Source organism: Janthinobacterium kumbetense, assembly GCF_023703445.1.
Taxonomy (GTDB): domain Bacteria; phylum Pseudomonadota; class Gammaproteobacteria; order Burkholderiales; family Burkholderiaceae_D; genus Janthinobacterium; species Janthinobacterium kumbetense.
The window spans coordinates 112,167-163,787 of sequence record NZ_JAMQGR010000007.1 but is presented as its reverse complement, the minus strand read 5'-3'; the positions used below and the strand labels follow the sequence as shown (position 1 = coordinate 163,787).

At 58.4% G+C, this 51,621-nt stretch carries 71 protein-coding genes and 1 pseudogene (2 of these 72 running past the window's edge); 30 read left to right on the top strand and 42 right to left on the bottom strand.

The genetic code is table 11. The annotated features are described in order from the left end of the window. A protein-coding gene (locus NCG91_RS19585; protein WP_251350878.1) for a hypothetical protein crosses the window boundary here: on the bottom strand, nt 1–77 show its 5' end (the start). Its footprint begins 91 nt before the window's first position; only the first 77 of its 168 coding nucleotides appear in the window; its start codon is at nt 75–77; its stop codon lies beyond the left edge, outside the window. A 128-nt stretch (nt 78–205) separates the two neighbouring features. On the opposite strand from NCG91_RS19585, the gene NCG91_RS19580 reads away from it, so the two are divergent. Next, nucleotides 206–535, top strand: coding sequence for a hypothetical protein (locus tag NCG91_RS19580; protein ID WP_251350877.1), 330 nt, complete (start codon nt 206–208; stop codon nt 533–535). An 11-nt stretch (nt 536–546) separates the two neighbouring features. Here NCG91_RS19580 and NCG91_RS19575 read toward each other — a convergent pair whose 3' ends face one another. The 10 genes from NCG91_RS19575 to NCG91_RS19530 form a co-directional block, all read right to left on the bottom strand. Continuing rightward, nucleotides 547–750 (bottom strand): hypothetical protein, encoded by a 204-nt coding sequence (locus tag NCG91_RS19575; protein WP_251350876.1) that lies wholly within the window; start codon nt 748–750, stop codon nt 547–549. A gap of 89 nt (nt 751–839) precedes the next feature. Beyond that, nucleotides 840–1,079, bottom strand: coding sequence for a hypothetical protein (locus tag NCG91_RS19570; protein WP_251350875.1), 240 nt, complete (start codon nt 1,077–1,079; stop codon nt 840–842). Further along, nucleotides 1,073–1,225 (bottom strand): hypothetical protein, encoded by a 153-nt coding sequence (locus NCG91_RS19565; RefSeq protein WP_175445091.1) that lies wholly within the window; start codon nt 1,223–1,225, stop codon nt 1,073–1,075. The genes NCG91_RS19570 and NCG91_RS19565 overlap by 7 nt, the downstream gene beginning before the upstream one ends. Beyond that, nucleotides 1,222–3,060, bottom strand: a complete 1,839-nt coding sequence (locus NCG91_RS19560) for a replication endonuclease (RefSeq protein WP_251350874.1) — start codon at nt 3,058–3,060, stop codon at nt 1,222–1,224. The genes NCG91_RS19565 and NCG91_RS19560 overlap by 4 nt, the downstream gene beginning before the upstream one ends. After that, nucleotides 3,050–3,403 carry a hypothetical protein gene (locus NCG91_RS19555; RefSeq protein WP_035820917.1) on the bottom strand — a complete coding sequence of 118 codons (354 nt, stop codon included), beginning with the start codon at nt 3,401–3,403 and terminating at the stop codon, nt 3,050–3,052. Before NCG91_RS19555 ends, NCG91_RS19560 begins: the two co-directional genes overlap by 11 nt. Nucleotides 3,404–3,504: 101 nt before the next feature. After that, nucleotides 3,505–3,885 carry a hypothetical protein gene (locus NCG91_RS19550; protein WP_251350873.1) on the bottom strand — a complete coding sequence of 127 codons (381 nt, stop codon included), beginning with the start codon at nt 3,883–3,885 and terminating at the stop codon, nt 3,505–3,507. A 120-nt stretch (nt 3,886–4,005) separates the two neighbouring features. Further along, nucleotides 4,006–4,269, bottom strand: coding sequence for an Ogr/Delta-like zinc finger protein (locus NCG91_RS19545; protein ID WP_070300963.1), 264 nt, complete (start codon nt 4,267–4,269; stop codon nt 4,006–4,008). Continuing rightward, nucleotides 4,266–4,454 (bottom strand): hypothetical protein, encoded by a 189-nt coding sequence (locus NCG91_RS19540; RefSeq protein WP_046682347.1) that lies wholly within the window; start codon nt 4,452–4,454, stop codon nt 4,266–4,268. The genes NCG91_RS19545 and NCG91_RS19540 overlap by 4 nt, the downstream gene beginning before the upstream one ends. Before the next feature lie 37 nt (nt 4,455–4,491). Beyond that, the gene (locus NCG91_RS19535) at nt 4,492–4,695 is read right to left on the bottom strand and encodes a hypothetical protein (RefSeq protein WP_035820909.1); all 204 of its coding nucleotides are present in this window, start codon (nt 4,693–4,695) and stop codon (nt 4,492–4,494) included. Nucleotides 4,696–4,705: 10 nt separating this feature from the next. Next, complete coding sequence (locus NCG91_RS19530; protein WP_251350872.1) at nt 4,706–4,909, bottom strand: hypothetical protein; 204 nt, start codon at nt 4,907–4,909, stop codon at nt 4,706–4,708. 80 nt (nt 4,910–4,989) lie between these two features. On the opposite strand from NCG91_RS19530, the gene NCG91_RS19525 reads away from it, so the two are divergent. From NCG91_RS19525 to NCG91_RS19515, 3 genes are all read left to right on the top strand, one after another. Beyond that, nucleotides 4,990–5,436 carry a helix-turn-helix domain-containing protein gene (locus NCG91_RS19525; RefSeq protein ID WP_251350871.1) on the top strand — a complete coding sequence of 149 codons (447 nt, stop codon included), beginning with the start codon at nt 4,990–4,992 and terminating at the stop codon, nt 5,434–5,436. A 389-nt stretch (nt 5,437–5,825) separates the two neighbouring features. Then, nucleotides 5,826–7,271, top strand: a complete 1,446-nt coding sequence (locus NCG91_RS19520) for a toll/interleukin-1 receptor domain-containing protein (protein ID WP_251350870.1) — start codon at nt 5,826–5,828, stop codon at nt 7,269–7,271. Between the two features lie 105 nt (nt 7,272–7,376). Continuing rightward, complete coding sequence (locus NCG91_RS19515; protein WP_251350869.1) at nt 7,377–8,438, top strand: hypothetical protein; 1,062 nt, start codon at nt 7,377–7,379, stop codon at nt 8,436–8,438. An 83-nt stretch (nt 8,439–8,521) separates the two neighbouring features. On the opposite strand, the gene NCG91_RS19510 is transcribed toward NCG91_RS19515, so the two are convergent. From NCG91_RS19510 to NCG91_RS19395, 24 genes are all read right to left on the bottom strand, one after another. Continuing rightward, on the bottom strand, nt 8,522–9,754 hold the full coding sequence (locus NCG91_RS19510) for a phage late control D family protein (RefSeq protein WP_251350868.1): 1,233 nt from the start codon (nt 9,752–9,754) through the stop codon (nt 8,522–8,524). Then, nucleotides 9,751–10,341 (bottom strand): phage tail protein, encoded by a 591-nt coding sequence (locus tag NCG91_RS19505; RefSeq protein WP_251350956.1) that lies wholly within the window; start codon nt 10,339–10,341, stop codon nt 9,751–9,753. Before NCG91_RS19505 ends, NCG91_RS19510 begins: the two co-directional genes overlap by 4 nt. A 32-nt stretch (nt 10,342–10,373) precedes the next feature. Further along, nucleotides 10,374–13,244 (bottom strand): phage tail protein, encoded by a 2,871-nt coding sequence (locus tag NCG91_RS19500; protein ID WP_251350867.1) that lies wholly within the window; start codon nt 13,242–13,244, stop codon nt 10,374–10,376. Then, nucleotides 13,245–13,358, bottom strand: a complete 114-nt coding sequence (locus NCG91_RS19495) for a GpE family phage tail protein (protein ID WP_251350866.1) — start codon at nt 13,356–13,358, stop codon at nt 13,245–13,247. 8 nt (nt 13,359–13,366) lie between these two features. Further along, complete coding sequence (locus NCG91_RS19490; protein WP_251350865.1) at nt 13,367–13,675, bottom strand: phage tail assembly protein; 309 nt, start codon at nt 13,673–13,675, stop codon at nt 13,367–13,369. Between the two features lie 39 nt (nt 13,676–13,714). Next, nucleotides 13,715–14,224, bottom strand: coding sequence for a phage major tail tube protein (locus tag NCG91_RS19485; RefSeq protein WP_046682355.1), 510 nt, complete (start codon nt 14,222–14,224; stop codon nt 13,715–13,717). 67 nt (nt 14,225–14,291) lie between these two features. Further along, nucleotides 14,292–15,467, bottom strand: a complete 1,176-nt coding sequence (locus tag NCG91_RS19480) for a phage tail sheath protein (RefSeq protein WP_251350864.1) — start codon at nt 15,465–15,467, stop codon at nt 14,292–14,294. 30 nt (nt 15,468–15,497) lie between these two features. Further along, nucleotides 15,498–16,007 (bottom strand): hypothetical protein, encoded by a 510-nt coding sequence (locus tag NCG91_RS19475; protein WP_251350863.1) that lies wholly within the window; start codon nt 16,005–16,007, stop codon nt 15,498–15,500. A gap of 2 nt (nt 16,008–16,009) precedes the next feature. Beyond that, complete coding sequence (locus NCG91_RS19470; RefSeq protein WP_251350862.1) at nt 16,010–17,746, bottom strand: phage tail protein; 1,737 nt, start codon at nt 17,744–17,746, stop codon at nt 16,010–16,012. Further along, nucleotides 17,743–18,363, bottom strand: a complete 621-nt coding sequence (locus tag NCG91_RS19465; RefSeq protein ID WP_251350861.1) for a phage tail protein I — start codon at nt 18,361–18,363, stop codon at nt 17,743–17,745. Before NCG91_RS19465 ends, NCG91_RS19470 begins: the two co-directional genes overlap by 4 nt. After that, nucleotides 18,356–19,267 carry a baseplate assembly protein gene (locus tag NCG91_RS19460; protein ID WP_251350860.1) on the bottom strand — a complete coding sequence of 304 codons (912 nt, stop codon included), beginning with the start codon at nt 19,265–19,267 and terminating at the stop codon, nt 18,356–18,358. Before NCG91_RS19460 ends, NCG91_RS19465 begins: the two co-directional genes overlap by 8 nt. Next, a complete protein-coding gene (locus tag NCG91_RS19455) occupies nt 19,264–19,608 on the bottom strand; it encodes a GPW/gp25 family protein (protein WP_251350859.1) in 345 nt (114 codons plus the stop codon). Before NCG91_RS19455 ends, NCG91_RS19460 begins: the two co-directional genes overlap by 4 nt. Beyond that, nucleotides 19,605–20,276, bottom strand: coding sequence for a phage baseplate assembly protein V (locus NCG91_RS19450; RefSeq protein WP_251350858.1), 672 nt, complete (start codon nt 20,274–20,276; stop codon nt 19,605–19,607). The genes NCG91_RS19455 and NCG91_RS19450 overlap by 4 nt, the downstream gene beginning before the upstream one ends. Before the next feature lie 100 nt (nt 20,277–20,376). Then, the gene (locus tag NCG91_RS19445) at nt 20,377–21,327 is read right to left on the bottom strand and encodes a DUF6602 domain-containing protein (RefSeq protein WP_251350857.1); all 951 of its coding nucleotides are present in this window, start codon (nt 21,325–21,327) and stop codon (nt 20,377–20,379) included. Between the two features lie 203 nt (nt 21,328–21,530). Then, entirely contained in the window at nt 21,531–22,007 is a 477-nt protein-coding gene (locus NCG91_RS19440) for a phage virion morphogenesis protein (protein WP_251350856.1), read from the bottom strand. After that, the gene (locus NCG91_RS19435) at nt 22,004–22,492 is read right to left on the bottom strand and encodes a phage tail protein (RefSeq protein WP_251350855.1); all 489 of its coding nucleotides are present in this window, start codon (nt 22,490–22,492) and stop codon (nt 22,004–22,006) included. The genes NCG91_RS19440 and NCG91_RS19435 overlap by 4 nt, the downstream gene beginning before the upstream one ends. Next, complete coding sequence (locus NCG91_RS19430) at nt 22,476–22,988, bottom strand: lysis system i-spanin subunit Rz (protein ID WP_251350854.1); 513 nt, start codon at nt 22,986–22,988, stop codon at nt 22,476–22,478. Before NCG91_RS19430 ends, NCG91_RS19435 begins: the two co-directional genes overlap by 17 nt. Continuing rightward, the gene (locus tag NCG91_RS19425; RefSeq protein WP_251350853.1) at nt 22,985–23,545 is read right to left on the bottom strand and encodes a glycoside hydrolase family 108 protein; all 561 of its coding nucleotides are present in this window, start codon (nt 23,543–23,545) and stop codon (nt 22,985–22,987) included. The genes NCG91_RS19430 and NCG91_RS19425 overlap by 4 nt, the downstream gene beginning before the upstream one ends. Continuing rightward, nucleotides 23,545–23,916 carry a hypothetical protein gene (locus tag NCG91_RS19420; protein WP_251350852.1) on the bottom strand — a complete coding sequence of 124 codons (372 nt, stop codon included), beginning with the start codon at nt 23,914–23,916 and terminating at the stop codon, nt 23,545–23,547. The genes NCG91_RS19425 and NCG91_RS19420 overlap by 1 nt, the downstream gene beginning before the upstream one ends. A gap of 64 nt (nt 23,917–23,980) precedes the next feature. Beyond that, nucleotides 23,981–24,196, bottom strand: a complete 216-nt coding sequence (locus NCG91_RS19415; RefSeq protein ID WP_251350851.1) for a tail protein X — start codon at nt 24,194–24,196, stop codon at nt 23,981–23,983. Beyond that, on the bottom strand, nt 24,196–24,699 hold the full coding sequence (locus NCG91_RS19410; RefSeq protein ID WP_251350850.1) for a head completion/stabilization protein: 504 nt from the start codon (nt 24,697–24,699) through the stop codon (nt 24,196–24,198). Before NCG91_RS19410 ends, NCG91_RS19415 begins: the two co-directional genes overlap by 1 nt. A 105-nt stretch (nt 24,700–24,804) precedes the next feature. Beyond that, a complete protein-coding gene (gene gpM, locus NCG91_RS19405) occupies nt 24,805–25,521 on the bottom strand; it encodes a phage terminase small subunit (RefSeq protein WP_251350849.1) in 717 nt (238 codons plus the stop codon). Beyond that, the gene (locus NCG91_RS19400) at nt 25,521–26,540 is read right to left on the bottom strand and encodes a phage major capsid protein, P2 family (protein WP_251350848.1); all 1,020 of its coding nucleotides are present in this window, start codon (nt 26,538–26,540) and stop codon (nt 25,521–25,523) included. The genes gpM and NCG91_RS19400 overlap by 1 nt, the downstream gene beginning before the upstream one ends. Before the next feature lie 47 nt (nt 26,541–26,587). Next, complete coding sequence (locus NCG91_RS19395) at nt 26,588–27,376, bottom strand: GPO family capsid scaffolding protein (protein WP_251350847.1); 789 nt, start codon at nt 27,374–27,376, stop codon at nt 26,588–26,590. Nucleotides 27,377–27,512: 136 nt separating this feature from the next. Here NCG91_RS19395 and NCG91_RS19390 point away from each other — a divergent pair, with 136 nt between their 5' ends. The 3 genes from NCG91_RS19390 to NCG91_RS19380 are packed head-to-tail and all read left to right on the top strand — an operon-like array spanning nt 27,513 to nt 30,597. Beyond that, entirely contained in the window at nt 27,513–29,324 is a 1,812-nt protein-coding gene (locus NCG91_RS19390; RefSeq protein WP_251350846.1) for a terminase ATPase subunit family protein, read from the top strand. After that, complete coding sequence (locus NCG91_RS19385) at nt 29,321–30,385, top strand: phage portal protein (RefSeq protein WP_251350845.1); 1,065 nt, start codon at nt 29,321–29,323, stop codon at nt 30,383–30,385. Before NCG91_RS19390 ends, NCG91_RS19385 begins: the two co-directional genes overlap by 4 nt. Continuing rightward, a complete protein-coding gene (locus NCG91_RS19380; RefSeq protein ID WP_251350844.1) occupies nt 30,382–30,597 on the top strand; it encodes a hypothetical protein in 216 nt (71 codons plus the stop codon). Before NCG91_RS19385 ends, NCG91_RS19380 begins: the two co-directional genes overlap by 4 nt. 434 nt (nt 30,598–31,031) lie before the next feature. On the opposite strand, the gene NCG91_RS19375 is transcribed toward NCG91_RS19380, so the two are convergent. After that, a complete protein-coding gene (locus NCG91_RS19375) occupies nt 31,032–31,907 on the bottom strand; it encodes a DNA-methyltransferase (protein ID WP_251350843.1) in 876 nt (291 codons plus the stop codon). A 192-nt stretch (nt 31,908–32,099) separates the two neighbouring features. Between NCG91_RS19375 and NCG91_RS19370 the strand changes: the two genes are divergently transcribed. The 11 genes and pseudogenes from NCG91_RS19370 (at nt 32,100) to NCG91_RS19320 (ending at nt 39,065) form a co-directional block, all read left to right on the top strand. Next, nucleotides 32,100–32,345, top strand: a complete 246-nt coding sequence (locus NCG91_RS19370; protein ID WP_251350842.1) for a hypothetical protein — start codon at nt 32,100–32,102, stop codon at nt 32,343–32,345. 48 nt (nt 32,346–32,393) lie between these two features. Then, complete coding sequence (locus NCG91_RS19365; protein WP_251350841.1) at nt 32,394–32,666, top strand: hypothetical protein; 273 nt, start codon at nt 32,394–32,396, stop codon at nt 32,664–32,666. Between the two features lie 781 nt (nt 32,667–33,447). Continuing rightward, nucleotides 33,448–33,669 (top strand): annotated as a pseudogene (locus NCG91_RS19360) (phage portal protein); the annotation flags it as partial. Beyond that, a complete protein-coding gene (locus tag NCG91_RS19355; protein WP_251350840.1) occupies nt 33,666–33,881 on the top strand; it encodes a hypothetical protein in 216 nt (71 codons plus the stop codon). The pseudogene NCG91_RS19360 and the gene NCG91_RS19355, both read left to right, overlap by 4 nt. 472 nt (nt 33,882–34,353) lie before the next feature. Next, nucleotides 34,354–34,770: a PAAR domain-containing protein gene (locus tag NCG91_RS19350; RefSeq protein ID WP_099668180.1), complete on the top strand. Its 417-nt coding sequence runs from the start codon at nt 34,354–34,356 to the stop codon at nt 34,768–34,770. Continuing rightward, nucleotides 34,767–35,276, top strand: coding sequence for a DUF4123 domain-containing protein (locus NCG91_RS19345; protein WP_099664948.1), 510 nt, complete (start codon nt 34,767–34,769; stop codon nt 35,274–35,276). The genes NCG91_RS19350 and NCG91_RS19345 overlap by 4 nt, the downstream gene beginning before the upstream one ends. After that, complete coding sequence (locus NCG91_RS19340) at nt 35,260–35,607, top strand: hypothetical protein (protein WP_251350839.1); 348 nt, start codon at nt 35,260–35,262, stop codon at nt 35,605–35,607. The genes NCG91_RS19345 and NCG91_RS19340 overlap by 17 nt, the downstream gene beginning before the upstream one ends. Then, nucleotides 35,607–36,206 carry a Tox-REase-5 domain-containing protein gene (locus tag NCG91_RS19335; protein ID WP_099664946.1) on the top strand — a complete coding sequence of 200 codons (600 nt, stop codon included), beginning with the start codon at nt 35,607–35,609 and terminating at the stop codon, nt 36,204–36,206. Before NCG91_RS19340 ends, NCG91_RS19335 begins: the two co-directional genes overlap by 1 nt. Before the next feature lie 4 nt (nt 36,207–36,210). Beyond that, entirely contained in the window at nt 36,211–36,948 is a 738-nt protein-coding gene (locus NCG91_RS19330; protein ID WP_099664945.1) for an immunity 52 family protein, read from the top strand. A 717-nt stretch (nt 36,949–37,665) separates the two neighbouring features. Beyond that, complete coding sequence (locus NCG91_RS19325; RefSeq protein WP_251350838.1) at nt 37,666–38,313, top strand: hypothetical protein; 648 nt, start codon at nt 37,666–37,668, stop codon at nt 38,311–38,313. 146 nt (nt 38,314–38,459) lie between these two features. Further along, on the top strand, nt 38,460–39,065 hold the full coding sequence (locus NCG91_RS19320) for a DUF4274 domain-containing protein (protein WP_251350837.1): 606 nt from the start codon (nt 38,460–38,462) through the stop codon (nt 39,063–39,065). A 268-nt stretch (nt 39,066–39,333) separates the two neighbouring features. Here the strand turns inward: NCG91_RS19320 and NCG91_RS19315 are convergent, their stop codons facing one another. After that, on the bottom strand, nt 39,334–40,416 hold the full coding sequence (locus NCG91_RS19315) for a DUF3667 domain-containing protein (protein ID WP_251350836.1): 1,083 nt from the start codon (nt 40,414–40,416) through the stop codon (nt 39,334–39,336). Nucleotides 40,417–40,550: 134 nt separating this feature from the next. On the opposite strand from NCG91_RS19315, the gene NCG91_RS19310 reads away from it, so the two are divergent. The 3 genes from NCG91_RS19310 to NCG91_RS19295 all read left to right on the top strand — a co-directional run bounded on the left by NCG91_RS19310 (nt 40,551) and on the right by NCG91_RS19295 (nt 43,114). Then, nucleotides 40,551–41,861 carry a serine hydrolase domain-containing protein gene (locus NCG91_RS19310; RefSeq protein ID WP_251350835.1) on the top strand — a complete coding sequence of 437 codons (1,311 nt, stop codon included), beginning with the start codon at nt 40,551–40,553 and terminating at the stop codon, nt 41,859–41,861. 466 nt (nt 41,862–42,327) lie between these two features. Next, nucleotides 42,328–42,567: a hypothetical protein gene (locus tag NCG91_RS19300; protein ID WP_077401383.1), complete on the top strand. Its 240-nt coding sequence runs from the start codon at nt 42,328–42,330 to the stop codon at nt 42,565–42,567. A 154-nt stretch (nt 42,568–42,721) separates the two neighbouring features. Next, a complete protein-coding gene (locus NCG91_RS19295; RefSeq protein WP_251350834.1) occupies nt 42,722–43,114 on the top strand; it encodes a GFA family protein in 393 nt (130 codons plus the stop codon). Nucleotides 43,115–43,352: 238 nt separating this feature from the next. Here the strand turns inward: NCG91_RS19295 and NCG91_RS19290 are convergent, their stop codons facing one another. Continuing rightward, nucleotides 43,353–43,700 carry a hypothetical protein gene (locus NCG91_RS19290; RefSeq protein WP_251350833.1) on the bottom strand — a complete coding sequence of 116 codons (348 nt, stop codon included), beginning with the start codon at nt 43,698–43,700 and terminating at the stop codon, nt 43,353–43,355. 199 nt (nt 43,701–43,899) lie between these two features. Between NCG91_RS19290 and NCG91_RS19285 the strand changes: the two genes are divergently transcribed. The 7 genes from NCG91_RS19285 to NCG91_RS19255 all read left to right on the top strand — a co-directional run bounded on the left by NCG91_RS19285 (nt 43,900) and on the right by NCG91_RS19255 (nt 46,979). Beyond that, entirely contained in the window at nt 43,900–44,361 is a 462-nt protein-coding gene (locus NCG91_RS19285) for a GNAT family N-acetyltransferase (protein ID WP_251350832.1), read from the top strand. 136 nt (nt 44,362–44,497) lie between these two features. Beyond that, the gene (locus NCG91_RS19280; RefSeq protein ID WP_251350831.1) at nt 44,498–44,905 is read left to right on the top strand and encodes a GNAT family N-acetyltransferase; all 408 of its coding nucleotides are present in this window, start codon (nt 44,498–44,500) and stop codon (nt 44,903–44,905) included. A gap of 29 nt (nt 44,906–44,934) precedes the next feature. Next, nucleotides 44,935–45,381: an immunity protein RhsI2 family protein gene (locus NCG91_RS19275; protein WP_251350830.1), complete on the top strand. Its 447-nt coding sequence runs from the start codon at nt 44,935–44,937 to the stop codon at nt 45,379–45,381. 105 nt (nt 45,382–45,486) lie between these two features. Continuing rightward, nucleotides 45,487–46,050, top strand: a complete 564-nt coding sequence (locus NCG91_RS19270; RefSeq protein WP_251350829.1) for a hypothetical protein — start codon at nt 45,487–45,489, stop codon at nt 46,048–46,050. Nucleotides 46,051–46,059: 9 nt separating this feature from the next. After that, the gene (locus NCG91_RS19265) at nt 46,060–46,368 is read left to right on the top strand and encodes a hypothetical protein (RefSeq protein WP_251350828.1); all 309 of its coding nucleotides are present in this window, start codon (nt 46,060–46,062) and stop codon (nt 46,366–46,368) included. Nucleotides 46,369–46,543: 175 nt separating this feature from the next. Continuing rightward, the gene (locus NCG91_RS19260) at nt 46,544–46,744 is read left to right on the top strand and encodes a DUF3079 domain-containing protein (RefSeq protein WP_251350827.1); all 201 of its coding nucleotides are present in this window, start codon (nt 46,544–46,546) and stop codon (nt 46,742–46,744) included. Between the two features lie 64 nt (nt 46,745–46,808). Further along, nucleotides 46,809–46,979, top strand: a complete 171-nt coding sequence (locus tag NCG91_RS19255; protein ID WP_251350826.1) for a hypothetical protein — start codon at nt 46,809–46,811, stop codon at nt 46,977–46,979. Nucleotides 46,980–46,982: 3 nt separating this feature from the next. Here NCG91_RS19255 and NCG91_RS19250 read toward each other — a convergent pair whose 3' ends face one another. Continuing rightward, a complete protein-coding gene (locus NCG91_RS19250; protein WP_251350955.1) occupies nt 46,983–48,128 on the bottom strand; it encodes an MFS transporter in 1,146 nt (381 codons plus the stop codon). A 257-nt stretch (nt 48,129–48,385) separates the two neighbouring features. Here NCG91_RS19250 and NCG91_RS19245 point away from each other — a divergent pair, with 257 nt between their 5' ends. Continuing rightward, entirely contained in the window at nt 48,386–49,003 is a 618-nt protein-coding gene (locus NCG91_RS19245) for a TetR/AcrR family transcriptional regulator (RefSeq protein WP_251350825.1), read from the top strand. Nucleotides 49,004–49,006: 3 nt separating this feature from the next. Here the strand turns inward: NCG91_RS19245 and NCG91_RS19240 are convergent, their stop codons facing one another. Both NCG91_RS19240 and NCG91_RS19235 read right to left on the bottom strand, forming a co-directional pair. After that, on the bottom strand, nt 49,007–49,477 hold the full coding sequence (locus NCG91_RS19240; RefSeq protein WP_251350824.1) for a GNAT family N-acetyltransferase: 471 nt from the start codon (nt 49,475–49,477) through the stop codon (nt 49,007–49,009). Between the two features lie 49 nt (nt 49,478–49,526). After that, complete coding sequence (locus NCG91_RS19235) at nt 49,527–50,186, bottom strand: XAC2610-related protein (RefSeq protein WP_251350823.1); 660 nt, start codon at nt 50,184–50,186, stop codon at nt 49,527–49,529. A 165-nt stretch (nt 50,187–50,351) separates the two neighbouring features. On the opposite strand from NCG91_RS19235, the gene NCG91_RS19230 reads away from it, so the two are divergent. Beyond that, nucleotides 50,352–51,008 carry a tetratricopeptide repeat protein gene (locus NCG91_RS19230; protein ID WP_251350822.1) on the top strand — a complete coding sequence of 219 codons (657 nt, stop codon included), beginning with the start codon at nt 50,352–50,354 and terminating at the stop codon, nt 51,006–51,008. Here the strand turns inward: NCG91_RS19230 and NCG91_RS19225 are convergent. After that, nucleotides 50,995–51,621 carry the 3' portion of a ribonuclease Z gene (locus tag NCG91_RS19225; RefSeq protein ID WP_251350821.1) on the bottom strand. It continues 354 nt past the right edge of the window, so only the last 627 of its 981 coding nucleotides appear in the window; its start codon lies beyond the right edge, outside the window — the gene reads right to left on this strand; the stop codon is at nt 50,995–50,997. The two genes, NCG91_RS19230 and NCG91_RS19225, sit on opposite strands and share 14 nt — an antisense overlap.

Sequence of the window (51,621 nt, the reverse complement as noted above, 5' to 3'; positions counted from 1 at the left end):
GCCTCGGTGTGGTGCGGCACTTCGACGCCAGGCTTGCGGTAGTCGCGCAGCCGGCAGAATTCTTTGTATTGGTCCATTTTTAATAGTCCTTCTTGGCTGTGCAAATGCAGTTGGGTAGACGACCGCGCCGTCTTTGCATCCCATGTAGTTCATGTGGCAATCCTGCTAAACTAGCAACCCCTCTAACCGCAATAGAATTAGCCATATGAAAACAATCGTGAATAGCACCTATCCTGCTCCTGAATTTGACACCAAGATCGCGGACTGGCTGGCTACCTACGAAACCAGCGAGCACGATTTTCCCGATGCCCCTCGTCGCGTTGGCATCCTGCTTCGTCGCGACGACGTTAGTACCGTGTACAGGGCTATAGATGGTGCAGGTGTCAGCGAAATTGGCAAGGCATATGATTTTCTTGAGTCCATCGGACTGCGTGACCTGGCGATCTACGATCATCCGAGATTCAACTGCATCTATGGCCTGCCCGAACATCGTCCGCAGGCTGGCGAAAAGCTTTCCGTCATCCTTTGGGACTAGTTGTACCGGCTTCATGCCGTAAATTCCTTCTGGGCCAGCAGCAGATTATTCAGCTGCTGGACCTCGTAATTGCGACCTGCAGCGTTGTCGTCGCCCAACGGCATGTATTTCAGGCGCTCTTTCGATTGCGCAATGGCGACGCGCAATGCCATGTCGATACCGACGTAGGCGCACGTGGAAAGTTTGATGGTTTTGCAATAACTTGCGTTTGACATGGTGCTTCCTCAGGCTAGGGGCATGGTCTTGAAGATGGAATTGGCGCGCACGAACAAGGCCGCCACTGCAGGTAATGAGCGTTCCGCCGTCATGGTGGGCACCCGACAGGCGCGACAGCCTTCTTGATCGCCTCGATGGCGGCCAGCGGCACCGCGCGGAACATGCCGGGCCACTGATGGTCCAGCTCGACCCAGGCATGCAGCTCCCCATTGCCCACGTCGCGGCGCAGGTCGTTGACGGTGCCGGCTTGGTAGCCTTCGTCGGTATCGAAGGTCACTCGGTCGCCCAGGGCGATTTGCCGCGGTGAATCGGTCAGGGTGGTCAGCATTGCGGTGCTCCTTTCAGTTTGGCGGTAACGCCGCACACGCCGTAGCGGTCGATGGCGGCGTCGATCACGTCGCCGCTGGATGCGGCAACCTCAAAAAATTCAAAGCGTTCGGTTTGCGTGCGAACGATCACGGCAAAGGTGCTCATGTGCCATCCCCTTCAAGGTGCGGAGAGTCAGGGACGATCAGCCTGGGATACGGGCAGGCGTTGACGGCCGCCCAGGCGGCAATGACCGCTGTTTTTGCCTCGTCGGACAGATTGGGTACGGGCGCCGCCGGCGGCGTGGCCGGGGCAGGGCGGTCGGGGTGCGTACAGTTATTTACACGAGTCCGAGGAACGGCAACCCCAACAGCCACCCCGCGCGCGCCTGTGGCCTGTACCGGCGTCCACGTGTGGCGCACGGACTTGAAGACCACGCCAATCAAATCGCTGCAGCGCACGCCGTAGGGCGTGATGCGTTGCGTTTCGCCGTAGCGGCCGATGACGGTCTTTTCGTCCTTGGCCAAGGTGACGACCAATTCCTTGCGCGGCACCAGGGCGCCGCCTTGGGCGCGCAGGTATTCGGCCCAGCAGGCACGCTTTTCGCCGTCGATCTTTTGCACGGCGTCCCAGGCGCGGCGCATGGCGGCCGGGGCTTCGTTGAGCATGCTTTCCTCGATGCGGCGCAGTTCGCGCCAGACGGTGACGGGGGCACCGCCCCATTGCTGAAATTGACGGATGCCCCAGCAAGCGGCCCAGGACTCGACGCGCGCTGATGGCGTCAGCTCGACATCGCCTTCGGTGTCGGCCGTGACGACATAACCTTCTTTCGTCTTGTGCTCGGCCACGCCGTCGATGTTCTTGGCCACGTACTTGGCGATGTAGCCGGCGGCGCTGCCCTTGGCCCAGTCGATGCGTTTCACGTCCAGGCGGCGCGCGAAGGCGCCCGGTTCGCCACGGTCCACGCGCCAGGCGTAGCGCTTCATGATGCGGATGGCGCGACCCGCCACGTCCTGCAGGTGGGCCGTCTTGTATTTCGCGGTCGGGCGCACGAACAGCAGCAGATGCCAGTGCGGGCAGCCATCGTGGTGCGGCTCGGCGATGCGAAAGCCATACAGGCCGATGCCACGGCGCGCCAGCGCGGAACGGCACAGCGACGTCATCTTGCCCAGGTAGGCGTTTGCCTCGCGCGGCGTCGAGCCATCGAACTTGTCGTTTGGCTTGCCGCTGTGCTGCATGGCGTGGAAGCGCGATGGGCACGTCCAGGTGATGAAAATGCCCTGGTCGCCGCACTCGCGGGCGATCTGTTCAAAGCCGTTGATGCGCAACATCAGCTCGCCGCGCCTGATGGCTTTATTCGCGGTCGTTTTCTCGGCCAGCTCGGCGATGCTGAATTGCTGGCCGTTCTCGTTCTGCACCAGCGTGGCGGCCAGCGCTGCGGCGTTGCGGCGGTTTTGCGCCAGGCGCGACAGCACGGCGTCGTTGCTGGCGTAGGGTTCGCCGCGATAGTTCACATAGCCCAGGCGGATATTGCCCGCTTCGAAGGCGCGCTTGACGCGCTTGCGCAACTGGCGGCGCCACCAGCGGGCGTCCACCAGGCGGGCGATGATGTCGGCTTGATCGTCGAATTCCGGCAGTTCGATGCCATACGAGGCACATTCGTCTTCCATGATCTGCAAGGCGTGCGTGTCGGACACGGCCATCCATAGCATTTTGGTGACGCCGGCCGCTGCGCGTTCAGCGGTGGCCACAATGTCGGCATCGCTTTGCGACAGGTCGACGCCGGCTGGCACGTACTGCTCGGCGAACTCGCGTACAAAGCCGGTGGCGATGGACTCGTAAATTTTGTACCACGACGACCAGGCCATTTTGGCCAGGGCGGCTGTGATGACGCGGTTGCGCCACTTGTAGGGAATGCTGGCCAGCTCTGGCGCGAATTGCGCGGAACGCAAGAAGGCTTCGTGGCGTTGCGGGGCAGGCAGCAGGATTTGTTTAGATTGCATTCAACAGTCTTTCGTACACACGGATAGCGGCGGAGGTAGCGGCGCGCAGCTCGATGCGCTCTTCCTCGGTAAATGAATGGATGGGCGATTCCCAGCGGTCGGCGTCCAGGCCGGCAGCGATCAGCACGGAGCGGCGTGCGCCGCGCGGCGACAATCCCCAGGCCTGGGCCATGAAGGGCGCCAGGTTGCGCGGCTTGATGCTGCGCAGCTGGGCCTTGGCTTCGGCGATGGCGGCCAGCGCATGCCCGGCGCCTGGTGGCGTCGGCATGTCCTTGTCGCGCGCGGCCAGAATCTCGGCGGCAGGCTGGAAGGACAGGTGATTGTCGATAAGGGACGCCGGCATGGTTCAGTCCTTGATGGCGCCAATGGCCCGCAGCACGTCAGGGGTAATGACGATCAGGAACGAGAGCAGCCAGATGCCGCAGGTTTTGGCCAGGCGCAGCATCAGCGTGCCCCTACCTTGGTCATACCTTCGCCCCAGTAGGAAAGCGCAGTTGTTCCTTCTTCGCTGGCAAACAAGTAACGCATTTCTAAGGGAAGGTTGCCGACCAATGCGCGTTGGTTTTCCGAGGTGAAAAAACCTCCAAGCTGCAGCGCTTGCGCGTCGCTAATGATGAAAGTGAGATTGGCAGCGCCGTAGGCGTGATAGGTCTTGGCAATCTCGCGGATATATGCGGACAGCTCGGCGACGCTGGCGCCAGCGTCTGCATGCAGCAGAAAGCAGGTGGGCGCCATCGGCACGACGCATTTTTGCAGGGCCGGGCGGGGCGTGGTTGGCGCCGGGGAATTATCGGCCTGACTGGCGGCGTGCAGCGTGTTTTCCATCGGTTTTCCTTATTTCAGGTTGAACGAATCCCGCACGCTCAAAAAGGAGCGCTGCAGGGCACAGCAAAAGAGGGGAGTTACGGCGGCCGGGCTACGGCGGCGCGAGGATCGGGATAGTCATCAGCAGCCCGCAGTCAGGTCCAGGGCCAGCTGGCTGGTAGCTGCCGTGCGTGCATGCTGGGACATCGGGATGCGGATATCTGGCTTGGGCATGGCGGACAGCGAGAGGGTGCGCAGCACTTCCAGGCCGGCCACGAAGGAGTGCCCGCATTCGGGGTTCTGGCACATGTAGGTGATTTCCTTGAACATGGCGGACATCGTGCGGCTTTTGACGGCGCGGACGGTGTATTCGCAATGCGGGCAGGGCAGGCCGATGACTCTCATTTCAGCTTTCTTTCCACTTGGTACAGGGCGCGACCGCGACCTGTCATGTTTTTCGACTGTATGCGTAAGCGCGACTTGACGAGCCATTCCGCCGCCTGATCGATACTTGCCAGCCCCTGACGTTGGCGCACGAGTTCCAGCACCGCGCGCTCTTCGTCATTGAGGTTAATTTGATGGTCTGGCATTTTCTGTAACTTTAGAGTTGCTCAAAAGTGACTCGGTTTAGACGCTGCGACGCTGTACGCTGTCGATGGTGGCGTCATCCAAGGCGATCACGGCCAGGGCTTCACGCATCACGATCTGGCGCACCAGTACTGCAAGCTCTTCGCCCTGGTAGTTGGCGATCGAGGAAACGAGCTGGTGCTCATAGTCATCGAGGCGCAGCATGACGCGGTGGCTGCGGATACGTTTTGCATCGGGGTACATGACGTTGTCCTTAGTGGGTGGATTTGGATGCAAGTTCGCGCTTGTAGTCGGCAAGGCCGCGCAGGATTAGGAAGCGGAGAAACCAGGCACGGGAGCGTTCGAGTTTCATTGCGTAGCCCTCGACCTCGTCCACCTCATTAGGTGTCAGGCGCACGCCGAGTGGCCGAGAAGTGACGCCCTTGGCAGTACGTCCGACTTTTGACAAATTATTCATAATGTTATGATCTGTAATCGCTACGGAATGGCGTAAATATATCACTCATTTGAGTGATTTGGAAAGGTATTTGTACTCAAATGAAGTATTTTTTTGATCGTCTCAAGGAAGAACGGAAGCGCCTCGGCCTCAATCAGGACGAGTTTGCTGCCCTTGGTGGGGTAAAAAAGGGAGCCCAGTTCAACTATGAAAACGGCTCTCGTACGCCAGATTCTGACTATTTGGCGGCCGTTGCTGCGGCTGGGGTGGACGTGTTGTATTTGCTGACAGGAGAACATGCGCTTTCTGCGTTGCCTGCGGACGAGCATGAACTGTTGACTGGTTATCGCAAGCTGGATATTCGTGCGAAAGCGAGGGTCCTCGGTGTAGTTGAGGGAAGTATTGAGCCTACAGTCGTTCCTGCATCCAGATCAGTGGAACGCAATACGCAAATGGTTTTCCACGGCAAAGTTGGCCAGCAGATTCATGGTGATATTACGGCACCCCAAACGATCAACGTTGGTCGCAAAAAAAAATCACCGACGTAAATCGTGGCGTAATGGACGACTCCCGTTGCTAAAGGTCGCAACTACATGGAAAGTTGTCGCTCTAGCTCCTTTATTTTTTGTTTGCTGCTGGCCGCAAAATAGATGTGAATTGATGTCCTCCATGACTAGCTGGTTTGATAGAAATACATGCTATTACGACGGCAAGGCTTATACAGTAGGGATCGTCATCGAAACGCCGCAAGGTGTGAAATGTGAATGTGCCGCTACCGCATCAGGTACTTTGCCAACTTGGATTCGAGGTAATTGGAGTTAGTTACGTCGCATACTTGATTTATTCTGTCGTATATTTGAAGTTCGAGGGCCATCGCCGAGTTCTTTTTTAACAATAAATATGTCGACCAGTACAATCTTTCATTGAGGGAGGTAGCATGGATTCAAAACCCCAAGTATTCATTTCCTATAGTTGGTCTAGCCCAGAACATGAGCAGTGGGTGGTGGGTTTGGCCAACGATCTAGGAGACTCAGGGGTTTATGTTCATTTAGATAAGTTTGATCTTCGAGAAGGGCATGAGTCAATCGCATTTATGGAGCGTATGGTTAATGATCCGAACATTAAGAAGGTATTGCTGATTTGCGATAAAGCATATGCTGAAAAGACGAACACTCGGAGTGGTGGCGTCGGCACCGAGGCGCAAATTATTTCGCCCAAGATCTATGCCGCGACAGATCAGAACAAATTTGTCGCTGTGCTTAAGGAGCGAGACAGTGATGGAAAACCATATTTACCTACTTACTACGCTTCACGTATATATATAGATCTAAGCGGCCAGGAAGACTTCGCGGAAAATTTTGAGCGACTGGTTCGTTGGATCAATGATAAGCCACTATATCAGCGGAAACCTATTGGCGAGCGCCCAGCATATCTCGACGAGGATCCCGAAATTTCGCTTGGGACAACGCCGATTTTTCGTCGCGCAATCGAAGCCATTAAAGGTAATAAGCTGTCGGCTGGAGGCGCTTTGACTGAGTATTTTCAGATAGTCGCCACAAATTTCGAGCGCCTTCGGATCGTCAGGGATCCAACTAAAGAATGGGATGAACAGTTTATTGATAGCCTTCTTCCTACGATTTCTCTTAGAAATGAGCTGAATCAAATTTTTGAAGTTATCGCTGTTTATGATACGACTGGGGAATTTGGCGCTAAGATACATCGTTTCTTTGAGTCGTTGATTCCCTACTTCTACACTCCTGCTCGCATTGGATCCTATTATGATACTGATGTCGATAATTTTAAATTCCTTGGGTATGAATTTTTCCTTCATGCGTTAGCGATATTCATCGCACATGAACGATTTGATCTATGCATTCGTCTTCTAAACGACGGTTATTACTTCGAACGTAATCGAGAGTTCGGATTAGATCGGATGGTTGATTTCACCATTTTTAACCACGAGATTAAAACGCTCGTCAATCGCGATAACCGTATGCAAACACGCTACCTCTCTCCTGTCGGGGTATTCATGAAGGAGCGATTGGCAGGGACGGGGCTAAGCGAAGTGAAGTTGGCACAAGCAGATTTTGTTGCGTATCTTCGCGGTGAAGTGTTCTCTGTCGAAAACGATTCGTATGTCAGTTGGTGGCCTACAATGCTTGCATCCGCGACTAGTAGCCATGGGGCGTTCGAAATATTTTCCCGTGCCCAATCCAAAGCGTACTTTGACCGCATTAAGGGCATGTTTGCTGTAAAAAAGTTGGACGACTTGACACCTTTATTGGAGGCGCATAAGAATACTCAGCGCGCACCTCGCTTTGGCTACCGAACGGTTAGTATCTCTTCGCTCATTGGCGTAGATAAGCTCGCTACCCGCGATTGATAAGTGGTTCCTTTTTAAATTCTTCGGTTAAGAATATTCGCCAAAAAGTCGTTTTTGAATTTTTATTGCATGTCACGCTGTATATTTAAATATGAAAAGAAGAATATGAAAAATGATGCTATAAAAAATGATTTTGAGAATTTGGTTGAGAATGGCATCGATTTTTTAGAAAAGGCCATAGCGCAATTGGAAGATGAGCCGAAGCATTCGGTTATAAATTTCTATACGGGTGTTGAGATTTTTTTAAAAGCCCCTCTTGTCCTTGATCATTGGTCTCTTGTTGTTGCAGGCGGAGAGCGCGATAGGGAAAAGTATGAAAGCGGAGACTTCGTTTCTGTCTCATTTGAAGATTCTTGCAAGTTGTTATCTAAATCGCTAAAGAATAAGAATGGATTGACGAAAGAAGCAAAGGAGGCATTTAATAAGGTCAGGATACATAGAAATAGAATGGTTCATTTTTTCCATAAGGCTAGTACGAAAAAAGAAAAAGAAGCCATTCGGTTGGAACAAGCAGTTGCATGGTTTGAGTTGAATAAATTCATTACCAAGGATTTTTCTGAAGAGTTTAAGCCATTTCTTTCAAGGTTCCGAAAGATGGAGCAGCATTTATTGCTGACGCAGCATTATGCAGTTGCAAAATTCTCTAGCCCTGATATAAAAAATTTGATTGATGGCAAAACAAAAGGCGGATGTGCCTTTCTTAATTGCCCTAAATGCCATCAGAAATCGTTTGAAGAGATTTTCGATAAGAGCGTGCCAGAGTTTAAACGATATTATTGCCACGTTTGCCTTGAGAGGGATGAGTTTTTTGAAGTACAGTGTCCTAAATGCAATGATCCTGATCAAGTTTTAAAAGTAGACACTACATTTGAATGTTCTAAGTGTGATCACGAGATTTCAACTGAGGATTTTTATAGCCTGCTAGACCAATCGCAGACGAATTACAATAATTATTATGACGCAAATACTCCTGCCAATTGTGATGAGTGCCAAGGGTATCAAACTATTTGTGAGTACAAGGGAAAGTTTTTTTGTGTGAATTGTTTTACTTTATTTAGTAGTCTAAGTCAGTGTGAATGTTGTGGCGAACGTTGCACCCGAAATTGGGAGAGTAGTTATGTGACTGGATGTGAACATTGCGATGGAAGAATGCCTCGTGATGATTAGATTGCAAGAAGTATGATAGATGAAATTTCCCGATAGAAAAATAATTAGGTTATAACAAGTTTCTTAATGGACTATTGAACCTTTTAAAAATTATCTATATTTTCACGGATGATGTCCCGCACTTCTTCAATATGCTTCCAGGCATGTAGGGCCGCCCGCTTCGCGGCCTGCTTGCTCTTGTAAACGTGCTCAAGCGTCTTGAACTGGCCCGTGGCCCCGGCCTGTTCCATCCCCGTTTTTTTCTTCTTCGCCGCCACGTCCTTCCACTTGGCTACCACGCCCGTGATGCCTTCGTCCGGGTCTTTCTCTTCTTCGCGCTCGGCTTCGACCGCTTCCGTTTTCGTTTCAAATTCCACGCGCGTGGTTAAGCCGCTGCCGCTCAGGCTGTGCGTGACTTTGACCGATAGCCATTCGGTGGCGTCGATCTCGGGCTTGAAGCCTGTCACGGTCACGGGCGATTGGGGGAACACGGCCGGGTTGCCCAGGGCCAGGCTCATTTCAAAGGTGGCCAGGCCGCGCAGGATGCGCTGCCATTCGGCTATGGCCGCCGCGCGCGCGTCGGTTTCGTTGGCAAAGGTGGTGCGCAGGCGTTTGCTGTTGCCCGGTACGCCGGCCACGACGCTGCGGCGGCGCGCGTAGCGCTCGTCGTGCCAGAAGGCGCGCACGCCCGTGTAGGCGTCGCTTTCGGCGCTGTGGTAGCGGTGGCCGTCGCCCAGGGCGCGCGTGATGGGGATGACGGGCAGCGCCTTGCCGCTGGCCGTGCGGCTCTGGTTGATGGGGATGAAGAGCAAGGTGTCATTCTTGACGGTGGCCACCGCGTCGTATTTCCTGCCCAGCCGGCGCAGGAAGGCGGCATCGCTTTCGTGGGTCTGGTCGATGTGCTCGATGGCCGTGTCGCGCAGGCGCGCCGACACGCCCGACGCCAGCTCGTTGCGAAAGGCAATCGCCTCGATGATGGCGCCCAGGGTGGTCTTGTGAAAGCTGTGTTCCCGCTGCTGTTTAAACGTGTCGATCAGGTTGGCCGACCTGGCGCGCAGGGTGATGGTGTCGGGCGCGCCGCTGTGCTCCACCTCGTCCACGGTGAACTTGCCCATGTCCACCAGGCCGGACGCTTGCCAGCCCAGCGCCAGGGCGATCTGCGCGCCGCGCGGCGGCAGGGCCAGCTTGCCGTCGCTGTCGTCCAGTGCAATGTCGAGCTGGTCGCTCTCGTCGCCACGGCACAGGGTCAACGTCAGATTGATCAGCCGCGGTGACACGATGGCGGTCAAATCCTTGTCCTCGATGCTGACCTTGAAGGCGGGGATATGCTCGCTCATTTGAACTTGTCCGCCGCGCTGCCGATGGCACCGCTGATGCTGCCGCCGATCTTGTCTTTCATTTCGCTGACCACGCCGCCGTATTTCGAGGTGATGCCGCCCACGACATTGCCGACAACGCTGCCCACGGCATTCTTGGCCGCGCCGGCGATGCTGCTGGTCATGCCGTCGATGCTGAGCATGTTTTTCAGGTCGCCGATGTCGCCCAGGCCCACCATGGCCAGCACGCCGTCGTCGTCGCGCTTGAGCGCAATCGAGAACTCGACGCGGCGCGCGCCGCCCATGCCGTCGAGGATGCTGCGCCCCTCGGTCATGCTGGTGATGCGGTAGGAGCCGAGAATGCGGCCCGTGCCCTGGATCAAAATCCACGATTTACCCGTGTCGGCCATCATGCGCAGAGCATCGAGCGAATACAGGGAGCCGGTCAGTTCCGGCGCCACCCAGCCCGACAGGGTAATCGTGTCGTCCCCTGGCCCCACGTACTGGTGCGCATCGCGCAGGCCCACGCGGGCGGTGCTGGCGTGCTTCCATTCCGTTTGCCGCTGCAGCTCGTGATAGGCCAGGGTGGGAAGGCTGAACACGAACATTCCTAAAATCATCATCATGGTGAAGTTCTTTCTTAATCGTGGTCGCGCAGGGACGAGCGGATGCGCGCCGCTTTTTCGCGGTCGCGCTGTTCCATGGCCGCGTACACGGCGCGGGCGATGGCCTGCGGATCGGAACCGGCTTGCGCCTGGATCGTGATTTCGATCTTGTCGCCCTGGATCGTCATACCGGCGCCAAACGTGCCCTGGGACAGCGGCGCGCGCGTGTCGAAGGCGCTGGCGGGCAGGGCAGTGGCTGTGCCGATGGCAATGCCTGCGCCCAGTTGCGTCAGGCGCTGCGCCAGGCTGGAAACCTTGGCAATGGGCGCGCCCTCGCTACGGTCCAGGCCCACGGCCAGCCCCTGCATGGTGTAGTCGCCGAGCTGGGCAAACACGCGGCTTGGGCTGTGGATGCCCAGCTTTTCCTTGAACCAGGCAATGGTGCTTGAACCGGCATTGCTGATGGCATCCTTGACGGCGCCCATGGAACCCGTGATGCCGTTGACCAGGCCGCGCAGGATGTTGGCGCCGAACTCGGTGAACTGGGCCGGCAGCTTGATGCCGAACCAGCTCAAGACGCCCGCGAACGCCTGATAAAACACGCCGACCGGTGACCAATTGATAATCAGGGCCGTGATGCTGCCCATGCCGCCGGCGCAGACGGTGCGCAGGCGCGACCAGATATCGGCGAAGAAGGCGGCGATAGGCGTCCAGGATGTGGTGATGCGCTGCAGGATGCTGGCGCCGAAGTCGGTGAACTTGGCCGGCAGCGCGATGCCGAACCAGCCCAGCACGCCTGCGAAGGCGCGATAGAACAGGCCCAGCGGCGACCAGTTGACGATCAGGGCGCTGACGCCGCCAATGCCGCCGGCAAACGCTGTTTTGACGTGCGACCATACGCCGGTAAAGAAACCCTTGATCGGCTCCCAGTATTTATAGATCAGGAAGGCGGCGCCGGCGATGGCCGTCACGGCCAGGCCAATCGGGTTGAGCATGAAGGCGCGCCCCAGCCACAGCACGGCCCGGCCCGCCCACATGAAGGCACCGCCCAGGCCGCGCAAGATGGGCGTGAGCACGCCGCCCGTCACGCCCATCTTGGCGAACATGACGTGCAGCATGGCATACGGGCCGATCAGGGCGGCAATGCCCAGCATCAGCGGGCCGAGCACCAGCAGCAGGCCCGCCAGCACGGCAAAGCCGGCGATCATGACCTTGGCCACGGTCGGGTTGCGTTCCATAAAGGCATTCAGGCGTGTAATGGCATTGATGGCCATTTCCAGTCCCTGCGCGTACAGCGGTAGGATTTTTTCGCCCATGGTCAGTTTCAGGTTGGCCAGTCTGGCCGTCGCTTCCAGTTCGGCGCCGCCGGCCTGCTGCTTGCCCAGGTCATAAATCTGCTCGATGTCATACGCGCCTGCGTTCAGCTTGGCGTTCTTGTGCATCTGGATGCGTTGCTTGAACATATCCAGAAACTGATTGCCGGCTGTGCGCGTCGAAAACAGGCTGCCGATGGTGTCCTCAATTTTCTTGGGATCCGTGATGCCTTTCTTTTCCAGTTGTGGCAACAGCACTTGCTCCAGCCACTCAAATTGGCTGCGCCGGAAAATGTCACTGCCAAGCAGGGCGCCAGGGCCAAGCGTAGAGACTTGACCGACTTTATCGTGCTTCACTTTACTGTGGTCACCGATCAGTCCCAGGTTTTCCAGATTGGTCACGGCGCGCTTGGTGGTGCGCCCCTGATACAGGTTCGAATAGCCGGACATCAGGGCCGTGCCGGCACGGTGGCCGCCGACTTCCTGCACCAGCGGTTCCATCTGGTAATAGAACTGCTTGTCGTCCATGATCTTGGCGGCGATACCGCCCGTTTTGATGAAGTTCAGCCATTCGGTCGGTCCCACGCGCCCGCCCGTGGCCGTGATGACCTTTTGCATCATGTTGGCCTGGTCGTGGAATTTCTCCGAACTGGCCGTGCCGCCGCGTTGCTCGATGACTTTGAGCAAGTCCATGAAGATGCGCTCGTTCTCTTCGCCCGACTCGGCGCCGAAGAATGCCTTGTTGGCAAACTTCATCTTGGCCAGGGTGGGCGCGACCATTTCCGCGTGGTGCAGGTCGCCAAAGATCGACATTGCGTCGCGCACCAGTTCCAGGTTCTCGTTCTGGCTGGTGCCGTAGGTCTTCATGTTCTTGGCGAACTGGATCGCCTGCTGGCTGGTTTCCGGCCCCAGGCCCAGCGCATTCACGCGGGCTTTTTCCAGCTGATAATGCTTCGCCTCGTGCAGCCCCTTGGCGATAGGCATGGCCATGACCGCGCCGGCCGCTGTTGCGCCCGCGCCGGCCATGGCAATACTGCCCGCCTTGCTGCGCAGCTTGTCCGCATGCTGGGTGGCGTTGGTGACGCGCTGCTGCTTGGCGGCCGCGTTGGCCAGCTTCTGCTGCTGCAGCGTCATGGTTTTAATTGTCGCCTCGATCTCGCGGCGCAAGGTGCGTTCATGGTTGGCCAGGTCTTTGGTGCCGATGCCGGCGCCCGCCAGGCGCTCGCGCATGACCTGCAGTTGCTGGGCCTGCTGCTGGCCTGCTGTCTTCAAGGCGCCGGCCGCTTTGACTGCGGCGTTGAACTCGCGCGTCATGGCGCGCGTGGGCGCCTCCGCCTGTTTCATCTTGACGGCCAGGCTGGCGACCTTCTGCTGGGCCGCCTCCAGCTTGGTGCGGGTGGCGTCCAGGCCGCCGTGCAGCTCGCGAAACTTGCCGATGTTTTTCTGCTGGGCGTTCAGCTCGCGCAAACGGTCGCTGGTGGCCTTCAACGCCTTGGCCGTATCGCTGGAGCCGCCCATGATCTTTTTCAGCGGGCCGGTGATCTTGTCCAGCGCCGCGAATACCACCTGTAACTTCAGATCCCGACCAGCCATCTATTCCGCTCCGCTTCTCTGCCTGGCGCGCTCGCGCCAGGCCATCAGTTCATCTATCGTAAAGCCGTCCATCACCGCCGGCGTCCAATGGAAGACGCCGGCAATGTCGGCCATGGCGTCTTCTACTTCGCCGGGGATACCGAAAGGCGATCTGCTTTGCTCGCCAAAAAACCGGCGACCTCGGCGCCCACGGCCAGCAGGTCGGCCGGGTCCATGTTGGCGATGTCGTGCGCGGTTAAGGTCGGCTCGGTGATGCGCGGCAGCACGATCTGCAGGGCCGACACGTTCAGGTTGGCCAGCTCGATCAGGGAAATGCCGCGCAGGGCGCCCGCCTTGGGCTTGCGCACGGTCAGCGAGGTGATGAAGGTGTCGCCGCGTTTGATCGGCTCGTCCAGTTCGATGACGGCGCTGTTTTGGGTATCGTTGTTCATGGTGTTGTCCTTGTGGTGTGGTTGTAAGTAAAAGGGGGATTACAGGCCGATGGCCTTGCGGATGGCCGCGTTCGTGTCGCCGCCGCCGAAGTTCTCGGTGCCGCTCATGAAGTCCAGTTCGATGACGGTGGCGCCGTCAATCATCAGCTTGTAATAGCTGCAGGCCATCGTGTATTTGTGCGTGGTGTCGTCGCCCATCTTGGCGCCGCCCATGTCGATTTCCTTGTAACGGCCGCGCACGACGACCTCGACGGCGGCGACCGTGCCATCGTCGTCTTCCTGGTAGGCGCCGGCAAAGCGCAGTTGCACGGCGCCGTGCGTGTGCGCGCCGTACTGTTTCAGGGCTTCGGCGATCAGGCCGCCGCCGCTCCATTCCAGCGACAGCGCCTCATTGCCGAAGTCCACGGACACGGGGCCGCTCATGCCGCCGGCGCGGTACTCTTCCATTTTGCGGCTGAGCTTGGGCAAGGTGACTTCGGGCACCATGCCCATGAAGGACACGCCGTTCTGGAACAGGTTGAAGTTTTTCAGTTTGCGGGGCAGGCCCATGATTTCTCCAGTATTTCAATGCGCCCGCGCTGGCGCGGGCAGGGTGGGGATGGTGACGCCTGTACGACTATGCGGCGATGCGCGAGGCGAAGTCGGCCAGGTAGCGGTCGGTAATGCGCTGCTGGAATTTCAAGTTTTCCAGCGGCGGCACGGGCGTGTAGTCGTAGTCGATGGCCAGCTTGCCGTCTTTCAGCCCGGCCTTGTCGTTGTATTGCTCGTCATACCAGGCGTGGCCATCGATGATGTAGCCCTGCAATTTCAGGTCGCGGAACTTGGCATTGATGCTTTCCAGCAGGTCGCGCACCAGGGAGGGATGCAAAGGCACATCGACATAGGCGAAGTGCGCCTCGGCGATGGTGTCGGCCAGCACCTGGGCCGTGCGCGTGTAGCTTTCGAAATAGAAGAAGCCGCCGGGCGCCTCGCAGGTGCGCGAACCCCAGAAGCGGTAACCGCCCATGTTGATCAGGGTCGTCACTTCCTTGGCGTTGAGCATGCCGGCATCGGTGGCCGGGTCTTGCAAGTCGAAAAACACGTCCTTGCTGATGCCGGTCGGGCCGTTGACGACCACGTTGGACAGCGTCTTGTGCCAGCCCGTCTCCTCGTCGATCTTGGCGCGCAGGCCCATGGCGTAGGCAACGGCGGACATACTGGCCTCGGCATCGATGGCGGTATCCCAGTTCACAAAATCCGGCCAGATGAGCATCAGCTCGCGCTGGCCGAACTGGCCGCGGTAAGTGATGGCTTCCGTGGCGGTGGCGCAGCCGTAGGCCGACGCATAGGCAAAGGCGCGCAGCCGCTGCGCCACGCTGGCCAGGGCATTGGTGACTGCCTGGGTGTCCAGCCCCGGCGCGCCCAGGATGCGCGGTTTCACTCCCAGCTTGCTTTGCGCGGCCAGCAAGGCCTGGGCGCCCAGGTACTGGCCGTCCGGCGACACGCCGCCCACGGCGTTGGTGGTGGTCTCGGCTTCCGTCTCGCCTTCGGCCACGCGCACCACGACCGTCAAGGGTTTGGTCTGCGCGGCGATGGCCGCCAGGCTGCGGTACAAGGTGCCCGTCTTGCCGGCCTTGCCCATGGCGGCCAGCACGTTGGTGACGAGCACGGGTTTATTCAGCGGGAAGGCGGCCGCGTCGGCATCGTCGGCCGTGGCGATCAGGCCCAGCACGGCCGTGGACACGGTGCGGATCGGGCGCGAACCCTCGTTGATTTCAATGACGCGCACGCCATGGTGGTAGTCGGTGGCCATAGGGCTCTCCTGGTGAGTGGTGAAAAGGCGTTACTGGGTGGATGCCATGCCGGCGCTATCATCGAATGCGCGCCGCGCCTCGCCGGACAGGGTGGCGGCGATGCGTGCGTATTCGGCGCTGACGGCCACTTGCAGCGCCTCGATGTCCTGCGCGGCGGCAACCGTCGGGCAGATGGTGATGTCGAGCAGCCAGGCGCGCGCCGCCGCGATGGCTTGCACGGTGCCGGCGTCGCCATCGGCCATGGCGGCAAAGCCGATGCCGGCCAGGCGGTTGAGGATGGCGTCGCGCACCTGGCGCACGGATGCCAGATAGGGCGCGGCGAGCGTGGCAAAGGAAGGGGCGGGCGGCGCGGTGATTTTCCAGCCACCCGTTGCCAGGCGCTTGATGCCCCCGCCGGCGCTAATGGCCGCGCGCAGCTTGTCCTCGTCATTGCTGCTGACGTCGATGGCGTCGGCCGGCCAGGTGCCTGCGGCTTCATAGTCCGCACGCATATCAACGGCGTAGAACGCGCGCGTGGTGATCGAAAATACTTTATCCATGATTAACTCCCCAAGGCGAACCAGTTGGCCAGCACGCCGGCAGGCGCCGGGCCGCCGGCGGCGTTCCAAAAATGAATGCGGAAACTGCCAGGCGTGATCTGTGTGACCGTGGCATAGCCCGCGCCCGAATTGATTTCCAAGGGCACGACAAAGTGCGCCGCCGTGGGAAAGGCAATCGAAAACGCGACGATGGCGGTGCCCGAGGCATCGGAAAACACTTGCCCCCATTGTTCGATCTTGCCGCTGGGCAGCTTCTGATAGCCCTGGGTGACCAGCGCCGCGCCAAAGCGGGCCGAGTAGGCCAGCGACAGGCTGCCGTCGCGCAAATACCAGCCTTCGTTTTTCGAGCACACGAAGGTCGCCGTATCGCCCACGGCCAGGGCCATCGACGTCAGAAAATTGGAGTTGCCATTGACCAGCTTGTCGGTGCCCTGGCGCGCAATGCTGCAGCCCGAGGCGTTGGACGACATGAACGAGATTTCCGCGCCGCTGGGGACGGCGGACGACAGGGGCAGCACGGCCGCCACGTTATTTCCGTTGAACACGAACACGCAGCCGGTGGAATCGGGCGTGAGCGTGGTGCTGGCGGGAATGCCGATGGTCCGGGATTTGTTGCCCAATTGCTTGGCCAGTTGCTGGTCGCTGTAGGCGCGCGCGTTGGCGTCCTGCTGATCGACATACGCGACCTTGGCCAGCAGCGGGTGCGGGTCGGCGGCTGCCTGGTGCTTGGCCAGTTGCTGGTCGCCATAAGTGCGCGCACTGGTGTCCTGCTGATCGACATAGGCGACCTTGGCAAGCAGCGGATGCGGGTCGGCGGCTGCCTGGTGCTTGGCCAGTTGCTGATCGCCATAGGTGCGTGCGCTGGTGTCTTGCTGATCGACATACGCGACCTTCGCCAGGAGCGGATGCGGATCGGCGGCGGCCTGGTGCTTGGCCAGTTGCTGGTCACCATAGGCCCGTGCGCTGGTGTCCTGTTGATCGACATAGGTGACCTTGGCCAGCAGCGGGTGCGGATCGGCGGCCGCCTGGTGCTTGGCCAGTTGCTGATCGCCGTAGGTGCGTGCACTGGCGTCCTGCTGATCGACATAGGCGACCTTCGCCAGCAGCGGGTGCGGGTCAAGAGAGGCTTGGTGCTTGGCCAGTTGCTGATCGCCATAGGCGCGTGCGCTGGTGTCCTGCTGATCCACATAGGCGACCTTGGCCAGCAGCGGGTGCGGGTCAAGAGCGGCCAGGTGCTTGGCCAGTTGCGCGTCACTGTAGGCGCGCACGGTAATGTCCTGGTCATCGACATATTTACGGGTGGCCAGGACGACAGACGGATCGATTTTCAGCTCGATGGCGGCCGTGCTGGCGACGATCAGCACGATGCGTACCACTTGCGTGCGCGCGCTGCCCTCGGCCATCACAGGTTTATAGCTGGGCGGGCAGTTGGCCACCGCGCACAGGTCGCCGGCCTCGTCGTAGATACCGATTTCGCGTATCCACCAGCCGCCCACATTCTCGGGCAGCACCTGTTCGACTATGATCTGGCTGGCATTGGCCGGATCGATGCTCAGCTGATTCAGGCCGGCGCGGCGCACTTCATGCACCAGTGCCTTTTGCGTGCGTGATGGCATGGGCAGATTGCCGTTGCCGTCGCCCACGGCCATGGTTTTCAGTTTCAGGGTTTGACCCAGGGCGATGGCGTTGGCCAGCTTGGCCTCGCCCACTTCGGTCAGGATGGCGAAATATGTGCTCATGGATAGATGGTCAGGGTGTCGATGGTATGGGATGCGCCGGCCTGCAACAGCGTGCCGCGCACTTCGATGGTTTCCGCGATCCAGGGATACACGGTCATGGCGTCGCCGTGGTACGCACAAGCGCCCGCGTAGACGTTGCCACGGCTTTCCAGATAGATGGCCAGGCCCGTCATGTGACGGCTGACGGGCTTGGCGTCGGCAATCAGGCGTTCCATTTCCTGAAACATGGCGTCCGTGATGCCCGAGTCCAGCACGCCCACGTCGAGGCGGAAGGTGCCCGGCACGCCGGGCGGGGTGGTTTGCCACCATTCTGTGATGCGGATCAAATAGCCCAGGGACTCCACCACGCGGCGCACGGCGGCAATGGTGCCCTTGTGCTTGTGGACGAAATAGGACGCCTTGATGGCGCCGCGCTTGATTGACTCGGGCCAGGCGTCGTCCCAGCGGTCCACGGAACAGGCCCATGCCAGAAACGGCAACAAGTTGACGGGGCAGCGGTCGGCGTTCCACAGGTCGCGCAGCGGCACGGGCACGTTGACCAGCTCGGCACAGGCCACGGCAATGGCGCGCTCCAGCGCCGTGGTGTTGGGTGGCAGGGTGGGCACGTGCTTATTCATCGAGCACCACCACATTGAGCTTGATGGCCGTGCAGCGCGCGGCCTGGGTGGCGTTCAGTTCGATATCGGCGGCCGGGCTGGTGAGCACGACCTTGCGCACGCCCTCGACGTGGACGGCTGCGCTGCAGGCGGATCGATAGATGCTGTGGCCCAGCGGGCGGCGCGGCTGCGATACGCGCACGGCGTTGGTGCGCGCGGCATCCAGCAGAATGGGCACTTCCGGCCCGACGCCGATAAACAACGTGGCCTCGATCTGGTAATCGATGACTTGGGCGGCTTGCACCGTCAGGCGGTCGCCCAGGGGGCGCACGTCCTCGGCGTTGAGCGCGCGCGCCACGATGGCCAGCAGCGCGGCGTCGGCGATGCCGGTCTCGTTGTTGGCCAGCACTGTGACGATGACGTGCGCTGGCGCGGGGCTGGTGGCGCTTGCGTCTTTGACGCGGCCGTCGCTGCTGCGCGCGTGGAACTCGTAGGATGCTTTCGGGCCGGCCACGGACAGGCCGTCCGGCGCTTCCTGGATGCGCAGGCGGTAGGCGTCGTTGTCTTCCATGACGGCGGCCACGGGCGGCAGGGTGTTGGGATTGGCCGGCGTGATGGTCAGGCGCGCCACGTTGACGTTGGCGCCCAGCTGGTCCAGGTCGCCATCAAGGGCGAACGCCAGCATGACGGCCTTGCCCGCCTCGTTGACGCGGTTGCGCAGGATGGTTTCCTGATAGCTGTTCTCTTCCAGCAGCTTGGTGGCCGGTTCCGATTCCAGTTCCAGCAGCGCCGTGACGGCGGCGCGCTCCGCTTCCGGCAGCAGGCTGACCAGGTGCGCTTTGCGCTTGGCGAGGATGGCCTCAAAGTCCAGCACTTCCACCACGCTGGGCGCCGGCAACTGGGTCAGGTCGATAGGCGTGCTCATACGACGCCCCCTTGCTTGACGGGCACGGCCAGGGTGATGCCCTGGCCATCGGCCGTGCCATCGAGCAGCAGGGCGATGGCGCCGTCCGTGTCGCGCGTGAGCTGCACGCTGGCGAGCTGCAAACGCGGCTCCCAGCGGCGCAGGGCAAAGGCCGTGGCGGCATAGATGCGCAACTGCGTGGCGCTGTTCAGGGGCTGGTCGATCAGCTCGGGCACTTCGGAACCATAGCGGCGGCGCCGAATGCGCGAACCCATCGGCGTGGTGAGAATGTCGGTGACCGACTGGCGCAGGTGGCCCAGGCCCGTCAGGCTGCGCCCGGTGGCGGCGTGCATGCCCATCATGGCAATGGCCCTTCTGACTGGTCGTCACCTTGCTTGACGCCGCCGTGCGGATGCTTGAGCAAGCTGATGGCGCCGGCCAGCACGTCCTCGCTGGCCTTGATTGTTCCTTGCACGGCCATGGCCACGCCGCCAGCGGCGCCGGCCTTGGCGTTCACGCCGCCGTTTAGGGTGGTGACGCCTTCCACGGTGGTGGATTGCTTGACGACCAGGTTTTTCATGACCGTCAGGTCGCCCGTGCAGATGGTGCTGGGCGCGTTCGACGTCACCTTGTCGGCGGTGATGGTGGCGGTGCCGCCGGGTAAATTGGCTGTCAGAGCGTGGGCCGCGTGGTCGTATTGCACCACGGCGCCGTCAGGGTAGTGCGTGGTGTGGATGGTGGGGCTGGATTCGGGCGCGTCAAACGCCTGCGAGTACAGAGCGGGCAGGATGATGCCGCGTGTCAGGTCGCCGCCCGGGGAAAGGACGATCACTTGTTCGCCGACAGTCGGCGCCGACCAGGTACGCGTGCTGCCGGCGCGGCGGGTGGCCCATTTCAGCCATTCGGTGGTAAGTGTCGGCCCGAGCCGCACGCGCGCCTTCGTCCCGTTGACCTCGGCAATGGTGCCCAGACGGATCAAGTTTTGCAGCAAGCGGGAGAGGTCGGACAGGTCGGCGTTCATGCATTGCATGTTGCCGAAGTCCGCGTACGGATGCACGCTGGGGAAGGTTGTTATCTCGAATAATAGCTAACAAGAAAAATCACCGACTAAGTAATGAACTTAAGCCAAACTATTGTGATGCAATTTTTCCATCGATAAAGTGATAGTTCCCGGGTTTTGATTTCATAGGCCCGCTGCATGAAGGACATTTTTTCTCTGCTATTATTGCTCCATTTATTGTTAAATCCATATTTGGAACTATGGGAGTAAATTCTCCACTTATTCCACATTTTTCACATGTAACAAAAATTGAAAAGTTCTTAGTGTGTTTTTCTCGCGTCGTTGATCTTAGATTTGGAATGATGTAATGACCTAAAGAAGGGCGCCCTCTACTCTCTGATATTCTGCGGTATGTGTTTGTTACTCCGCCAATGAAGGCCAAGATTTCGTCATATCCGCTTTGCTTAGTTGTTCCAATCCATTCGTCCTCTTTTTCATACCAATATTCTTTTCCTGCAATACAGATGGCTCGAATAAAAGGATACTCGTTAGAGTAGATATTCTTATAACGCTGAGCTTCCGTAATTCCTGTTCCTTTTAAGTCAGATCGGAGAGCAAAAATAGCAGAGCGAACTCTTTCTATTTTATGATTAATTTCATTTCCGTCCTTATCTTGTTGTCCTGGTCTATAAAAAAAATTATCATGCAAATTTTTTGCACTTTCATGAGCTAGCCTTAATTCTTTTATGTTTAATGTTGTCTTTACTTCAATTGCATATAGGACGGACTCAATAGGAAAAATTCCTAGTTTTCTATCAAAAAATATTGGAGGGAGAATAGATTTATCATATAAAATAATATCAATCTGATTTGATAATATTCCACTATAGCTATCTGTTATCTGGCCTGTTCCAACACCTATGTCGCTTGGTAGTAGTGGGGAGAAAAGGTCGGCGATGAGTATTTCAAGTATCGATCCTTTTACGCCTTGATGCGATATTTTTGATGTGGCAGCAGCTTTAAGTAAGGCCGATTCGACTCTGGAACGAAATATTTTCTGGTATTGATTTTCGATTGCCATAATGTATTCTCATTTTTGGTGCGTATGATGATACGAAAAGGATATTTTTAATATTTTTATTGCCTGTTAAGTAGCATGATTATCCTTTGTTATTTAATGGTAGCCACCTGATAAATGGACTTCAAACGTCAATTTTTTGTCGCTCAGCGCAGGTATTATAGGACTGTAACTCATCTGATAACTAATGTCAGTTGGAGTTTTCATTAAAACATCTTAGCTTTTTTCATGTGATTTAGGAGTGATTCGCGTATCAACGTCCGATCCAGCTCACTCAAGCCCAGCAGCGGCCGCTCCGGGTACTTGTACAGTGGGCCCTTTTTTGACATGCGGTCTTGCCGGCCAAACTGATGCACATGCGCCACGCGCGCCACCCAGCCAAAGAATCCGACTTCGATCTGGTCACCGTTCGCCTTCACTTTCAAGTGTTTGGCGGTGCGAATCTTGGCAAACATCGCCGCCTTCTGCCACTTGATGCGCCCATTCTTCCCCTTGAGTTCCTTGCGCCGCTTGCGCGCCGGATAGGCCGTCCCGTCCGGTCCCTGCTGCGCCTTGATGCGCTGCGCCTGGCTGCGGCGCAGGTCGATGGCCACCTTGTGATTGATGGCGCGGCGCTGGGCTGGCTGCAGCTTGGCCAGCAGGGCGCCGGCCCAGGCCTCCAAAGCGTGCAGGTCGTCGCTCATGGCGTGGCCTCGGGCGTGCGCCATTCGGCCAGCAGGGTGTCGCCGTCATACAGTTTCCAGAACTCGTCCGCGTAGGCTGGCATGTGCTGTATTTCGGCCAGGTGTTTGATGTCGAGGCGCCCGGCCTCGCCGGTCTTGACGGCCACGCGCTCGGTCAGGTCCAGCTTGATGGAAATGTCGACCGTTTCATGGTTGTTGAAATCCACCTCGAAGGCGATGCCATGCTTGCGCGCTTCCTCGTTGGCCATCAGGTCGCGCTGGTGGACTTTGAGCCAGGCGATCAGGGCCACCATGATGGCGTCGGCGTCGCCCGCGTAATCGGTCACGATGAGGTTGAGCTTGAAGCGGTATTCGAAGGAGAGGGAGCCGGTGGCGGTGGCCACCACGTTGCCCTCGTCGGCGAAGACCAGCAGGCGGTCGGGGTCGCGCTGCAGGTCGGGGATGGCGGCGGCCAGGTGCTGGCGCAGGCTATTCGGTTTGTACATGGTAGGTGTCTCGTACTAGGTTGTAGGCGTCGATGCAGGCGTTCAGTTGCCGGGTGGCGTCGTCGCCGTCGCCGGCAATGGTGTCAAGAGCTGCCGCAGTCGCTGGGTCAAGTTCGGCGCGCGCTTGGTTCCGATGGCCTGCGGCAGTGGCGGTATCTGTAACTGTGGCGCACTGGCTGCTGGCGACGGGGATTGACAGGCGCACAGCACCGCTGCGCACGTCATAGTTAAAACGGTCACGCTCGGTTTTCGCATGGGTTTGCTCCTGGGTGAGGTGGTCGGCGCGCAGCATTAGGGCGGCGCCAGCGGCGCGCTCCAGCGTCAGCACGCGGGTGGTGGCCTGGGCCAGTTCGGTGGCGGCATTGGTTTTGCTGGTCGCGGCCGCCCGTTGCAGTTCGGCGATGCTGGCGTCCTTGCGCCAGCCCTGCGTCGTCCAGCCCGCGATGGCGCCGCACAGCAGGCAGGCGGCCAGCGGGCGCCAAGCGGTCGTGGTCACATGGTCACCCGTTCCTTGATCCAGCCGAACAGAAAACGCCGCTGGGTCTTGTTGGCCTCGGTGATTTCCAGGTAACGCGCCGCCTGCAGACCGTTCAAGGCGCGCAGCAGCACGGTGGCGCCATCCTGGCCGCGCCATTTCAGGAAGGATGCAAGAGCGCCCAGCGACTGTGCGCCCAGGCGGCCGTCGACGAACAGGGCGGGGTAGCGTGTGCCCGTGTCGTTAAAACCGTTCAGCCAGCGCTGCAGGAACTCGGCCGCGCGGTGCGGCCCCATGTTCACGCCCGTGTCGATCATTTCGGCGCCGATGCCGGCATGCAGGGCCAGCACCTGGTCGAACTTCGGTTCCGTGATGTAGCGGGCCGTGTAGATGGCGCGGGCCACGGCCACGGGCAGCTCGCGCATCGGCCCCGTGTAGCCGTTGGCGCGCGCCACGGCCACGGTGATGCCGTAATTGGTTTCGCCGCCCGCATCAAGAGGGTCGTTCACGTAACCGCCTTCAGCGCGCAGGATGGCGTCGATGGTGCGCGCGATCAGCGGGTTTTCAGTGGTGGCCATCAATGCTCCTTCGCGTCTTTGACCAGCTCGGCGATGTCCTTGTCGCTGCGGCGCTGGAACCACAGGGCCACGGCGCGCGATACCCACCAGCCGGGCGCGCCCACGATCAGGTCGATGGCGGACGCGTTGACGATGGCGCCGATGGCGGGGAGCTGGGCGCACAGCAGCTGATACACGGTGCCGCCCAGCAGGCACGAGAACACGCCCGCGCAGGCCAGGCGGGCGACGAATTCGCCCTTGTTGAAGGTGCCGTCGCTATTCAACGGCGGCAGCACGATGTACAGCATGGCCGCGCCGACCATGCCCAGCGCCGCCTTGAAGCCGTACAGTTTGACCAGGGTGGCGAAACCACCAAACGATTCTGCGGACATTGCTTGATTCTCCGGGGTGAAGTTAGATAGATTTTTCATGAGGGTAAAAAGATGGATTGCTGCGTTAATCCCATAGCTGCACAAGATCGGCTGCGGCCAGCTGGCCCGTGCTGGGCGCCGGTTCGGGCAGGGTGACGACCAGGCCGGCCGGCAGCACGGCGCCGTGGTGCGCCAGCGCGGGATTGATTTCCAGGGTTTGCTCGACGTATCCCGCGCCGTCGCCCAGGTAGCGCCACACCAGGGCGTCTACCGTGTCGTGCTGCCGCGTGCGCACCTGCATCAGATCAATTCCACGGTCAGGTGCGTGCGGCCGACCATATCGGCGATGGCCCATTGCGCATTGCGCCGCTGCGCGCCGGGCGCCTCGTCCAGCCATTCCATGCTTTTCTTGTCGCTGACGGAGGTGGCCGTACTGTCGTAGTCGCGGTAACGCTCGATCAGATCCGCTTTGGCCGTGCTGTAGACGGCGCGCCGGTACTGCGCCAGCAAACGGGATTCGCGGTTGATGCGCGTGGCCGGCACGTCCACCAGGGCGGCGATACCTGCGGCGGCCTGCTTTCCCTGCCAGGCGGCAAGCTCGCGGTTGACCTGCAGGATGGCATCGACCACGGCTTGCACCAGGCGCGCATCGGTGACGGTGCCGTCCAGGCGCATGGCGTCGCGCACATCGGTGAGAAAGATGTCGGGAAACCAGCCGTCGTTCTCGATGACGCCGGGGACAGGCGCTGGCGCCGCCGGCGTGGTGCCGGGCGGGATGGACGGGGGCAGGGCCATGAAGGACATACGGGACGCTTTCAAAAGGGGCGGTGGACGGGGTTCATCAGGTCAATATCGTTGACGATGCGTGGCCAGAATCCCCCCGTGCCGCCGTGCTGCGGGGGATGCTCTTTACGTGGAACCAGCCGCGCGCTTGAGGCGCCGTTCCAGCCGTTCCATATCTTTCTTGACGCCGCACGACTCCGACAGGGCGCGGGCGCGTTTCAACTGGGCCATGGCCGTTTCCGCCTGCGCCACCAGCGCCGGGGCGATGTCCGTGTCGTCGGCCTGGTCCAGCACGGCGACCATGGCCAGGCCGATGGCCTTGTGCAGCTTGGCGCGCGCCTGGTCGGGCGCATCGCTGGCGGCCGTCAGCCGTTCCACCTGGCCCAGCACTTGGGCCGCGTGCTGCGGGTCGCTGGCCAGCTTGCCGTGCAAATAGCCTTCGGCGAACTCGTCCAGCATCAGCGTGGCGATGTCGCGGCTGTAGGTCTCGGGCAGGGTGAACTTGTGCGCCAGCGCGTATTCGGCCATGACCAGGGCGCGCTCGTACTCGCCTGTGTCGATGTGCCACACCAGCAGGGTGGCGAAGACGTCATCCTGGGCGCCCTTGCCGCCGGCCAGCACGCCGTCGATCCATTGCGCGTAATCCGGCAGCAAGGTGGCCTTGACCTCGATCTTGCGTTCGACCGACTGGATGGACTTCAGACGGCGGCGGTCGTCGGCCAGCTTGTAGAGCATCAGCTCGTAGGCCGTGCCGGTGGTCACGCCTTGCGGCGCGGCGGCGCCGGCCGTGCGCTCGGCCAGCATGCGCGCGCGGTGGCGCAGGGCGGGGGACTGGTTCGCCATCACTTGTCTTTCAGCTCGATGTTTTCCACCAGCGCGGCCAGGCCCACGTCTTCGATCACGTAGGCGTCGTTGGACGACTCGTAATTCTCGATGCGGTCGCGCTTGGGCACGTCTTCGACGCGGCGGCGGCGCGCGCCTTCCTGGAAGTAAATCGACAGGTTGTCGAAGCGGGTAATGAGGATGGCGTTGTCCGGGAAGAAGGGTACGCGCGCGGCCGGCAAGCCGCCGATGCGTTTCTGGCTGATGATGATGTCGGCCGCCAGGGTTTCCGTGGGCGCCTGTTTGGTGTTGACCAATGGAAAATACTTGTCGTTCAACAGCTTGCGCCCGACGATGGCCACCAGATTGGTGTCTTCCTGATACCACGGGTCCAGCAGGTTGACGGCATCGGTGACGGCCGCATCCAGATTGGCATAGTCCGCATCAGTCGCGTCGCCGATGATGACCTTGCCCGGCATGCCGGCGGCCACCAGGCCCAGCACGCGCTCGGGCGCCAGTTCGCGCAGGTGCTGCAGCCAGCCTTTATTGACGTCCTGCAGCAGCGGATTGGCGTCCAGATCGGTGTCGGCCATGGCCTTGACGCCATTGAAGCCGATGACGATGCGGTCCAGCGCTTGGCGCGTCCAAATGGCATTGGCCACGCGCGACTGGAAGTCGGCGAACTTGGCCCAGGCGTCCAGCTTGGCATAGTTCAAATGCGTGTCGAAGTTGGTTTGCTCGCAGCGGTATTTGGTGCCGTCCAGGGTGGACAGGTCGCGCGTCTTGCGTTCCTTGTCTTTGGTGTTGGTGCGGCCGGCAATCGGGCCGGAGACGCCCAGGCCCAGCTTTTCGCCTTCCTGCTCGGACACGCCGATGATGTTCACTTTCGACAGGAACTCGCTCGATTCCTGCATCTTCGTTTCCAGCTTTTGCTGCACGCTGGGCGTGACGCTGAAGGTCTTGGCCACGTTGTCCGTGTCGTTCAGCTGTCCCAGACGGGTTTCGTATTGGCCAAAGACCTGGCGCGTTTGCTTTTTCATAAATCAGTGCTCCGTTGTTGAATTGGGGGAAGAAAGGGCGAGGGCGCTTAAAACTCGGTCTGCACGGCGCCGTCGTTGCCGGTGGCGGCCGGGCGGCGCGGGCCGTTGCCGGGCGCTTCATCCATTTGCGCCTTGAAGGCGGCCAGCTCGTCCTGCGTGGCCTTCAATGCCGTTTCGGCCGCGTCGATGCGCTTCGCGGCGTCCGCGTAGTTGTCGTTGGCGGTGACGACGTGGCCGGCCAGCGCCTCGACGGCTTCGCTGATGTCGGCGAATTGCGCGGCGTCGGCGCCGGATTTGTTCGAAAAGCGCGACAGCAGGTTTTTCACGGCATCGGCCAGCTTGATGCCCTGCGGCTCGTCAAATTCCAGCGTCACCTCGACGGCGGAGGTGAACAGGTTGGTGCTTTGCTGCTTGCGGCTGGCGGAGAATTGCAGCGCCTCGGTGCCCAGGCTGGCCGGGCTGTCGGTGACGCCCAGGCCGACCAGGTAGGGCTGTGACGAGTCGGCAAAGTCGGGCTGAATTTCCAGGCTGGTGTAGAGCTTTTGTTTCGCCTTGTTGATGGCCACCAGCTCCGGCGTGGGTTCGATCTGCGCGAACAGGGCCAGTTTTTTGCCGCTGTCGGTGTCCACTTCCTCGGCTTTGACGGCGATCACGTCGCCGTAGGCTTTAAATTGGCTGTCGGGCAGGATGCCTCGAATGTGCTCCAGCCAGATGCGGGCGCCGTAGGTTTTCGGGTTGTAGGTGGCGGCGATCTGTTCGATGGTGGCGCGGTCGATGTTGCGGCCGTCCGTGGTGGCGCCTTCGGTGGCAACGCGGAAAAATTTCGATTTGGACATGGTAGGCGTTCTCGGTTGATCGGATAACGCCATGGTCAACGTCTTGGCGCCGCGATTCAATGCGCTGCGGGTTGCTATGGGCCATAGCGACTTTTGCCTTCCCCCGCTCCGCGCGCGCGCGGCCTACGCTGGCGGCATGCTGACAATCGAGAAAACAAGCGAACAAACCACCGACCAAATCATCGGTGAACTGGCCGTGCCCGAGTCCGAGCCACGGCGCGCCGCGCGCGCCCTGTACTGGAAGGGCTGGCGCATTTCGTCCATCGCCCGCCACCTGGGCATCAAGCGCAGCACCATCAATAGCTGGAAGCTGCGCGACGAATGGGACAAGGCGCAGGCCATCGAGCACGTCGAGGCGTCGGCCGAGCTGCGCCTGGTGAAACTGATCGAAAAAGAGGTCAAGAGCGGCAGCGACTACAAGGAAATCGATTTGTTGGCGCGCACCATCGTGCAGATGGCGCGCGTGCGCCGCTATGAGCAGCCGGGCGGCAACGAGGTCGATCTCAACCCCAAGCTGGCGAACCGCAACGCGGGGCCGAAGAAGAAGCCGACGCGCAACGATTTCAGCGAAGAACAGAAAATCCAGCTGCTCGACGCCTTCCAGGATTCGCTCTTCGACTATCAAAAGATCTGGTATCGCAACGGCGACCAGCGCACGCGCGCCATCCTCAAGTCCCGCCAGATCGGCGCCACCTGGTACTTCGCGCGCGAAGCGCTGGCCGACGCCATGGAGACGGGCCGCAATCAGATATTCCTGTCCGCTTCCAAGAGTCAGGCCCACGTCTTCAAGCAATACATCGTGCAATTCGCCCGTGAGGCGGCCGGCATCGAGCTGACGGGCGACCCCATCGTGCTGCCGAACGGTGCGCATCTGTACTTCCTCGGTACCAATGCGCGCACGGCGCAGGGCTACCACGGCAATTTCTACTTCGATGAATTCTTCTGGACGCAGAACTTCCAGGAGTTGAACAAGGTGGCCTCGGGCATGGCCATCCACAAGAAATGGCGCAAGACCTACTTTTCCACGCCATCCTCGACCACGCACCAGGCTTACCCGTTCTGGACGGGCGAGCTGTTCAACAAGCGCCGCGCCAAGATGGATCAGGTCAACATCGATGTGAGCCACGGCCGCCTGTCGTCGGGCTTTACGGGCGAGGACAAGATATGGCGCCAGATCGTCACCATCCTGGATGCCGAGCGCGGCGGCTGCAACCTGTTCGACATCGACGAGCTGCGCAATTTCGAGTACAGCCCGGACCAGTTCGACAACCTGCTGATGTGCAACTTTATCGACGATTCGGCCTCGGTCTTCCCGCTGGCCGAGCTGCAGCGCTGCATGGTCGATTCCTGGGTCGAATGGGACGACTACAAGCCGTTGCTGGGCCTGCGCCCGTTCGGTAACCGGCCCGTGTGGATCGGCTACGACCCGGCCTTGAACGGCGACAGCGCCGGCTGCGTGGTGCTGGCGCCGCCGATGACGGCCGGCGGCAAGTTTCGCATCCTGGAACGACACCAGTGGCGCGGGCAGAGTTTCGAAGATCACGCCGACGCCATCCGCCAGATGACCCAGCGCTACAACGTCGAGTACATCGGCATCGATACCACGGGCATGGGCATCGGCGTGCTGCCGATCGTGCGCGGCTTCTTCCCGGCCGTCACGCCGCTGAACTACTCGCCCGAAGTCAAAACGCGCATGGTCTTGAAGGCCAAAAACATCATCAGCAAGGGCCGGCTGGAATTTGACGCCGGCTGGACCGACATCGCGCAGTCCTTCATGGCCATCCACAAGACCCTCACCCCCAGCGGGCGGCATGTGACGTATGTCGCCGGCCGCAGCGACGAAACCGGCCACGCCGATCTGGCGTGGGCCTGCATGCACGCCCTCGATCACGAGCCCTTCGAAGGCACCACTGACAACCACCAATCTTTCATGGAGATTTATTCTTGAGCAAAGCACGACACTTGCGCGCGCGCGGCCGCCAGGCCCAAGGCGCGCCATCAACAGCGGCCACGGCGCCGGCCGCCGCCGGCATCGAGGCGTTTTCCTTCGGCGATCCCACGCCCGTGCTCGAGCACGCCGACATTCTCGACTGTTTCGAATGCTGGAAGAACGGCCACTGGTATGAGCCGCCCGTCAACCTGGCCGGCCTGGCCAAGTCGTTTAACGCTGGCGTGCACCACAGCAGCGCCATCCACTTCAAGGCCAACGTGCTGGCGTCCACCCTGATTCCCAGCAAGTACCTGTCGCGCGACGCCTTCAAGCGCATGGCCTTGGACTTCCTGACGTTCGGTAATGCCTACCTGGAAGACCGGCCCAGCCGCAGCGGCAAGGCGCTGGCGTACCAGCATGCGCTGGCCAAGTACATGCGGCGCGGCGTCGATCTGGATACCTACTTTTTCGTGAACGGCTACCAGGCCGTGCACGAATTCGACAAGGGCCGCGTGTTTCACCTGATGGAACCGGACGTGAACCAGGAGTTGTATGGCGTGCCGCAGTACCTGAGCGCCTTGCAATCGGCCTGGCTCAACGAGGCGGCCACTTTGTTCCGCCGCAAGTACTACAAGAACGGTTCGCACGCCGGTTTCGTCTTCTATATGACGGACGCGGCCGCCAACACCCAGGACGTGGACAACCTGCGCCAGGCCATGCGCGACAGCAAGGGGCCGGGCAACTTCCGCAACCTGTTCATGTACGCGCCGAACGGCAAGAAGGACGGCATCCAGATCCTGCCCGTGTCGGACGTGGCCGCGAAGGACGAGTTTTTCAACATCAAGAGCGTCACGCGCGACGACCAGCTGGCCGCGCATCGCGTGCCGCCGCAGCTGATGGGCATCCTGCCGAACAATGCCGGCGGCTTCGGCGCCGTCGAGCCTGCCGCGCGCGTCTTCGCCCGTAACGAGCTGGTGCCGCTGCAGGCGCAGTTCATGGCCATCAACGAGTGGGCGGGCGTGGAAGTGGTGCGCTTCGCCCCGTATGACCTGGCCACGGGCGGGGAGGGCGCGCAATGAGCGATCACGTCGACAACACGGACAAGATCATCTTCGCGGAGGTGGCACGCGGCCTGGCCGCCGTGCGGCGCCGGCCGGGCCTGGTGGCGCACGGCTGCTGCCACTACTGCGACGAGGCGCTGGCGCCCGCGCTGCTGTTCTGCAATGCGGACTGCCGCGACGATTACGAGAAGGAGAAGGCGGCCAAGGCGCGCGCCGGCCGCACAGGATGACCGTCACGCCGCGATAGCCGGCGGGGCAGGGCCGCGCAGCCCAGCCGCGCCGAAGCGCCCCAGCCACCGCACAAGCCGCCCACGAGGCGGCTTTTTCACGTCCCGACGAATGATATTGCTATGAAAGCAAGAAAAAAGCCCATTTCGGCCCGGCGCGCGCAGTTGTCCCCCCTCCACACCTGCCCGCTATATAGGGCTCTTTTGACTCAAATTTGCGCCATGGCCGAAGGCGCATGAGGACTGGCGCGGCGGGGCGAAAAGGGGGCATGCGATTTGACGCATTTTGACGCACTTTCATACATGTTGGTGTTGAGGGGCATCTACAGCTCTCGATTAGCGCGACCATTTAGTACGGCTTCAAAAGAATACGCCGTTACAGTCATGTTTTTGACCTGATTCGCCAAGTTGTTGCAATAGAGCAATTGGTCGCCGACCTAAGCCGTCTGTCTTTGACTGTCAAGAGTCAATTTCTTACTTTCCTGATCTATTTTCTCTTTGCTTGATTTAGCAGGTATAGCTCGCTGCTGATCAGGCGGTTCGTTGCTCTCAATAACTATGTGTGCCTCCGATGAAGCCAATCGCCTCTCAATGATCTTGCAATATTCTGGGTTTAGCTCGAATCCAACGAAATTGCGCCCCAAACGTTTTGCCGCTACCGCAGTAGTTCCGCTGCCCATAAATGGATCAAGAACTGTACCGCCAGGTGGGCATGAGACTTTCACCATGCGCTCGATAATTTCCAATGGTTTTTGGGTTGGATGATCAGTGCGCTCTGGATGGATTTTGTGAAGCCGCGAGACGCTCCACAAATCCTTCGGATTGCAGCCAATTTCCAGCCATTTAGCGCCGACAAATATTGAACGCGAACGAGCTTTTTTCGTTTCTGCGTCGTATGGAATTCTGACTGAATCAAGATCAAAATAGTAGCCTTTGTTTTTTACAAAAAAACCAATGGTATCGTGTACAGATGTAAAACTTCTAGTACTTCCGCCCATTGATGGGACTCGCCTATCCCATATGATCTCATTCATCATGGTCATACGCTTTTTTAACATGACAAAAATTTCAGGTGAAAAGCGCCACGTCAGAAATATAAAGAGGCTTCCGTTGGGCTTTAGCTTTGGAATGGCGGCATCGAGCCAAGTCTCCATCCATCGTAGATAAATACTCGATTCTTGCTTGTCGGAATCATTTCCATAATCTTTGCCGAGACCATATGGCGGATCTGCGAGGATTAGATCAATTGTGCCATCTGGAATCCGAGTTAAACCATTTATTGCATCTTCATTGAAGACTTTATTAACCCACATTATTATTACTTTCTTCAGATCATTATTTATTTCTTTGCGGTAACTTGCAAAAATGCTTATCCTGGCGAACGTGATCAGCTATTACGGTGAACATGACTGCTCCGCAAAGGACGGCGTTACGAGGTCAAATTTTAACGGTCGCGATGACGTTCCGGTGAGATTTTTCTCTTTTTGGCGGCTTTTGGTTGTTCAGTGCAGCTGGTCGCCTGTCAACTTGAAGCGTTTATTGCGCTGCATGGCACGGGCCATGATGGGATTCGCGACACTGGCGTCGCCGATCCGGAGATGCCGGTGTTCGAAGATAACAGGTTAGTGATGATGGGGGCTGTTGCCGGCCCGGTCGTCAATGATCTGCGGTGTATGCGGGCGCGACACGCCGTCAATACTTTTACCAAAAATGCCGAGAGAATGGTACAGGGTCCATCCATTCTGTTGTAATATGCGTAACGCTGTTGTTGCTCAATATCAACTCTTCGAAAGGCACTTATGGAATTGTACAGAGTCTATGTTCAAACTGACGATCACCCACACATTTTGGAAATGATTGTTGCGGGTGAGAATCTCAGAGATGCTAAAAAGAAAGCGCTTGGCCACGTAAAAGCTGCCAATCCAACGAAAGGACGCGCTGTTGCAACCTCTCAGAAGAACTCGACTGTCGTTGCAGCAAAAAAAACGGGCCTCGCAGGCGCTCTCGTTGTAAATAAGATGCCACTTACCATTCACAGGGAAATCATGAAGAATCTTAAGGAGGAAGATTAGGAAGGCGATGATTTATAGCTGAGATCGCACCGCTGTACCTGCTATGTTAGCACAATGAGGCATCTTGGACGGTTGCCCTTCTTTTGTGTCTCGGAGATGCCTTTGGTGGGACTGCTTTTGCGCTTGATGTTCACACGCCAAGTTGAAGCAACACTGTGGAGCGAAAATCTGACTCGGTCGTATGAGCGAAGTGCGTCTGAAATGATAAATGCCCGCCCTACAAAGCAAAAGCAGAGCGTGCAGTTTTGGTTTTCAGAGCTATTGGTTTTTCGCATTTGTTGACCGGAAAAGCGGGCCAGAACAGCGTGAATACTTGATTCATGGCGAGCTTCTCAAGCTTGCGCTTGCGTCCCGTGCTCGAAGGCCGCAGGTACCAGGCAACAGCGTGCTGCTGGAAAAGTCAAAGATCTAAAAATTCTGTTTCTTTTCCGTTGACGGTACAAGCGTAGGTACCCTGCTACAAGGTGGTCATATAAGGTGCATGAATACTAGCTGTATGCATTACACCGCTTCCGCCAGGAAATAAAGAAACCGCCTTCGGGCGGTTTTTTATTGCCTGGCGGAAACGAGCAGGGCGCCTTCGCGCCCTGCGTGTGAGATTCGAAGGGCTGGGCCTACCGGCCCAGCCCGCCCCGAATCCTCCACCCGCTGCCGCTGCGCGGCAGCCCCGCGCGCCGAGGGCGCGCGTTCGTGGTTCTAACTAGGTCTTCAACTGAGCCAGCTTCTACAGCGCCCCACGCATCAGTCCGTGTCCGAATAGCCGACCTGACCCTCTTGCCCCGACGACCTACTGGCCGCGCACCGCGTGCCGCCGCAGCTCGTGGGCATCCTGCCGAACAATGCCGGCGGCTTCGGAGCCGTGGATCCGGCCGCGCGCATCTTCCCCCGCAACGAGCTGGTGCCGCTGCAGGCGCAGTTCATGGCGATCAACGAGTGGGCCGGCGTGGAGGTGTTGCGCTTCGCCCCGTATGACCTGGCCACGAGCGGGGAGGGCGCGGCATGAGCGACCACATCGACAACACGGACAAGATCATCTTTGCCGAGGTGGCGCGCTGGCTGGCCGCGGTGCGCCGCCGGCCGGGCTTGGTGGCGCATGGCTGCTGCCACTACTGCGACGAGGCGCTGGCGCCCGCGCTGCTGTTCTGCAATGTGGACTGCCGCGACGACTACGAGAAGGAACAGGCGGCGATGATCCGCGCCGGCCGCGCAGGATGAGCGTCACGCAACGATAGCCGGCAGGGGCGGGCGCGGATCATCGCCGCGCCGGAGCGCCCCAGCCACCGCACAAGCCGCCCACGAGGCGGCTTTTTCACGTCCGGACGAATGGAATTGCTATGGAAGTAAGAAAAATCCCCATTTCGGCCCGGCGCGCGCAGTTGTCCCCCCCTCCACACCTGCCCGCTAGTTAGGGCTCTTTTGACTCAAATGTGCGCCATGGCCGAAGGCGCATGAGGACTGGCGTGTCGGGGCGAAGAGGGGGAGTGCGATTTGACGCATTTTGACGCACTTTGAGCAGTTTTTCGTGCGGTGCGGCGTTCGAGTAGATATCGGCTTTAACGCGCTGAATCATTGAGCTCCGATTCGCGAGCCAGTTCTATGAGTTTTGAATCGTGCTTATCAGGCATATTTAAAAAATATGCTATAAATGCAACTTGTCGCGTGGCGGCATCCCATACAGGAGCATCATTTGAACAGACCCCTCATCGTCTTGGGCGACAAGACCAGTCACGGCGGCACAGTCATCAGCGCCGATCTCACCGTCGATATCAACGGCAAGTATGTCGCGCGCGTGGGTGACATGACAGTGTGTCCCAAATGTAAGGGGGCTTTCGCCATCAAGTCCGGTCCGAGCGACCTGGTGGATGGCAGCGGCAACGGCTATGCGCGTCACATGGATATGACCGCTTGCGGTGCGAAACTGATTTCCGGCCAAATAACCACGAGCTGGTCGGACGAATCGTCAATGGGCGACCCGGCAGCCGAAGACAAGATCGCAGCTCTGGAGGCCACGCCTCAGATCGCGGCCGTCACATCGTCGGGCATCTGTCTTGATTGCCTGCTCAAGGCTGCCCACGTTGGCAGTCCCGTGGTGATCCGCGAATGACGATGCTTGACGTCAGAATTCGGTGGGAACAGCGACGCGACGCGATGCCCGAGCTACACTTATACGCCTTGGTGGATGGTGCTCAGTACCAAACCCAACGCAACAAGCGGCTACTGGCCGGCACCGGACTTTTTCCCCTATTCAGAGGCACCCCGGACGCTGCGCTCAGGCATGCCGGGCCTTGGCTGGTCGATGTGGCCAGCGTGGCGGAGTCTTTTGTCGAAGAGCTGACTGCGCTTGAGCGCGATACTCCTTCTCTGTCTTGGCTGATCTCGCCACAAGACTTGGATGGACTCGCGCAACTGTTGCAACTGAGGCTGGAGGTGCGCCTGCCGGATGGCCGTAGCGCCTTGCTGCGTTTTTGGGACCCACGCGTCTTGGCCAACCTTGCTCAGACGCTCGATGCCGGGCAGCGGGAGGAATTTTTCAGCCATATTTACGAGTGGCACCTGCTGCACAACGGGCAGCGTGTTTGGGTCGGGAGGCAACATGCTGACGCTCACTGAGGAACAGTGGCAGGCCCTGCAGCAAGGCGAAGCCCGCCAGTTCGTCTCAATGGTATGCGATGAGTTCCTTGCTAACCGGCCTGACATGCTTGTACAGCCCGGCCGGGAGGCCGTTCTGGCACGTATGCAGAATGCGCATGACTATGCTGCCCGTGTGGGTTTCACCAGTACGCCGCACATTATGCGATTGATGTACCTGTCTGCTGATGCCGTACGTATTCATGATGATCCGTTGGTCAATGGCTATCTATGTAAACGCGGCGCGACTCCGGAGCAGCGCCTAGATGAAATCGATGCAATCATGCGCAACAAATTACAGGGAATGAACTGATGCCAGCAATTTTCATTCCTGTCGTCATTCCTGTCGTTGAGGCCGTTGCAGTGCGTGTACTGGCTGCACTCGGTGTCGGCCTCGCCGCCGGCGCTGCGGGCGAAGCGGCGCTTGAGCAGGCACGCAAACGCCAGGAAGAGGCCGATAAGGCTAAATCAGGCGCGATTGCGCGCACGGAGGCCACAACGAAAGAAAAAGAAAAGTGCAAAGAGTGCCCGCCGGACCGTGGTGCTCTTATGCCTGTCAATCACCACATGTCGCAAAACTCGATGGAGTATCAGGCCAGAATAACGGGATTTCCTACAGGCATGGAATGGTTATTTGAAGGAAAAGACTTCGACGGCTTTAAATCTGGCATGTGCTTGTTGCAAGAGGCAAAAGCAGAATACGATCAGTTTTTTAATAGAGAAGGTGAGTTTCTATACCCCTTTCAAGAAAAAATTTTCGTTGACATGGGGAAACAGGCCCTGGCCCAATCAATAATCGTAGGCAGAAACAAACCGGCCGCATTAACGTATTACTTCCAAACCGCGATGGCTTGCAGATATATGAAGCCAAAGTTACTCAGTTTGGGAATATCCGTCCTTCACATTCCATAATATCATGACCATAATAAAAGCCGCATTCAAAAAACTGACACCCGGCACATCGTTAGCCTTCCGGTCCAATGTCGAACAGATTGGGCCTATCGTCCGATTTCTGCAAAAAACTGATCCCCTGGGAAAACAGTGGTTCCTGATGGGGGATACCGAAGAGGAGTCGCTTCGATACCCAGCTTTCGACGCCCTGGGAGAACTCACCCCTGCAGCCGAGGCGGTACTCGAAACAGAGTTTAAAGGCGACAATATTCGTTATTTTGCTGCATGGAATGGAGAACTTAAGCAAGGCGATGGAGCGACTATTACTTTTCAGTTTCACGATGAGGACTGGCCTGCCTGGAGCCTTGAGATTAATTATCAAGGCGAAGGTATTCAACGTCTTGGGGGGCTTGATGGCGTGATAGAGCTTCTCTCAATGATTGCCGGTAGTCTTCAACCTAGCATCATCAATGTCGCACGCTATCAGTATTTTGAGAAGCAGGTATTCCAGGATCGGCCTGGCGTAGGCTGGATGCTCTACCTTCCGCGCGTGCTGGCGGTCCAGCAAGTGCCAGAGGCCCGCGCGCTTGTGCCTGTGATGATCACGGACGAGAAGGATAACGATAAACAAATCGGCACCATCATTGTCAGTGTCACCGACGTGCCGTTCTCGGACGAGAACCCTGAGCACGTCAAGATAGCCAACGCCATCGAAATCCGTTTGGTCGATCAAGACTTACTACCTCCTTTCGCGGACCACTAAGCGCTGGCTGTACAGACCACACTTGCACAAAAAAACGTTTCCGCATCGTCCGTGTGGGGGGGGTGAAAACAGTGCGTTGCAAGGTGGTGGAAAAACATTGCGTGCGGAACAAAATTACGCGTAAGCATTTGAACTGTATGAAGTATTTTGAAGACTTGAAAACTAGTGCCGGGTTAAATTGTTCGTGAGATTCGAAGGGCGAGGCTTAGCAGCTCAGCCCGCCCCGAATCCGCCACCAGCTGCCGCTGCGCGGCAGCTTCGCGCGCCCCAGGCGCGCGTTTGTGGTTCCAATTAGCTTTTCGACTGAGCCGGCTTTCACAGCACCCGACGCATCAGTCGGTGTCTGAATGGCGGCCTGACCCTCAGCCTGCGTGTCCTAGCGGGTCTGTATTGCGGACTTGTGGTCCAAATCTATTCGAGGCTGGCGAACGGCGAGGCAGCTTGCGGCGTATTCGCGCTGCGGTTCAATTCCGTGCTGATCCCCTGCCATTCGAACAGGTCGTCGCAGAGCAGGCCGTGCGTGTAATATGTGTGGCTTCGTTAAGTGTCAGCTTTGGTTTGATGGCAATTTTTATACTTGCGGATCGCAAAACCATGTGCGTGATGCAATAATTGAATAATTTTATAGCTATGAAAATGATAAACCTTCCTCGGTGGGTACGGCGATTTTTGCCGATCTATTTACTGGGACTTCCTCTAGGTGTAGGAGCTGAATCGATGCTGCAGTATCGCAATATTTCTCTCGGCGATGCGTCGCATAAAGTGTTGAAATTAGCAGAAAATGAGTTTCCTCGCGTTAAGTTGGAGTCTAGAGAGAATTCATTTGATATTCTTGCGATCATGGCTGGAGATGATCAAGGAATTATAGATAATTCATGCCGCTCCGCGGCAACCAGTGATTTGCAACAAGATTGTATATCAGCGCGTTTTATTTTTTCTGGCAAAGCACAGGGAGATCTTCTGGCCAGTGTTTTTGTTGACCAGGGTTTTAGTACCGCCATTAATCGAGACAGTCTTATTGTTATGCTTGTGGCCAAGTATGGACAGCCCAGAATAACTTCTGGAGATGTCGTTCCTGCAACTGATGTGAATCCTGAGTCGAAATTTATTTCGTTTCTTTGGGGAGGGTTGCGAACACCCGTAGGCATCTATCGTCCTAGCCGTTTCCCTTACAAAGATAGGGAAATTATTGGTGGTAAGTACATATCTGCAGTGATTTATTACCAGGGAGACTTGGCAAACGGTTATAGTTTTCGCATCGTTGACTCTGAAATGATGAACGAAAGCATGAAGGTGGATATGAGTGAACCACAAAGGTTAGAGGCTGAGCAGCGAACTCAAAACGATGCCTCAGAAAAATTTTGATTGGGACTTCATACCTTGCGAGAGTGCCCGTCAGACTGGTGGATGCCAATATTGTGCAGGCTGCATGAAGAACGACTTTTTTCTTTCCACTTGTCGCATTTACTCATCCTGAAGTTTTATCAAACCGTCTACTCCAAGGAGTGAATATGTTAACAAAACTGGCAAAAGCGCTGGGACTTAAACAGCCTAACGGCTCGAATGCCGAGCAAGATATCTTAATCCTGGCACTGAAAGGAAAATGTGCTGGCGACACCTATTACCACGACATGGATAAGTCGGTTTTTGACAGTGCGATGGAAGGCGACGATGAGGAGGATTTTTATCGCTTCTATGCTCGGCAGAGAGAGATAGGTATTCAAGCATTCAAAAAAGAAGTAGAAAACGATCTCTCGACATTGTCTGGATGTCAGCTTCATGCCATCGCTCAGCATCAAAATTATCATAATGGCGTATGGCTTCTAAGACAGGTCATAGCGCAACCAAAGTGCGAATTTGCCACAGCGTTTGGCATTTACTGGGCCAATCAGCCGGGCGATTACTATGCGCGATATGAGACACTCGATCTTGCTTGCGAGGACATCAATGCCCTATCCCATGCGAATGCCGTGTTGCTCAATGTGATCGAACACAAGACAAGGCTAGGAACATTTGCACAGACCGTTCCCGTTCCCGATGTTGCCTGTTTCCTGGATCGCAAGCCAGACTATTCCGTGAAACCGATGATAAATATTCCAGTTGAACTCCGTGTATAGTTGTGAGGAGCAGAGCTTGTGATATGGGAATTTATGCGGAGGGATGTCGATACCCTAGTCTTCGCAAGGTATTTATGCACCGATATTCGGGTGTGGGTAGTTTAGTAGGTACGGTTGTCGCTTGGCATCTAAAAGCCGCATAAAGCTTAGTCATTCGCATTACACCGCTCCGCCTGGCAATAAAAAACCGCCCGAAGGCGGTTTCTTTATTTCCCGGTGGAAGCGAGCAGGGCGCCTTCGCGCCCCGAATCCCCCTGTTTTTGTGACCCTAATGCACGCTCTTCATCAACACCAGCACAATGAACACGCAAAACACGATGTTGGCCACTACCAGCAGCATGCAAGTGCGCCACAGCGCGCCCCATTTGCCCAGGTTGTAGGTGCCGCGTAGCTGCAGAAACATGTGCAGGGGCGGCGCCACGCACACCAGCAATCCGATCAGCCAGCCCTGGTTGAGTATCGATAGCGGTATCAGCACGGTCAACAGCAAGGACATGAAGCACAGCGAGTACAGCACGAACACCGCATGCTCGTACATGGTCACGCCAGGCTTCCAGAAAAACATCAGCCACATGAAGGGCAGCGAGATCGGGATCAGCAGGAACGAGAACTTGTAGATCGTGTTTTTGAGCTTGTAAAACGCCAACTCGGGATTCTCTGCGGCGTGATGAAAGCTTTTTTCCAGCTCCGGAAAAGTGGCGTCGGGATTGGGCGGGCTGGACGCGATCCTGGAGACAGTCTTGTCGAACCAACCGGGCTCTCTCAGCTCAACTGCCTCCTCACTGTTCACTTTTTCGGGTGATGCGACGTACAGCAGGCGTTGCTCGGCTTCGTGTTGCAGCTTGCGCGAAACGGCCAGCGCCTTCTCGACACCGGCGACCCCGGTATTGGCCTTGCGGGCCTCCTCCAGCGCCTGCTCATTGCGCTCGACGCGGAGCTTGGCGGACGCGGCGTGGTTGGTCAGCGAGGCGATATTGGCGTCGCGGCTGAGAAGCTGGCCGCTGCCGAACGAGGTGACGAAGAAGGTCAGGAAGACCATGAACAGGAACAGCGCCAGCGGCGAAACATAGTTCTTGCGCTGGCCGTCGATGTAGCGGCGCGTCAGGCGGCCCGGAAAGGCCACCAGCAGCGGGAGCGTCTTCCAAGCCTTGGCGTCGAAGTGCAGGATGCCGTGCACGACTTCTTCGGCCAGGTGCAGCAGAGAATGGTGGATGTGCGCCGGCTGGCCGCAGGCCTGGCAAAACGCGCCGCCCAGCGGCGCCTGGCAGTTGGCGCAGTTCGCCAAGTGCGCGGCACTGGCCGGCTGCGGCGTTTGATCGCCCGCGATCTCGCTGGCCGTCACATCTGCCATCGTCAGGGCGCCGGCCGCTTTCTGCTCACTCATCGTGCATCTCCCACCAGGAAAATGGCTGATTGTGCAACAAGGCGCCTGTATGTTCAAGTAAATACTGGCAAAAACGGCTATCCGTTCGACCAGCCCGGTGCGTGCTAAAAAAACGACGTTTTTCTTCCGCTTGTCCGCCGAAAACGCAGTTCGTCGCAAGCCGCTGGTTCTTTGCCGTCATCCTCTTTATCTTCCTTACTGAGCTGGCGCGAACGGTCGCGCTGCCGAGCCACTTTCAACGGGATATCCATATGTCGAAACTTTACTCGCGTCGCCTCGCCTCACCGCTGCTGCTGACATTGCTTTTGGTGCTGCAAGCTCCCGCCAGCCACGCTGACTCCGCCTCCACCGCCGCTCCTGCAAGCGTCACTGGGGCCAGCGAAGAAGTGGCGCTGGCCGCACGTATCGACAGCGAGATCGCGCCCCTGTTCAAGGCAAACGAGCCTGGCGCCACCGTCATTGTCACGCAGGCTGGCCTTACCGTGTTTCGCAAGGCGTATGGCATGGCCGACGTGGCCAAGGGCCTGCCCATGACCCCGGACACGGTGATGCGCATCGCTTCCATCAGCAAACAGTTCACCGCCACCGGCATCCTGATGCTGGCGGATGAAGGCAAGCTGGCTTTGGACGACGACATCCGGAAGTTCCTTCCCGACTACCCCAGCGGAGGCAAGCGCATTACGATCGAACATCTGCTGACGCATACCTCGGGCATCGCAAACTTTACCAACAAGCCGGCCTTTGAGGCGGGAATGAATACGGATCAGACGGTGAGTCAGATGATAGACAGCTTCAAGAACGATGCGCTCCAGTTCGAGCCAGGCACGCGCTATGCGTACAGTAATTCAGGTTACTTCTTGCTGGGTGCAATTATCGAGAAGGTCTCAGGCCTGTCGTATGCCAAATTCGTCGAGCAGCGCATCTTCGTGCCGCTCGGTATGCACGACAGCGCGTACGAAGGCCATGAGCGTGGCAGTGCGATGCGCGCCAAGGGCTATACGCGCAGCAGTGCCGGCTCCGCCTTCGAACCAGGTAAGGCGGTCAGCATGACGCTGCCGTACGCGGCCGGAGCGCTCGTGTCCACGGTGGACGACCTGGCGCGCTGGGATGCCGCCGTCAGCGCCGGCACACTGCTTAAGCCTTCCAGCCAGCAGAAAGCGTTTACCGCCCATGTCCTGGCCGACGGCAAAAGTGTTCCCTATGGCTACGGATGGAGCGTGCGCAAGATGCGCGGCATGCCAATGCAGTCACATGGCGGCGGCATTCCCGGCTTTTCCACCTACGCTTTGCGTCTGCCCGAGAAACAGCTGTATGTGGCGGTGCTGACCAATGCTGACAGGGGCCTCCCGGGGGCCGAAATGATTGCGGTGAAGGCGGCTACTATTGCAGTTGGCAATGGTTTTCCCGAGTAATTCGAGGGGGACGCACACGTGCCGCCAACCGGCGCTGCAGAGGCAGGCGGTCACCCGGTGTCAGCGATCCTTCTGCCACCGCCGCCTGCAACGCCTCCGCAACCCGCAACAAACGCGGCCCATTATTCCCGGCCAGGCGCGGCAAGCAGATGGTCAGGTTTCAATCTTGTATAGTTTGCAACTGGGACATTTTGTCTCAATGTATGGATATTGTTTTAAAGTAGTATGTGTCAGAACCTGCAGCAACACCATCCTTGCATGGCCGTCGCTGACGTTTTCACCTCGCTCATCCGCATTCGGCAAATCACGGCGCTCGGTGCTCTTGATATTTCATAGCTGGCTATAATGAAAGAGTCACGCAGGATGCCCTGGGGGATGGTTTGAACCGTAGTTGCGGAAGCAGCGTTTTGGGGAAGTGCTCCTCACGATAGACAGTGTCAAGTAATAAAACCTGGAAATACTCAAAATGATGGATTGGACCCCTATAGTCTTCGTTACGTTCAAGGCTCTCGTGCTTTGCACGGGCATGTTCTTCGCCATCAAGTGGCATTACGATCAAGGGAAGAAGGGGAAAGAGCAGGAGGCGCGCGCGGTGCTGCGCGCGGGCGGCAAGGTGGCCGCACTCTTCGTGCTCACGCTCCTGGGCCTGGGGCTCGTCACCTTCTTCGTCGTCAAGATGGTCGGTCTGGAGATGATCTGGCCCTGATGGCCAAGAATGGTCTGCCGGTATCCGGTGATGCGGCAGCAATTCCCCGCTGCGCGGCAGCCTTGCGCGCGCGGTACTTTCTGAATCATGTGTACCTTGTCTGTTTGGAAATACTGTGTAAAAATACAGTGTCAACTTTCAAAAAGGACTCCTCATGATCAAAGGCAGTTGCTGCTGTGGCTCGGTAAAGTTTGAATTGACATCCCCCCCGGCAATGATGGGCATGTGTCACTGTTCCCGTTGTCGGAAGGCCGGAGCGAGCACCCTGGCCTTCGTTGATAAAAATTCATTTACCTTGCTGGCGGGACGGGAATTCATTCAACGCTATGAGCCGGAACCTCCGTTTACATATGCAAGAACTTTTTGCAAAAAATGCGGAACTTCTTTAGGGGAAATTGGCTCAGAGAATGATTCATTTCCCATCTCAGTCAATTGCCTGGATGATGACCCTGAGGCAAGAATACAATTCCATGTGCATGTTGGCTCCAAGCCTGCATGGTATGAGATTTGTGATAGTGCAAAACAGTTTCAGGAAAGTCCGACATAATAAGAAAAGCCAGTCATTTGACTGGCTTTTTTATCGCATGTTGTCAGGTCCGGTGCGGGAGGATTGCTTTTATTTGCCCATGGCCCTGTTGCCTTGATATCTATTTCGTGGCTTGCTTTTCAATTGAGCCGGCATCCACGACGTCCAAGGCCTTTGTCCATGCGCCAATGGCGGAACTGGCCCTCGCGCCCATTCGACCTTGGCTTGCCAGGCGATCATTTATGCGCGATGCCCCCCTTTAACGGCTAACTGGCACGAACACTTCCCATTTATGCTGTATCGCGGGATTGACGGTCTTGGCGCAACTCACGGCAACATTCGGTCCAGACAGGCCGTGGCTTTGCGGAACCCATTTCACACGCAAAGCTGCCGCGCATTTCGTCACCAGAATCTTCCGGTTCGGCTCAAGGACTTGCCAACTTGTTCCCTTTTTGGAGTTTTCTGCTGCAATGAACTGTACTGCGGCCTCCCTGATTTCAAACAAGCCATGGATGTCGCCGCGTGTCCGGTCTTCGTCAAGCGTGGCCGCGAGTGCCGATGAGACGCCAGCAACAAGAAAAACGGCGACGACCAAGGAAGCGTACATGCATCTATTCAAACGTAACGGTGCCAACATATTTACATTCCTTGCCAAGTCTGTTCGATATCAGATAGAGATATGAAAGGTTTTGCATTCTACAGTCTGCAATCCCGGATCCGCCGTTTTTGTTCTCCGTTGGCGAGTACGTACTTTTCGTGGCACGATGATAAGTTCATCGGCTTTTCATTCAACTGACTGAACGCACATGGCTTTTACTTTTCACCCGTTTTCCGATATTCCCCACGAAGAATGGCTCCTTCTGTTGAATCACCCGGACGTCATCCGCCATATGCCACTGGCCACCGAACGTTGGACGGATGGCGCTATTGCGGAATGGGCGAAAGGCAAGGACGCGCAGTGGCAAGCGAATGGCTATGGACCGTGGGCTATCCGGGTGGATGGCGCGTTTGCCGGCTGGGGCGGTTTTCAGAATGAAGCGGACGAAGCAGACCTGGCACTGGTATTGCTCCCCGGGTTCTGGGGACATGGGCCGGCGCTGGCGCGCCATTTCATGCACCGCCGGCTGGAACTGGGCATTGGGCCGGTCAGCATCCTGCTGCCGCCCAGCCGCACTCGCGTCAAGGGGCTGACAAGAATCGGCTTCCTGTTTGATCGCGAGGTGGAGCATGAAGGCCAACGCTTTTTGAAATTCCGGGCATCGGAATGAGCGTCACAGGCATGGTGGGGACGGGAACAGCCTTTCTCTCCCGCAACTGGCATACTATTCAATGCATATGCGAATCTGAGCAAAGTTTGCAGAATCAAGCTATTCCCATGCGCGATCACTTTCCACTTTTGAATCCATGAAAAACAGCACTGTCGAATATCGCCATAACTTCCCCCTCGATCCGCTCGATGTCGTCCGTGTCTTCGATCAATCCGGCATCAAGCGGCCGACCGCCAATCTCCCGAGAATCGCGCGCATGTTCGCCGCACCTTGCCTCTCGCTGTCGGCTTGGGTGGATAATGAGCTGGTGGGATTGGCCCGCTCGCTGACCGATTATGCGTATTGCTGCTATCTGTCGGACCTGGCCGTCGACCAGCGGTACCAGGGCCTGGGTATCGGCAAGGAACTTGTCAAGCGCACTCAGGCGATCATCGGCGACGACGTGTCCTTGATACTGCTCTCCGCCCCGGACGCCATGTCCTACTATCCGATGCTCGGTTTCGAGCCTGCCGGCAACGCCTACGTCATCCGGCGCAAACATTGAGCGACTGTTTTTAACAATTCCCGCAGTTGATGAAACCCGTCTATACCCTCGCCGAAGCCCTGGCCAAAGATCCCGGCCGCGTCGCCAAAACCCAGGCCCTCACCCTCGACAGTGCCAGGCCCCACATGGGCCTGAAAGGCAGGCACGGCCTGTTCGCTTCCGTAGCCTGGTGGGAAAGCATCGAGGCCCAGCGCCTCCCGACGCAAACCTTGACGGGCATCATCGAACGCACCTATTTCGCGGGCCAGGACAGCCGCCGTGGCGATCAGGTCAACAGCTTCACCTTGCGCATGGCGGATGGCTCGGCAGTGGACGAAAGCATCTACATAAACCACAAGCAAGACATCAGGCTGTTCGTGCCTGGCGCCATGGTGACGATGGTCTACGCGCTGGATGAGCTGAAGGCACAGCCGGCCGCCGACGGCGGTGTCAATGTGGCGCGTATCGTGCTGGAAGTGGCCGTTTCTACGCGATAAGGCGATTATATGCAGTTGATACGGCTACCCCAAGCCTTCTGTTTCCTGTCAAAGCCATCTCTTTAATTTTGCATTAAATTAAGGATACTTTATGGCGGAGGCGAGATGGATGACGAACTCAGCGGTGAAAAATGGGGACGAAAATTTCCAGGCAGTACTAACACGAGGGATTTATCAGGAAATTTTCGTCTGGCCGTAGAAGACTTTCTGCATGCAATGAAAGAGGCTGGGATCAGGGTTGCAATCAATGCCACTTATAGACCACCGCAACGCTCTTACCTGATGCATTATGCCTGGAGACTCGCAAGAAAACAGCTGGATCCCCAACACATCCCAAAAATGGCGGGGGTGAATATCGAGTGGGATCATGGTGAAATGGACGCATCTGTCAAGGCTGCCAAGGCGATGTTGATTGTCTTGCAGATTAATCATTTGCCCATCAAGCCTGCACTACGCTCGCAACACAATTCTGGCCTTGCGATTGATATGGATGTGGTGTGGAGCGGAACGGTGGAGGTGAAAGATGCGAGCGGTAATCTGGTGAAGATTGCCACTTTGCCGAGAACCGGCATGAACAGGCAACTTATCGCGGTCGCTGCGACATATGGGGTCAAGAAATACAACGGGCCTGGAAGCGACCGGCCACACTGGTCTAATAACGGCTATTAAAGGAAAATCATGCGCGATTTTTTCCTGATAGTGCCAGTTTATTTTGTTCTCTCTTTCGCTTTTTCAGCCGAGCCACTCCCCAAGGATGTCAGCAGGTTTATCTATAACGCAGAAGCATGCGCGCACCTGGCGGGAGAGTTTGATGGGGAGCTACCCAAGCGGCAGCAGGATGACATTCTCAAGAGCATACACCAATACTGCAAGGCGGCGAAAAATCAGCTGAGAATTCTCAAGATGAAATATCGGGGCAATGCCAGGATGATGAAGGTCATCGAGAGTAATGCGAATGATGCGGTGACCAGTTATGAAAGGGAATGATGGTTATCTTTGGATGGCATAGTCTGGTCTTTGGGTGAACGTCAGGCGCAAGCTACCGCCACAGCAATCTTCACAAATTTGACTTGAGCAAATTTCTAGCTGAAATTGGTTTGACCTCCCCCCGCGCCAGGTCTAGAGTCAGGCAAGAACCTTCAACGGACCACCATCGCCTCCCATGGCCAAGCCCTTTCCCTTAAACCCGAAGAACCCCGAACGCATCTGCTGGGGCTGCGACAAGTATTGTCCGCCGGATGCCATGCGCTGCGGCAATGGTTCCGAACGCACGCAGCATCCGATCGAGCTGTTTGGCGAAGGCTGGAATGACTGGGGGCTGGCGGCGGCCGACAAGGCCGACAAGGACGAACCCCAGCCTTGACGGCAAGCGCAGTACGCGGCGCGCCGCTACAATCTCTTCATCGCGTCCGCGCTGAGGAATCTCCATGCAAGAAACCCTGTCCCGCTGGCTGGCAAGCAGCGCCGGCGATGTCCGGTTCGTCGAGCACCCGCTGCGCAACACGGCCACGGTGGCGCTGTCGCATGCCACCCTGGTCCGTTTCCTCGCGCAGACGGGACATGTGCCGCGCATCATGAGTGTCCCTGCGGCTCCCTGATGCTCAATGCCCAGCCACGGGCGCGCCGCCGCTGCGCCGTCCCGGCCGGAAACCATGCGCGCGGGCCGACCAGGCGATGGCAAAGGCCAGCACCAGCAAGCTGACCATGGCCCACGGGAAGGCGCCCGCGCCCCAGGTTTCCAGCAAGGCGCCGCCTGCCACGCCCGCTGCCGCGATGGCCCCATTCCACGCCACCACATTCATCGACAAGGCCACGTCGGCGCCGCTGCCGGCCGTATCGGCCAGCGCCGTCTGCAACAGCGTTGCCGCGCCGCCAAAAGACAAGCCCCAGACGGCCATGCCCAGGTAAATGACAATGGGAAACTGTGACGCGATGCCCAGCACGAGGGCCGTGGCGGCGAACACGCCCAGGCTGACCAGCACGGTGCTGCGCAAGTGGCGCTCGACCAGCTTTCCCGTGATCCAGATGCCGGCCATGGCGGCGGCGCCGAAGACGAGCAAGACCAGGTCCACCCGTTCCGTCAATCCGGCCGGCGCCACGAACGGGGCGATGTAGGTGTAGAGGATATTGTGCGCCAGCATCCAGGCGATGACGACGGCCAGCACGGGGCGCACGCCCGGCGTCGTGAAGACGCGGCGCAGGGGCAGGCGTTCATGGATGGACTGGCCCGGGTAGTCCGGCACCTTCGCCAGCACCCAGGCGATCAGGATCAATGTTAGGGCGGAAATGATCCAGAATGCGGCGCGCCAGCCGACGAGCGAACCGAGCAAGGTGCCCAGCGGCACGCCCAGGGACAGGGCGACCGGTGCGCCCACCATGGCCAGCGCGAGGGCGCGGCCTTGCTGATGCGGCGCCACCATGCGCCGTGCGTAGCCCGCCAGCAAGCTCCACGCCAGTCCGGCCGCCATGCCGGCAAAGAAACGGGCCGCCAGGGTCAGCCAGTAGTGGGACGACAGCGCCGTGACGGTATTAAACACGAGAAAGCCGATGATGGTCAGCAACAGCACGTTGCGGCGGCGCCAGCCGCGCGTGGCGATGGTGAGCGGAATGGCTGCCAGCAGGGAGCCGAGGGCATAGGCCGTGACCATTTGCCCGGCCAGTGCGGCGCTGATGCCGAGTCCCGTACTGATCTGCGGCAACAAGCCGGCGGGCAAGGTTTCCGTGACGATGCAAATAAAACCCGTCATGGCCAGGGCCAGCAAGCCGGCGACGGGGAGGCGGTCGGCCAGCGCAGGGCTGGCTCCGGTGGTGAGCGTAGCGTGATTCAAAGCGAAATTTCCTTGGAAGTGTGACGAGTGGGCCTGGCGCAGGAGTGCCCCTGACCGTCGTTGCTGCACATATGTATCGATCGGTATAAATATAGGCGATGGCGCGCCGCGTTGTCAACGACTTCTGTATCGAGTAGTATGTAAGTGGCATATGGGTAGATGAGAAGGAGCGATGGATGGCGCAAATGGGACGGCCGCGCACGTTCGACCGGCAGGCGGCGGTCGAGCAGGCCATGTTTTTATTCTGGCAACAGGGATATGAATCGACGTCCTTGAGCCAGCTCAAGGCGAGCCTGGGCGGCGGCATTTCCGCGCCCAGCTTTTATGCGGCGTTCGGCTCGAAGGAAGCGTTGTTCCGCGAAGCGGCGCAATGCTATCTGGACACGTTTGCACGCGTGACGGAATGCCTGTGGGACGATGGCCTGGCGCCGCGCGCAGCCATCGAGCTGGCCTTGCGCCAGTCGGCCAGCATGCAGTCCGATGCGGGCCACCCGCCCGGCTGCATGGTGGCGCTCGGTTGCATGAGCGCGCCGACGGCCGAGCATGCGGCTGTGGCCGCGCCCCTCACGCAATCGCGCGCCCGCACGCGTGCCGGCTTCGTGCGCTGCGTCGAGCGGGGCATGGCCAGCGGCGAATTGCCTGGTGATATGGATGCCGTGGCGCTGGCGTCCGTCTTCGACAGCTTTCTGTCGGGCGTGGCTATCCAGACCCGCGATGGCGTGGGCTACACCGTGCTGGACGGCGCCATCACGCAGATTCTGCGCGTGTGGGATGCCAGCCGCGTGCCGGGCTAGACGCTAGGCCGTAAAGCGAAACTCCAGCACGTCGTCGCCATACTTGTCCGTCTCGCCCGTCGAGGTCCAGCCCAGGTAGCGGTAAAAGCCGTAGGAACGCGAAGCGGGGTCGTCGGAGCAGCCGAGGAACAGCCGTTGATGACCGTGCGCGCGCAGTTCCGTCATCACCAGTTCCAGCAGGGTTTTGCCGATACCGAGCCCCTCGAATTCCGGCAGCAGTGCCAGGACGATGATTTCGCCCGTGTCGCGCTCGCCAAAGCAGTAGCCGACCAGCTGGCCGTCATGATGGCAGACGTGGCCAGGCAAGCTGCCCGAACGCATCATTTCCGCCCAGGTGTCGGCCGTGATGCCCACTTCCGCCAGGCGTTCCGCGGGCACGGCGTTTTGCCGTGTCCTGCCCCGCAAGTCGATGAAGGCCGGGGTGTCTTCCGCCTTGGCGGGATGGAAAGTAATCGATGTTGGGTGTGTCGTCATGTATTTGCTCGATGGTGTGGGATGAATGGCGGGCAGGGCACGATAAAAATCATTCCCAGGATTTGCGCATGGTTTGCGCATGGCGCTGCCAGTCAAAGATTTTGCTATTCTCGATTGCCTGCTGGCCGGCATTGCCGCTATCGATGATTTCATCCTTGACGATAATCAAGTCGTTTTTGTCATTCAAGCGGTATTCCCGATAGCGTTCGCAATCCTGTTCGCGCCGGGCGATGGTAATTAATTTGCTGGCTTGCCACGCATAGCTGTCTTCATAAAAGCATTGCGCCGCGCAGCCGCAATTGGGTATGCCCCCTTCGATTCTTTGCTCGGCCATGTTGATGTTCAGATTCGGAATGGCTGACAAGGGTGGATTGAAACGGTATTGCTGCGCTGGCGCATCCCACAGCCATACATCGGAACAGCGGATGCGTCCCTGGCTATCCGTGTAACCGGTAACCCACAGGTCGGCATGGCCGTCGAAATTCATGTCCAGCAGCAGCGCGTGCAAATTGCCCGTGCCACTGCTGCTGCAACTGCCATGCATCCACTGCTTTCCGATTTTCAGCCGATACGTCTGTTTTTCATCGTGATTCGCATAGCGGATATCTGCCGCTTGTTGCACTTTGCCTGTCGCGGCTTTATCCAGATGCAAGGTACCAGCATAGATCGAGGTGGAAATCAGGGATAAAAGCAGAGCGATCAGTTTCATGGCGATATTTATGGGCGGGCACGAGTGCACAATGCGTGGATTACATCAGGCGGAGAATGATCATACTGCATGAATCCGGCAATGCGCCACACGATTTCCTATCGTGCATTCTGCGCGGAACAGTGCTGTGTACAATGCCAAAAAATCCCCGAATAAGGAATCTTTATGAGCCCCTCTCCTGAATCTTTGAATGAAGCGGGCATCCTCGCTTATAACGACGGTCATTATGCCGAGGCCTTCAAGCAATTCGATGCGGCGGCGCGCACCGGCGATCCGGCCGGCCAGCATTTATTGGCCAGCCTGTATTACCAGGGCCATGGCGTGACGCAGGATTTGCCGAAAGCGGTGGAATTGTTCACGGCGGCCGCGCAAGCGGGTTTTCCGCCGTCGCTGGCGAATCTGGCCCTGATGTATGCGGGCGGCGATGGCGTCGCGCAAGACATGGCGCAATCGCTCGCGTATGGCCGCCAGGCGGCCGAGGCGGGCGATGGCCAGTCGCAATTCAACCTGGCGCAGGCTTACCGCAAGGGGATTGATGTACCGCAAGACTATGCCGAGGCGGCGTTCTGGTACAAGCAGGCGGCCGAAGCCGGCTCCCTGTCGGCGCAGAACGAGTACGGCTTGCTGTACGCGCAAGGGCAGGGCGTGGAGCTCGATTACGTGCAGGCGTATGCGTGGATCGCCATGCCGGCCGAGGCGGGCAGCGCGCAATCGATCAAGAACCGCGACCAGTTGCTGGAAATTCTCACGCCGTCACAGCAGCAGGCGGCGCGCGCGCTGGCCGCGGAGTATGCGACGCAGTATGGCGTCAATCCCCACTGAGCGACGATTTTGCCGGCAGTTTGCTCAGCACGCCGGCCGCGTCGAGTTCATAGCTGTCGAAATCGCGCGCGAGGAATAGTTTGCCCGAGTAATGCAGCCGCGCTTCCGCTTCCAGCTCGGCCATGCCTTCCGCATGGTGATAGCGGGCGCTGAAGTGGGTGAGGATCAGGTTCGGCAAGCGGACCGCTTCGGCGAACTGCGCCACGCGCTGCACGGAACTGTGCGTGGGGCCGGGCCCCACCTTTTGCAGCATGGCTTCCGTGTAGGTGGCTTCATGCACGAGCAATTGCGCATCTGCGCAAGCGTCGGCCAGCAAGGCTGGCGTGTCGTTGTCGCCGCCGACCACCACCGTGGTGCGCTGCGTTTCCGTCTGGCGGAAAGCGGCGGCACGCAAGACCGTGCCATCGTCGAGCAGCGCATCCTGGCCAGCCTGCAAGAGTCCCCAGGCGGAACCGGGCGGCACGCCGGCCGCCTGCAGGGCGGCCTTGTCCAGCTTCCACCTGCTCGTTTCCAGCGCGAAACGGTAGCCGACGCTCGGTGCGCGGTGCGACAGCGCGTGGCGCGAGACGGTCAAGCCCGCTTCCTCGTACACCACTGGCGCGCTGTCCACGTC

What these genes read in the sequence shown, in the direction of transcription:
- NCG91_RS19410 (WP_251350850.1), bottom strand. Translation starts at nt 24,699, where the DNA reads ATGTCCTTCATGGCCCTGCCCCCGTCCATCCCGCCCGGCACCACGCCG.
- NCG91_RS19240 (WP_251350824.1), bottom strand. Translation starts at nt 49,477, where the DNA reads ATGACGACACACCCAACATCGATTACTTTCCATCCCGCCAAGGCGGAA.
- NCG91_RS19505 (WP_251350956.1), bottom strand. Translation starts at nt 10,341, where the DNA reads ATGTTCGTGTTCAGCCTTCCCACCCTGGCCTATCACGAGCTGCAGCGG.
- NCG91_RS19375 (WP_251350843.1), bottom strand. Translation starts at nt 31,907, where the DNA reads ATGTGGGTTAATAAAGTCTTCAATGAAGATGCAATAAATGGTTTAACT.
- NCG91_RS19470 (WP_251350862.1), bottom strand. Translation starts at nt 17,746, where the DNA reads ATGAGCACATATTTCGCCATCCTGACCGAAGTGGGCGAGGCCAAGCTG.
- NCG91_RS19245 (WP_251350825.1), top strand. Translation starts at nt 48,386, where the DNA reads ATGGCGCAAATGGGACGGCCGCGCACGTTCGACCGGCAGGCGGCGGTC.
- NCG91_RS19235 (WP_251350823.1), bottom strand. Translation starts at nt 50,186, where the DNA reads ATGAAACTGATCGCTCTGCTTTTATCCCTGATTTCCACCTCGATCTAT.
- NCG91_RS19340 (WP_251350839.1), top strand. Translation starts at nt 35,260, where the DNA reads ATGCTGACGCTCACTGAGGAACAGTGGCAGGCCCTGCAGCAAGGCGAA.
- NCG91_RS19525 (WP_251350871.1), top strand. Translation starts at nt 4,990, where the DNA reads ATGAAGTATTTTTTTGATCGTCTCAAGGAAGAACGGAAGCGCCTCGGC.
- NCG91_RS19555 (WP_035820917.1), bottom strand. Translation starts at nt 3,403, where the DNA reads ATGCCGGCGTCCCTTATCGACAATCACCTGTCCTTCCAGCCTGCCGCC.
- NCG91_RS19575 (WP_251350876.1), bottom strand. Translation starts at nt 750, where the DNA reads ATGTCAAACGCAAGTTATTGCAAAACCATCAAACTTTCCACGTGCGCC.
- NCG91_RS19275 (WP_251350830.1), top strand. Translation starts at nt 44,935, where the DNA reads ATGAAACCCGTCTATACCCTCGCCGAAGCCCTGGCCAAAGATCCCGGC.
- NCG91_RS19320 (WP_251350837.1), top strand. Translation starts at nt 38,460, where the DNA reads ATGTTAACAAAACTGGCAAAAGCGCTGGGACTTAAACAGCCTAACGGC.
- NCG91_RS19530 (WP_251350872.1), bottom strand. Translation starts at nt 4,909, where the DNA reads ATGAATAATTTGTCAAAAGTCGGACGTACTGCCAAGGGCGTCACTTCT.
- NCG91_RS19435 (WP_251350855.1), bottom strand. Translation starts at nt 22,492, where the DNA reads ATGTACAAACCGAATAGCCTGCGCCAGCACCTGGCCGCCGCCATCCCC.
- NCG91_RS19580 (WP_251350877.1), top strand. Translation starts at nt 206, where the DNA reads ATGAAAACAATCGTGAATAGCACCTATCCTGCTCCTGAATTTGACACC.
- NCG91_RS19460 (WP_251350860.1), bottom strand. Translation starts at nt 19,267, where the DNA reads ATGAGCACGCCTATCGACCTGACCCAGTTGCCGGCGCCCAGCGTGGTG.
- NCG91_RS19570 (WP_251350875.1), bottom strand. Translation starts at nt 1,079, where the DNA reads ATGCTGACCACCCTGACCGATTCACCGCGGCAAATCGCCCTGGGCGAC.
- NCG91_RS19475 (WP_251350863.1), bottom strand. Translation starts at nt 16,007, where the DNA reads ATGGATAAAGTATTTTCGATCACCACGCGCGCGTTCTACGCCGTTGAT.
- NCG91_RS19520 (WP_251350870.1), top strand. Translation starts at nt 5,826, where the DNA reads ATGGATTCAAAACCCCAAGTATTCATTTCCTATAGTTGGTCTAGCCCA.
- NCG91_RS19455 (WP_251350859.1), bottom strand. Translation starts at nt 19,608, where the DNA reads ATGATGGGCATGCACGCCGCCACCGGGCGCAGCCTGACGGGCCTGGGC.
- NCG91_RS19355 (WP_251350840.1), top strand. Translation starts at nt 33,666, where the DNA reads ATGAGCGACCACATCGACAACACGGACAAGATCATCTTTGCCGAGGTG.
- NCG91_RS19345 (WP_099664948.1), top strand. Translation starts at nt 34,767, where the DNA reads ATGACGATGCTTGACGTCAGAATTCGGTGGGAACAGCGACGCGACGCG.
- gpM (WP_251350849.1), bottom strand. Translation starts at nt 25,521, where the DNA reads ATGGCGAACCAGTCCCCCGCCCTGCGCCACCGCGCGCGCATGCTGGCC.
- NCG91_RS19445 (WP_251350857.1), bottom strand. Translation starts at nt 21,327, where the DNA reads ATGGCAATCGAAAATCAATACCAGAAAATATTTCGTTCCAGAGTCGAA.
- NCG91_RS19560 (WP_251350874.1), bottom strand. Translation starts at nt 3,060, where the DNA reads ATGCAATCTAAACAAATCCTGCTGCCTGCCCCGCAACGCCACGAAGCC.
- NCG91_RS19535 (WP_035820909.1), bottom strand. Translation starts at nt 4,695, where the DNA reads ATGTACCCCGATGCAAAACGTATCCGCAGCCACCGCGTCATGCTGCGC.
- NCG91_RS19270 (WP_251350829.1), top strand. Translation starts at nt 45,487, where the DNA reads ATGGATGACGAACTCAGCGGTGAAAAATGGGGACGAAAATTTCCAGGC.
- NCG91_RS19300 (WP_077401383.1), top strand. Translation starts at nt 42,328, where the DNA reads ATGATGGATTGGACCCCTATAGTCTTCGTTACGTTCAAGGCTCTCGTG.
- NCG91_RS19510 (WP_251350868.1), bottom strand. Translation starts at nt 9,754, where the DNA reads ATGAGCGAGCATATCCCCGCCTTCAAGGTCAGCATCGAGGACAAGGAT.
- NCG91_RS19265 (WP_251350828.1), top strand. Translation starts at nt 46,060, where the DNA reads ATGCGCGATTTTTTCCTGATAGTGCCAGTTTATTTTGTTCTCTCTTTC.
- NCG91_RS19395 (WP_251350847.1), bottom strand. Translation starts at nt 27,376, where the DNA reads ATGTCCAAATCGAAATTTTTCCGCGTTGCCACCGAAGGCGCCACCACG.
- NCG91_RS19565 (WP_175445091.1), bottom strand. Translation starts at nt 1,225, where the DNA reads ATGAGCACCTTTGCCGTGATCGTTCGCACGCAAACCGAACGCTTTGAA.
- NCG91_RS19285 (WP_251350832.1), top strand. Translation starts at nt 43,900, where the DNA reads ATGGCTTTTACTTTTCACCCGTTTTCCGATATTCCCCACGAAGAATGG.
- NCG91_RS19315 (WP_251350836.1), bottom strand. Translation starts at nt 40,416, where the DNA reads ATGGCAGATGTGACGGCCAGCGAGATCGCGGGCGATCAAACGCCGCAG.
- NCG91_RS19440 (WP_251350856.1), bottom strand. Translation starts at nt 22,007, where the DNA reads ATGAGCGACGACCTGCACGCTTTGGAGGCCTGGGCCGGCGCCCTGCTG.
- NCG91_RS19550 (WP_251350873.1), bottom strand. Translation starts at nt 3,885, where the DNA reads ATGGAAAACACGCTGCACGCCGCCAGTCAGGCCGATAATTCCCCGGCG.
- NCG91_RS19480 (WP_251350864.1), bottom strand. Translation starts at nt 15,467, where the DNA reads ATGGCCACCGACTACCACCATGGCGTGCGCGTCATTGAAATCAACGAG.
- NCG91_RS19400 (WP_251350848.1), bottom strand. Translation starts at nt 26,540, where the DNA reads ATGAAAAAGCAAACGCGCCAGGTCTTTGGCCAATACGAAACCCGTCTG.
- NCG91_RS19380 (WP_251350844.1), top strand. Translation starts at nt 30,382, where the DNA reads ATGAGCGATCACGTCGACAACACGGACAAGATCATCTTCGCGGAGGTG.
- NCG91_RS19230 (WP_251350822.1), top strand. Translation starts at nt 50,352, where the DNA reads ATGAGCCCCTCTCCTGAATCTTTGAATGAAGCGGGCATCCTCGCTTAT.
- NCG91_RS19465 (WP_251350861.1), bottom strand. Translation starts at nt 18,363, where the DNA reads ATGAATAAGCACGTGCCCACCCTGCCACCCAACACCACGGCGCTGGAG.
- NCG91_RS19280 (WP_251350831.1), top strand. Translation starts at nt 44,498, where the DNA reads ATGAAAAACAGCACTGTCGAATATCGCCATAACTTCCCCCTCGATCCG.
- NCG91_RS19415 (WP_251350851.1), bottom strand. Translation starts at nt 24,196, where the DNA reads ATGCAGGTGCGCACGCGGCAGCACGACACGGTAGACGCCCTGGTGTGG.
- NCG91_RS19390 (WP_251350846.1), top strand. Translation starts at nt 27,513, where the DNA reads ATGCTGACAATCGAGAAAACAAGCGAACAAACCACCGACCAAATCATC.
- NCG91_RS19330 (WP_099664945.1), top strand. Translation starts at nt 36,211, where the DNA reads ATGACCATAATAAAAGCCGCATTCAAAAAACTGACACCCGGCACATCG.
- NCG91_RS19420 (WP_251350852.1), bottom strand. Translation starts at nt 23,916, where the DNA reads ATGTCCGCAGAATCGTTTGGTGGTTTCGCCACCCTGGTCAAACTGTAC.
- NCG91_RS19490 (WP_251350865.1), bottom strand. Translation starts at nt 13,675, where the DNA reads ATGAACAACGATACCCAAAACAGCGCCGTCATCGAACTGGACGAGCCG.
- NCG91_RS19540 (WP_046682347.1), bottom strand. Translation starts at nt 4,454, where the DNA reads ATGCCAGACCATCAAATTAACCTCAATGACGAAGAGCGCGCGGTGCTG.
- NCG91_RS19260 (WP_251350827.1), top strand. Translation starts at nt 46,544, where the DNA reads ATGGCCAAGCCCTTTCCCTTAAACCCGAAGAACCCCGAACGCATCTGC.
- NCG91_RS19365 (WP_251350841.1), top strand. Translation starts at nt 32,394, where the DNA reads ATGGAATTGTACAGAGTCTATGTTCAAACTGACGATCACCCACACATT.
- NCG91_RS19290 (WP_251350833.1), bottom strand. Translation starts at nt 43,700, where the DNA reads ATGTACGCTTCCTTGGTCGTCGCCGTTTTTCTTGTTGCTGGCGTCTCA.
- NCG91_RS19450 (WP_251350858.1), bottom strand. Translation starts at nt 20,276, where the DNA reads ATGCAATGCATGAACGCCGACCTGTCCGACCTCTCCCGCTTGCTGCAA.
- NCG91_RS19255 (WP_251350826.1), top strand. Translation starts at nt 46,809, where the DNA reads ATGCAAGAAACCCTGTCCCGCTGGCTGGCAAGCAGCGCCGGCGATGTC.
- NCG91_RS19515 (WP_251350869.1), top strand. Translation starts at nt 7,377, where the DNA reads ATGAAAAATGATGCTATAAAAAATGATTTTGAGAATTTGGTTGAGAAT.
- NCG91_RS19295 (WP_251350834.1), top strand. Translation starts at nt 42,722, where the DNA reads ATGATCAAAGGCAGTTGCTGCTGTGGCTCGGTAAAGTTTGAATTGACA.
- NCG91_RS19495 (WP_251350866.1), bottom strand. Translation starts at nt 13,358, where the DNA reads ATGGCCGACATTGCCGGCGTCTTCCATTGGACGCCGGCGGTGATGGAC.
- NCG91_RS19500 (WP_251350867.1), bottom strand. Translation starts at nt 13,244, where the DNA reads ATGGCTGGTCGGGATCTGAAGTTACAGGTGGTATTCGCGGCGCTGGAC.
- NCG91_RS19425 (WP_251350853.1), bottom strand. Translation starts at nt 23,545, where the DNA reads ATGGCCACCACTGAAAACCCGCTGATCGCGCGCACCATCGACGCCATC.
- NCG91_RS19325 (WP_251350838.1), top strand. Translation starts at nt 37,666, where the DNA reads ATGCTGCAGTATCGCAATATTTCTCTCGGCGATGCGTCGCATAAAGTG.
- NCG91_RS19545 (WP_070300963.1), bottom strand. Translation starts at nt 4,269, where the DNA reads ATGAGAGTCATCGGCCTGCCCTGCCCGCATTGCGAATACACCGTCCGC.
- NCG91_RS19335 (WP_099664946.1), top strand. Translation starts at nt 35,607, where the DNA reads ATGCCAGCAATTTTCATTCCTGTCGTCATTCCTGTCGTTGAGGCCGTT.
- NCG91_RS19485 (WP_046682355.1), bottom strand. Translation starts at nt 14,224, where the DNA reads ATGGGCCTGCCCCGCAAACTGAAAAACTTCAACCTGTTCCAGAACGGC.
- NCG91_RS19250 (WP_251350955.1), bottom strand. Translation starts at nt 48,128, where the DNA reads ATGACGGGTTTTATTTGCATCGTCACGGAAACCTTGCCCGCCGGCTTG.